38 protein-coding genes and 2 pseudogenes (2 of these 40 only partly in view) are annotated in these 57,671 nt (G+C 44.7%); 6 read left to right on the plus strand and 34 right to left on the minus strand.

Features of this window, described 5'->3' with window-relative positions; genetic code table 11:
* The 3 genes from I3X05_RS12610 to I3X05_RS12620 form a co-directional block, all read right to left on the minus strand.
* Window positions 1–1,407: the 5' portion of a catalase gene (locus I3X05_RS12610; RefSeq protein ID WP_193158121.1), read on the minus strand. Its footprint begins 123 nt before the window's first position; only the first 1,407 of its 1,530 coding nucleotides appear in the window; its start codon is at window positions 1,405–1,407; its stop codon lies beyond the left edge, outside the window.
* A 725-nt stretch (window positions 1,408–2,132) separates the two neighbouring features.
* Window positions 2,133–3,344: an RHS repeat-associated core domain-containing protein gene (locus I3X05_RS12615; protein ID WP_052702540.1), complete on the minus strand. Its 1,212-nt coding sequence runs from the start codon at window positions 3,342–3,344 to the stop codon at window positions 2,133–2,135.
* 18 nt (window positions 3,345–3,362) lie between these two features.
* Window positions 3,363–5,207 (minus strand): scabin-related ADP-ribosyltransferase, encoded by a 1,845-nt coding sequence (locus tag I3X05_RS12620; protein WP_045570257.1) that lies wholly within the window; start codon window positions 5,205–5,207, stop codon window positions 3,363–3,365.
* A 431-nt stretch (window positions 5,208–5,638) separates the two neighbouring features.
* Here I3X05_RS12620 and I3X05_RS12625 point away from each other — a divergent pair, with 431 nt between their 5' ends.
* Window positions 5,639–5,785 (plus strand): hypothetical protein, encoded by a 147-nt coding sequence (locus I3X05_RS12625; RefSeq protein ID WP_171816722.1) that lies wholly within the window; start codon window positions 5,639–5,641, stop codon window positions 5,783–5,785.
* A gap of 219 nt (window positions 5,786–6,004) precedes the next feature.
* Here the strand turns inward: I3X05_RS12625 and I3X05_RS12630 are convergent, their stop codons facing one another.
* The 14 genes from I3X05_RS12630 to I3X05_RS12695 form a co-directional block, all read right to left on the minus strand.
* Window positions 6,005–6,958: a LysR family transcriptional regulator gene (locus I3X05_RS12630; protein WP_193167482.1), complete on the minus strand. Its 954-nt coding sequence runs from the start codon at window positions 6,956–6,958 to the stop codon at window positions 6,005–6,007.
* A gap of 281 nt (window positions 6,959–7,239) precedes the next feature.
* The gene (locus tag I3X05_RS12635; RefSeq protein WP_045570260.1) at window positions 7,240–7,638 is read right to left on the minus strand and encodes a hypothetical protein; all 399 of its coding nucleotides are present in this window, start codon (window positions 7,636–7,638) and stop codon (window positions 7,240–7,242) included.
* Between the two features lie 62 nt (window positions 7,639–7,700).
* Window positions 7,701–7,919, minus strand: a complete 219-nt coding sequence (locus tag I3X05_RS12640; RefSeq protein WP_045570261.1) for a hypothetical protein — start codon at window positions 7,917–7,919, stop codon at window positions 7,701–7,703.
* A 1,267-nt stretch (window positions 7,920–9,186) separates the two neighbouring features.
* On the minus strand, window positions 9,187–9,852 hold the full coding sequence (locus I3X05_RS12645; protein WP_193158113.1) for an adhesion domain-containing protein: 666 nt from the start codon (window positions 9,850–9,852) through the stop codon (window positions 9,187–9,189).
* 385 nt (window positions 9,853–10,237) lie between these two features.
* On the minus strand, window positions 10,238–10,975 hold the full coding sequence (locus I3X05_RS12650; protein WP_045570293.1) for a DUF1461 domain-containing protein: 738 nt from the start codon (window positions 10,973–10,975) through the stop codon (window positions 10,238–10,240).
* Between the two features lie 96 nt (window positions 10,976–11,071).
* Window positions 11,072–11,392: a hypothetical protein gene (locus I3X05_RS12655; RefSeq protein ID WP_193158112.1), complete on the minus strand. Its 321-nt coding sequence runs from the start codon at window positions 11,390–11,392 to the stop codon at window positions 11,072–11,074.
* 814 nt (window positions 11,393–12,206) lie between these two features.
* Window positions 12,207–12,356: a hypothetical protein gene (locus I3X05_RS12660; RefSeq protein WP_193158111.1), complete on the minus strand. Its 150-nt coding sequence runs from the start codon at window positions 12,354–12,356 to the stop codon at window positions 12,207–12,209.
* Window positions 12,357–12,452: 96 nt separating this feature from the next.
* A complete protein-coding gene (locus tag I3X05_RS12665) occupies window positions 12,453–14,759 on the minus strand; it encodes a DUF1566 domain-containing protein (protein ID WP_337970759.1) in 2,307 nt (768 codons plus the stop codon).
* 37 nt (window positions 14,760–14,796) lie between these two features.
* Entirely contained in the window at window positions 14,797–15,933 is a 1,137-nt protein-coding gene (locus I3X05_RS12670; RefSeq protein WP_337970760.1) for an outer membrane beta-barrel protein, read from the minus strand.
* A gap of 737 nt (window positions 15,934–16,670) precedes the next feature.
* The gene (locus I3X05_RS12675; RefSeq protein WP_193158111.1) at window positions 16,671–16,820 is read right to left on the minus strand and encodes a hypothetical protein; all 150 of its coding nucleotides are present in this window, start codon (window positions 16,818–16,820) and stop codon (window positions 16,671–16,673) included.
* Window positions 16,821–16,915: 95 nt separating this feature from the next.
* The gene (locus I3X05_RS12680; RefSeq protein ID WP_337970761.1) at window positions 16,916–19,129 is read right to left on the minus strand and encodes a DUF1566 domain-containing protein; all 2,214 of its coding nucleotides are present in this window, start codon (window positions 19,127–19,129) and stop codon (window positions 16,916–16,918) included.
* Between the two features lie 37 nt (window positions 19,130–19,166).
* Window positions 19,167–20,303, minus strand: coding sequence for an outer membrane beta-barrel protein (locus I3X05_RS12685; protein WP_337970762.1), 1,137 nt, complete (start codon window positions 20,301–20,303; stop codon window positions 19,167–19,169).
* Window positions 20,304–20,443: 140 nt separating this feature from the next.
* A complete protein-coding gene (locus I3X05_RS12690; protein ID WP_193158193.1) occupies window positions 20,444–20,623 on the minus strand; it encodes a hypothetical protein in 180 nt (59 codons plus the stop codon).
* Between the two features lie 407 nt (window positions 20,624–21,030).
* Window positions 21,031–24,936 (minus strand): adhesion domain-containing protein, encoded by a 3,906-nt coding sequence (locus tag I3X05_RS12695; protein ID WP_337970763.1) that lies wholly within the window; start codon window positions 24,934–24,936, stop codon window positions 21,031–21,033.
* Between the two features lie 346 nt (window positions 24,937–25,282).
* Here I3X05_RS12695 and I3X05_RS12700 point away from each other — a divergent pair, with 346 nt between their 5' ends.
* Window positions 25,283–26,893 (plus strand): IS1634-like element ISSpu7 family transposase, encoded by a 1,611-nt coding sequence (locus tag I3X05_RS12700; RefSeq protein WP_337970596.1) that lies wholly within the window; start codon window positions 25,283–25,285, stop codon window positions 26,891–26,893.
* A gap of 179 nt (window positions 26,894–27,072) precedes the next feature.
* Here I3X05_RS12700 and I3X05_RS12705 read toward each other — a convergent pair whose 3' ends face one another.
* From I3X05_RS12705 to I3X05_RS12730, 6 genes are all read right to left on the minus strand, one after another.
* A complete protein-coding gene (locus tag I3X05_RS12705; RefSeq protein ID WP_171816723.1) occupies window positions 27,073–27,606 on the minus strand; it encodes a fimbrial protein in 534 nt (177 codons plus the stop codon).
* Between the two features lie 126 nt (window positions 27,607–27,732).
* Window positions 27,733–28,806 (minus strand): hypothetical protein, encoded by a 1,074-nt coding sequence (locus tag I3X05_RS12710; RefSeq protein WP_337970764.1) that lies wholly within the window; start codon window positions 28,804–28,806, stop codon window positions 27,733–27,735.
* On the minus strand, window positions 28,796–29,491 hold the full coding sequence (locus I3X05_RS12715; RefSeq protein WP_052702542.1) for a fimbria/pilus periplasmic chaperone: 696 nt from the start codon (window positions 29,489–29,491) through the stop codon (window positions 28,796–28,798). The genes I3X05_RS12710 and I3X05_RS12715 overlap by 11 nt, the downstream gene beginning before the upstream one ends.
* Window positions 29,484–31,946, minus strand: coding sequence for a fimbria/pilus outer membrane usher protein (locus I3X05_RS12720; RefSeq protein WP_045570269.1), 2,463 nt, complete (start codon window positions 31,944–31,946; stop codon window positions 29,484–29,486). The genes I3X05_RS12715 and I3X05_RS12720 overlap by 8 nt, the downstream gene beginning before the upstream one ends.
* 77 nt (window positions 31,947–32,023) lie before the next feature.
* The gene (locus tag I3X05_RS12725) at window positions 32,024–33,025 is read right to left on the minus strand and encodes an OmpA family protein (RefSeq protein WP_052702543.1); all 1,002 of its coding nucleotides are present in this window, start codon (window positions 33,023–33,025) and stop codon (window positions 32,024–32,026) included.
* Between the two features lie 243 nt (window positions 33,026–33,268).
* Window positions 33,269–33,829: a fimbrial protein gene (locus I3X05_RS12730; RefSeq protein ID WP_045570270.1), complete on the minus strand. Its 561-nt coding sequence runs from the start codon at window positions 33,827–33,829 to the stop codon at window positions 33,269–33,271.
* A 1,271-nt stretch (window positions 33,830–35,100) separates the two neighbouring features.
* Between I3X05_RS12730 and I3X05_RS12735 the strand changes: the two genes are divergently transcribed.
* Window positions 35,101–36,294, plus strand: coding sequence for an alpha-xenorhabdolysin family binary toxin subunit A (locus tag I3X05_RS12735; protein ID WP_045570271.1), 1,194 nt, complete (start codon window positions 35,101–35,103; stop codon window positions 36,292–36,294).
* A gap of 67 nt (window positions 36,295–36,361) precedes the next feature.
* A complete protein-coding gene (locus I3X05_RS12740) occupies window positions 36,362–38,731 on the plus strand; it encodes a hypothetical protein (RefSeq protein WP_193158145.1) in 2,370 nt (789 codons plus the stop codon).
* A gap of 208 nt (window positions 38,732–38,939) precedes the next feature.
* Here I3X05_RS12740 and I3X05_RS12745 read toward each other — a convergent pair whose 3' ends face one another.
* The 6 genes from I3X05_RS12745 to I3X05_RS12770 form a co-directional block, all read right to left on the minus strand.
* Entirely contained in the window at window positions 38,940–40,466 is a 1,527-nt protein-coding gene (locus tag I3X05_RS12745; RefSeq protein WP_052702544.1) for an RHS repeat-associated core domain-containing protein, read from the minus strand.
* A 15-nt stretch (window positions 40,467–40,481) separates the two neighbouring features.
* Window positions 40,482–44,288 carry an RHS repeat protein gene (locus tag I3X05_RS12750; RefSeq protein WP_337970765.1) on the minus strand — a complete coding sequence of 1,269 codons (3,807 nt, stop codon included), beginning with the start codon at window positions 44,286–44,288 and terminating at the stop codon, window positions 40,482–40,484.
* 136 nt (window positions 44,289–44,424) lie between these two features.
* Window positions 44,425–45,639 carry a hypothetical protein gene (locus I3X05_RS12755; RefSeq protein WP_193158147.1) on the minus strand — a complete coding sequence of 405 codons (1,215 nt, stop codon included), beginning with the start codon at window positions 45,637–45,639 and terminating at the stop codon, window positions 44,425–44,427.
* Between the two features lie 121 nt (window positions 45,640–45,760).
* Complete coding sequence (locus I3X05_RS12760; RefSeq protein ID WP_045570275.1) at window positions 45,761–46,201, minus strand: hypothetical protein; 441 nt, start codon at window positions 46,199–46,201, stop codon at window positions 45,761–45,763.
* Window positions 46,202–46,543: 342 nt separating this feature from the next.
* Window positions 46,544–47,329 (minus strand): NPP1 family protein, encoded by a 786-nt coding sequence (locus I3X05_RS12765; protein WP_337970766.1) that lies wholly within the window; start codon window positions 47,327–47,329, stop codon window positions 46,544–46,546.
* Between the two features lie 288 nt (window positions 47,330–47,617).
* A complete protein-coding gene (locus I3X05_RS12770; protein WP_337970767.1) occupies window positions 47,618–48,187 on the minus strand; it encodes a hypothetical protein in 570 nt (189 codons plus the stop codon).
* Window positions 48,188–48,496: 309 nt separating this feature from the next.
* On the opposite strand from I3X05_RS12770, the pseudogene I3X05_RS12775 reads away from it, so the two are divergent.
* Window positions 48,497–48,968 (plus strand): annotated as a pseudogene (locus I3X05_RS12775) (IS6 family transposase); the annotation flags it as partial.
* A gap of 278 nt (window positions 48,969–49,246) precedes the next feature.
* Here I3X05_RS12775 and I3X05_RS12780 read toward each other — a convergent pair.
* From I3X05_RS12780 to I3X05_RS12800, 5 genes and pseudogenes are all read right to left on the minus strand, one after another.
* A pseudogene (locus I3X05_RS12780) lies at window positions 49,247–50,810 on the minus strand (transposase).
* A 517-nt stretch (window positions 50,811–51,327) separates the two neighbouring features.
* A complete protein-coding gene (locus I3X05_RS12785) occupies window positions 51,328–53,643 on the minus strand; it encodes a hypothetical protein (protein WP_337970768.1) in 2,316 nt (771 codons plus the stop codon).
* A 37-nt stretch (window positions 53,644–53,680) separates the two neighbouring features.
* A complete protein-coding gene (locus I3X05_RS12790; protein ID WP_337970769.1) occupies window positions 53,681–54,817 on the minus strand; it encodes an outer membrane beta-barrel protein in 1,137 nt (378 codons plus the stop codon).
* Between the two features lie 814 nt (window positions 54,818–55,631).
* Window positions 55,632–56,516, minus strand: a complete 885-nt coding sequence (locus tag I3X05_RS12795) for a dihydrodipicolinate synthase family protein (protein WP_045570280.1) — start codon at window positions 56,514–56,516, stop codon at window positions 55,632–55,634.
* 10 nt (window positions 56,517–56,526) lie between these two features.
* A complete protein-coding gene (locus tag I3X05_RS12800) occupies window positions 56,527–57,306 on the minus strand; it encodes an aldolase (RefSeq protein ID WP_226972183.1) in 780 nt (259 codons plus the stop codon).
* Window positions 57,307–57,442: 136 nt separating this feature from the next.
* Between I3X05_RS12800 and I3X05_RS12805 the strand changes: the two genes are divergently transcribed.
* Window positions 57,443–57,671, plus strand: the beginning of a protein-coding gene (locus tag I3X05_RS12805) for a PLP-dependent aminotransferase family protein (protein WP_337970770.1). The gene runs 1,205 nt beyond the window's last position; only the first 229 of its 1,434 coding nucleotides appear in the window; it begins with the start codon at window positions 57,443–57,445; the stop codon falls past the right edge of the window.

The following is a 57,671-nucleotide window of genomic DNA, read 5'->3' on the forward strand; positions in this document are numbered from 1 at the left end:
CTCTGAATGTACCTGACTCAACGCATCCCTGAGATTATTCACCAAATTCGTCCGTTCTTGTGGCGTAAACGAGCGATACAAAATACCTGCTTGATAAAAGTTACGCGGCTGCTTGATCTCTTCTCGGGTCAGATATCCTCGCACCATGTCACTATCATCCTTTTCAGTCATCACTTTCTGCTCTTTGACTTGGCTTGGGTTGTAGTTGACCTCTCCTGGCAACTCAGCCGTATTCATTAAGCCATCAATATGATAGTTGTTCACTTCAACCAGCGGTTTGTTGGCCGGCAGTTGCTGATAATTCGCCCCTAAGCGATACATCTGCGCATCGGCATAAGAAAAGAGGCGCCCTTGCAACATTTTGTCTGGCGTAGCAGCAATACCCGCAATCATACGAGAAGGTGCATAAGCGGCCATTTCAGTGTACTGAAAAAAGTTTGGTGGTATTTTATCTAGAACTAAAGTACCGAGCTTTTGTTCTGGTACGTCAAACCACTGTTTGGTATCGTCAAAAATATTAAAGTCAAACTTTTTGAGATCCTTGGGTTCAATCACCTTAACCATCAGATCCCATTTCGGATAATTCCCTTGAGCGATGTTCTCATAGAGATCACGCGTCATATGGCTGAAGTCTTTACCTTGTATTTCTTGCGCTTCTTGGCTAGTCAGGTTCTTTATACCTTGCTGAGATTTCCAATGAAACTTGACAAATCTAATATCACCTTCTGCATTGATAAACTTAAATGTGTTCACACCAAAACCTTCCATCGTCCGAAATGAAGCGGGCGTTCCGATATCCGAAAACAACCAAGTCAGCGTTTGTGTTGATTCTGGTGTTTTAGAGAAAAAGTCGAAGAAACGGTTTGGATCTTGAAGATTAGTGACTGGAGACGGCTTGTTAGCGTGAGTAAAATCGGGAAACTTAATCGCATCACGGATAAAAAATGTTGGTAGATGGTTGCCAACCAAATCCCAGTTACCTGTTTGTGTATAAAATTTTACCGCAAACCCGCGAGGATCACGCGCAGTTTCGGGTGAACCTTTCGAATGGATAACGCTAGAAAAACGTACCAAGACAGGCGTTTTTAAGTCTTTCTTACTAAATAGCGAAGCCGCTGTTAACTGAGAGTGGTCATCTGAGGAAATAAAATATCCTTGAGCTCCCGTACCGCGTGGGTGCATAACCCTTTCAGGAATACGCTCACGAACAAAACGCTGCAATTTTTCAATCAACTGCACGTCTTGCAAAAGAACAGGCCCACTATTTCCTATTGTCAATGAGTTGAAATCATCTAATACAGGGCTACCACCATCTTCCGTGAGAATAAATTCATTCGAATTACTTTCACTAGCCTGAGTAATAAATGAAAGTGTTATCATTGACACCACCGAAGCACTGATCGCCATCAAAGCGACCTTATTTTTAGACATTGTGATCATATTGACTATATTCATAAATAAACTTCCATTAGATAAAATATCCATACATCAACATAACAGAACAACTGTTATGCTTGAATAATAAATACCACCATTAATTAAACCAATTGTTTATTCCTATCAGATGAATAGGCAAAGATTTTATTAACCCCCAAGAAAAGTAAAATTAAAAAAAACACTCAAAACGCTAAGTAAAAACATGACCAAAAATTAACAAAGCCGAATAAGGAGATAAAATAATACACTTTATTATCAGTTGGTTAACAGGAGCAGTACGGGGATTGATTAGAAATAAAAAATGCCGTTCCTGTGCCTTTTTCGATCTATTAGACCACATAAGACATCAAGTACGGCATACTTATTTAATGGAAACACAACGTTTCTGAAATTTACCTTATGATGGCACGCTTTTTAATAACACTTGAATTATTGGTGATATATCAATCCAAACTTTATATATCAACAAGGATAATATAACCATCAGTACAGTCGTTAACCATTTAGTCAATCGAGATAATGCAGGAGATAACCAAACTAGTGGTAACGCTAATGGACCAACAACAAACAGCAGGGTTAAAACGAACCCTGCTCGATAAAACCATGGAAAAGATGAACTACGATGTTGCTTATAATTCATAACTTATCTCATCCCCTTAAAAATCATTTAATCATATTAAAACCAATGCCAAAAATCAGCTAGGAAAAAATGTTTTAGGTGACGCTGGTACCCTATCATATAATAAAAATCTAGGGTCACTGCTACTCGGTTTAATCAATAACATAAAGTGAGGGCTTTCGAATGAGTGCAGATCATGACTATAAACAGATCTCTCAGAATACGCAATAACCGGACGTCTCAGAGTATCTGATAACTCCTGTGCAGCACCACGCTCTGCATAACAACTAACCAAGTGAAGAGGATCTCTGCGTTGAAAAAGATCTATTCCAAACTCCTTATTTAAATACGCTGGTATATATCTTGGTTCAATATACAACCCTTGTTTAGTACTCCATTTACCGTTGAGATACTGAGGAAGTTCTCCAACCACTAGTTGCCCATTTTTGGTTCCATGAAGAACAATTGCTTCTCGCCTAGTTGAGCGAAAGTTATCTGTATACCCAAGAGAAAAAAGTTTTTGTCGTCGTCGATCCCACTCGGAACTGACTACAGTTATTGACCAACGTGTATATGTTCTATTTTTCGTGCTTATCGCTTTTAAGGCTTTACCAAAACCAAAAGCACTTAAACCAACCAAAGAACCAATGCCCGCATTAATACCGGCTTGCTTTACTGGCACACCAGCAGCTACGTTTAGGCCAAAATCCGCGCCTCCGGATATTAGCCCATCAGCCAGTGCAAGCCCTGCCTGGACACTGGTCTTCGCTCCCTGAGCAACAGTGCCAAATCCACCACTGATAAACCCCAACGCAGCACCGATACCAACTTGCTTCCAGTCAAACTTGTGCTTTGGATCAATCGCAACTTGAATACCTTCCCCTACTGCTGACAGAGCCGCTCCAACCAGCGCACCAACTATTGCACCGATCAGTAGACTTAATAGAGCAAAATGGCCACTGGGATCATGACGATTAACCGGATCGCCCAAACAGTAGGCGTAGCCATTTACGCCACCTTTACCGAAAGGGCTAAGACTATCTTGCGCATGAAAGCGCATTAAACTCGGACTATAAGCACGATAACCATTACCCAGTGGATAAAGATGGGTGACTACATCTTGCCGCTGACCGTTATAGCCCAGCGGATTTTTCTGCAAAGGAGAATCTTTCAATCGATTTGTAGAGAAAAGAGAAGAAGCAATAACTCGATGGGATACGGGAATAGCAAGCCCGGTCGAAACAGCACTGCCTGCTGTTGTGATAAACTGACGCCGTGTGATTTTCATAATATTTCATCCAGACTGTTATTTCGCGAATACGTCGTAAGATTGAGGTCTATTCTCCCAACGATTTTCGACCGAGACAGAGTTTACTGGCAATTTCTGCTTGCTGTAAAAGTTCCTATAACGACTGACATGGTAGCCACTAGAATAAGGTGGATAATCTGCAAATGCATATCCTTTATGTGAACCAGAATAATCAACAAATAAATCCGCATTACTCTTACTCTTTATTCTCACCTGATCAATAAAATAATACTGACCATAGCTTAAATATCTTTTTATTGGAGTAAAATCTATCTTCCACTGTTGAGAATTGGTAACCGATATTGGAGAACAATCGGAATTCTTAACCCAAGACCAACTAGTATTTATCTCACTATCAAAACAAGAAGAATAAGCCTGTCCATATTCTGGCTCTCGGATAGAAAAAATTGACATTGAATGAGCATTGTAATAGATATTACGATAGAAATCTTTTCTCAGTGCAACCCAATCAGAATACGGTGCTAAGTATTCAAACTGATCACCATCGTAGTTGTAGAGTACACTATTATCATCACCATTGCTGTAGAAATATGGCTTAATATTCAACTCAAACTGATACAATGGATCAGTCATATTTCTTATGATTTCATAGTAATTATCTACTTTGTATACAACACCATAATCATTCTTCAAAATATCTTCACCATTCACCATAACTCTATATTCTTCATTTCCAGAGTTTACTTTTCTAAAAAACCACTTCTGCTTGCCATCATTACTGTTACATATTTTCATAACCATTTCATCTGGGTAACCGTTATAGGTTAGGCAAAAATAATTTTTTCTTCCCTTGCTATCCTTCATCACTTGTATAAATTGTCCTTGGGATGTATATACCCATTCCCTTTGCTTACCTTCTACATCAGAGCAATAATTTATATGTGCTGATGCTTCCGCTGTTGGATTAGAAAGACTGCTATTGGTACGCAAGCACAAAAGACCAGTTTGATAGTCACTAGTTAAAACTATGTTATGTGGCTTAAGACATTCTTGAATGCTTCTTTGACAGGTTGGCTGGAAAACATCATTCGGATCTATACCTAGTAAATCTGAAGAAACTTGATCGACCATCGAGTTGACCAGCGATGCAATCGTATTTCTATCCTCTCGACTTCGGAACCATTCGCCAAAAATAAGATCTTCACTAAGAGGAGTGCCATTACTCAATTGACCTAGATGACTGCTATCAAAACTAGCATTACTTTCTTCACCCACAACAACCATATCATCTTCTTCTTGTGTAGAATCTAGCCTGTAAGTCGTAACACTAACAATTCTATCGCTAGTTATTTGTCCCGAAGCAACAATTTCTCCTTCATGACCAAATCCGGGCTCTGTATCACTGTAATCATCACTTTCTGCCTCACTATCTTCGATATTTCCAATTGCTCTTCTGAGTAAATTATTTTCAACCGAACTAAAATGGCCACTATCGATCGCTGATTGAAAAGAATCGACAACACTATAAAAGTCTTCATTAGGAATAATCTCGTACACATAAACTAAGTCCGTTTCGTGTTCGTCAAGGTACAGATAATCACGGGCCCATTGCACGGCAATTGTTCTATCATGCGTTGTTGCAACATAATTCGAACGTTCTTCATAGGATTCTAGCTCTGGACGGTTTTCAACAACATGGTGGTACAAGGAAGGGTTTGAACCTTGTGGTGTAAACCCATACTGGAAAATTTCTTCAGGAGGGCGAGAATCAAACCTGTAAACAGATGTATACTGGGCGATATACGAAAAAGCTGAGTTCGATACTAAAATAAATAGTAAAGATACCATTTTAACACTAAGAAACATTTTATATATTTTCATATTACTTAATCCATTAATAACCATAAGTTCCGAGTAGATATATCTCCGTTAATAAAAATATATCGATTTACAGCTTACAACGGTAAATCAGTTTCATTTTGACTTCTATAAAAACAATATGGATCAAGGTGTTTTGAATATTAGATTCTCTCCCAAATCAAAGCATTCAACACTAATGACTACAATATCAACGCAATTATTTGTAATTCCTAGTTTAATAATCTTTAAGTAAAATTTCAAAATCAGGGATATATAATCCCTGATTTTCATTGATAGGTGAATATTGTTTTTCAGATATTCTAAATGAGTTTCCTTTAGGCACACGCTGAACTGAGCGACAAACTGGCTCAGAAGAAGGATTACTGCTATCTGATACACACGCCTCTACCCTATCAGAACTAGACGCTGAAGTGGAGACGCAAGGGGATCACGTGAAATTCGTTTACCATAAGGATGGAGGCGGCACACACGCGATGCGCTTTGCTCATGGTAATGAAAGTGCGGAGAACAATTACGGTTACTGGGTTACTCCGGACATCGCAAGTTGGTATCAATTGAAAGGGGGGGAGTCTCAATAACAGCTCGATGAGAAACTTACTCAATCATTTTGATTATGGTAAAGCCGTCATTCCTATAAAAGACAATAACTTTCTGACTAATATTAACCGCGATAAACCATCCAACTACCCTAAATTCAATCAAAATGATATAGAAAATTCATATTAATTATTTATCGTAAATAACAATCTACATAAATGAGCTCTAAGACTCATTTATGTTCAGCTTGATATTTACACTTACGAAGCTTTTTTGTTAAACGACTCTGCAACACTTTTTTCCGCATATTGCTTGTAGTGGCGTTTAATTTTCTCTGCAATGTAAGTGGTAGCAGACGATTTTGTTGCTGGTCGGTGTAACAACACGTGGCTAGTAAACCATGAGTCATTGATGAAATCACATTTCAATGGCGATATATGCGCCAGCAAATCAGGGGTCACAGCCACATAGGGTAAGTATGTCCACCCTTTGACTTTTAAGCAGGAGAGAAGTAAACCTTTGGAGGAAAAAACCTGAAAATTTGTCGGCAACCCTCCGGTAATCACCTTGGTATCCTCTATATCACCGTCATAGATCAAACGATCTTCATAGGTTAGATCCGCCATCGACACCAAATCCAACTCCTGAAGAGGAGAGCTGTTTCTAGCGAATATGGTACCTTTTAAATTGCCCAAAAAGCATACACTCAATCCTGCTGGTGGATGAAAACCAGAGTGCGATGAAAGATGTTGGATAACCGCGATATCAGCATCGCCTTTGGACAAAGAAGCAATCGAACCTTGGTTGGTACTATGAGCCCAGTGAATGGTTAAGTTAGGAAAAGTCTCAGAAATATCCTGCTCAATAATGGTGACAATTTCATCAGGAAAGTGCTTATCTAACATGACATTTATGTGCTTAACCTCTTTCTCAGACAGTGAGTTGGCTAAGTTATTTAAGGTATCGGCACCAAGTAGCAAAGATCGAGCACCACGCAAAATCACCTCTCCATGCTCAGTGAGCGTAATTCGCTTTCCCTCTTTGCTAAGTAAAGTAAGATTGAAATCAATTTCTAAGTTTTCGATATGCTCGCGAAGCGTTGTTCTATCCTTGCGGAGAACTCTTGCAGCTTCAGTATACGATCCCGTATGGGCGACCACCACGAAAGCCCTAAGTTGATCCAAGGTGTAATAGCTCTTGGTTTTACCCAACATTTCGAGATACCCAGTCATACAAATCACCAATCGAAGCAATAAAAATCAATATAAAATATGAATGCCAACTAAGTATCTGTCAATAACGTCAATAATTTTATTTTTATAATTTTTTCTATTTAAAGTATAGAGTTATTAATTTATTGTGCAAATAGTAATGTATCCCTATCATAGAAATTATCCTATGGTGCACAAAGATGCATACTATAAAAAATTAATTTAACTAATTAATATTAGAAAAAATATGATTTTAGAATCGAGATGATGGTTTGAATCACTATCTAAAATGAATAGGTCTCATTATATCCATCATCCACCGACGTGATACCTTTAAATGAGAACACTCCCATCTCATGCATCACTTGTGTGGAAGGGTAGATAGTGTCTATTACCTCAGAAAGCGGTTCTTGATGAACGGTAGCTTGCTGATAGATAGAGTAATTATCAATATTCTCAGAGGCCACTAACGGATTAAACGCGCGGCTTTGTGTCCTCGGTGCCATGTTTTCCATTGGTCCATTCATAAGAGACGTGTTTGAGAACAAAATATCTCTTTCGCTGGTTTGTTGATCTTCAGATGAAGGATCATCTTGCAGATATGCGAACGCCGAATAAGCGTTTTGTGCTACAAACATCAGGGCTATCGCACAGAGAAAAGTGTTTATTTTTGCTTTGTTCATTATATTACGCCGCCAAATAGATCAATATCGTTACCAAATACTTCTAGACTGAATGCTCAGAATCAGCGTTCGTTACTTAAAAAAGTGAATAACTCATCATCTTCATAGCTTGATAATAAGTTCATCATGGCACGTACTGCATCTGATCGATTGAGCCTTAATTTTTTATCATTCTTACGGCTGAAAATGTTAAATCTATCGATGATAAAATTCAGAGTTTCTAGTTCTGAATCAGTTAGTGATATTGATACCGGTTTGGCGTTCTTTTTATTGTATGACATAAACTCACTCTTGCTCTTGATTGGAAATGGATACTAGAATATTTTCGCTCTAAAATTCTGATGAATTCGAATTTTGGTTATAGCGCTGACTTTCAAGAACTCCATTTCTTACTTTATAAGTTGATCCTCCTCGTTTAAATGTGTGATTGCTCCATTTTGACTGTGACCTAACGATTAAGTCCTCCAAGCAGCGAGCATCAGAAATACGTTGTCTTCTTGCATAATCCCTGTCTTCTAGTTCCTTAAAAGTTCGGTTGCTACTCATTATTTATTCAGGTGATGCATAGCTTCACCTTTCTCTCCTGTTGGTTGTAATCAGTTGACAGGGCGAATTCTGAATTAACTGAACCGAGATCACAAACCGCTCAGAGGGGGGAATCCCCTCAAAAAAGTTTAACCCTAAAAAAAATCGCCTCTGAGAGGTGAACGGCTAGCGCCTATTCGCTCTTAGAAAATTTAAATTGTTAAAATTCAATGCAATAGAGTCAAAGCTAATATTGAGTTTGGTAAGGAAAGGCCGCTTTTTTAAATAAAAAAATGCGGCCTAAGGGGGAAAAGCCGCAGAATATTCAACGCTAGACTCTAAGAGGCAGTGGTATCTATCACACATCTTAGCTTTCAAGTGAGCAACTACTTTAAGTCTAACGCTCAACAAATCTTATTGATTTATATTTAGACATGAATTTGTTTACTTTTTCTGTTGAATGAAAATAGTCAAAATAGAAAAACTCGCCATTATCTAGTGATTCTAATTTTCATCCATTAATATACTTAGATGTCAGTTCCCCCTTAAATAGAAGATCTTTCATGTTAACTTCCCCATTTACTACATTACCAGGCAAGATTTCTTTTATCCTTAGTGAAATAGCACTCCGATACAGTGTGCATTTCTTGAACAATACCGATAAGTTGCACATTTCCCGGATCGAACACACTCATACGAATAGCCAGTAATTCTTGAAGATAGACTACAGCCTGTCGCACTGTTTCAGCATCTTGTGAAACTTGGTAGGTAGTAGCGAGAATTTTTTTCTAAGCGCATTGCATCTCCTTGTGCTTGAGTCATGCCCTAATTAATTAGTCTCGGTTTACCAACTAACGATGTATGCAATTTCTTTTACCTCAAAACAATAATGTTAACCTTCGTTCATAACCAGCAGGAATTGGGGAACAGCGTGTTCCGCAAAATATCGACATTGAACAAAAAAAAGCGGCCACAGAGGGCCGCTTTTTACTATTCTTCATATATTTAAGAAAATGTTACTCTTTAAGAAAATGTTACGCAGGATGCGTAGTGATTGTTGGTTGGGTTATTACTACTGGTGTAATGGTCATCCAAATACACATAGTAGTAATAGTAAGGGCCTGCATTGTTGGTGTTCGACCAGTAGCCAACCAGCGTTGGCCAATCTAACACATCCTTAAGCATTTTATCTGGGTATGCATGATAGAGCGCCGACAGCTCTTCTTTGGTCGCCAAGCGCGAACCCAACTTATTACACATCGCCACCGCTTGCGATTGAGTATATCGTGGCCAAGCTTCGCCCATTTCCCACTTTGTCGTACTGTAGGCTACACCCAACTGATCGGCTTGTGCCTGCGTTAAGGGTTTAATGAACAGGCCGACACCGGGCAGCTCAACAGCACTCTTATTGATCGTTTGATGCAATAGCACCTCTTGCGAGCTCTCCTTCATGTCATCCAGTGAATAGCTACTATTGACATCTCGATCGATACTTTCTGCTAACGTTTCAACGTCCAAGCCATGCTGAGTTTGCGAATTTTGCAGATCATTAAGCACTGTATTTTCAAGCGAATCCGTTCCGCTAGAGGAATGCACACTGCAATTTTCCCAACCACACGCCATCAGTAGCATGCTCATTATCAGTGGCGCAGCTTGCGCAACGCGTTTTTTATTGATTGTCATGATCATTATTTTTACTCGCTCAGCCCAACTCAATTTTGGCTTAGTTAACTCAGTTTTAAGTGTCGGTAAGTTGTCCAAATTAGTGTGATTTCGCGCTTTTACACGCAACAATCAAGCGCTTTAATGCTTGTTTTTTCATTGCTTTTTTCTTGTTCATTGGTACGTTCGCTCTGCTGTTGTAAACCATCACAAAGGCGATGACGTTGTGGCCACTCTAGTCATCTAGCCATCGCTGCAGCAGATAGTGAAAGAACGTAAGTAAGATCACAAATCGCTTGCGGGGGGGAATTCCCACACGCGCTACGGATGCTTAACCTTGAGCAAAACTGCTTACTCGTGCACTTCCCGCTCATCTCCACACTATCCAATTGAACCAATTGAATTAATCAGTTTAACGGCTGGTTTGCTTCACCGATGTTTTAGGCTGCCAGTCAATCAAAAAGCGTTTAATCAAACCCAGTAACAAACCGATGACCAACATCCCCATCCCCACCGCGACAGCGATCGCAGCGAAAAGATCGGGCGCTTTCATTAAGGTGGTCATTAACGATTCCTGATAAGAGAACATCCATTGGTGATCGCTTGGAAACACCCATTCGTGGAGGGTATAGAAAACTCGAGTTGGCCCAATCCAGATCAGCCAGGAGACAGCAACAAACATGGCACTTACTCGCCAGAACCATCGGTGTTTTAAACCCTTGTGTACCACAAACGTCCGCTTTCTTGGCATCAAAGCCAAATAGAACAAACTAGCCAAGAAAAATGCGCCACACCATAGCCCGGCGAAATAGAAAAGATCGATGAGATGGCGAACATCCAGCAGGTGGATGACTTCCGGACGACGCAGTAGGGTTTCCCATTTCACTCCATTAAAATAAGAAATTTCTCCGAACAAAACGCAGCGATGCTGTACACCACTCACTATCTCGCTAAACAGGTGAAAACGTTCACTGTCACTAGTGAGCGCAAAGCCGCTTTTGTACAGATTTTGCGGCGCAAACTGGTCGATATGACTTGAGATATCGAGCAAGGTGTAGAAAAACGGATAAAAAAAATCGGCTAAACTGCATAGATGCCAGCTCAATAGCAGGGCAAACATCCATTGGGTAATCACACTCATCAACTTCATTTTCACTTCTCTTCCATCATCGAACACCAGGTTTTCGCTCTCCACTTGCGAGCAAAGATCCGTTCGATAAGTTCACTGCAACATGGCATCCACTCACTAAAAGGGATTTGGTGGTTCAGGCCAAGAGCGGATTTGTCGGGGCGGGTGAGCCACGGCTGCCCCCACGGCCTCAGGCAGCGGCTGGTAGTCAGTCGCGAAGTTGACCTCTGGCAGGCGGTTTACTAACGCTCGTTTGTCTAAGATCATTTGAGTTGCTAACGAACGACCAAGCAGTGTTACCTCGACCACTTGTTGTGCTTGTTGACCCAGATGGCTATTGTGCCCTTGCCAAAACAGGCAAAACGCCCCCATCAACATCAACCGAGGCGTAGCTTGTAACCCACGTAATAATGCCAGCGATATATTTACTCTTTTCATTATTCCCTAACCGTATCTCTGTACTTTCTCAATCTGTACTTTCTCAATGGCATAGCCACTCTTTATTATTTTTTCCTAGCATCATGGATAATGAGTTGTTTATTCAACGGAACAGATTGTTTCGTCGTATAAATTATTAACACTCGCAGAAGATGCTGCTTGCGAAGAGCTCCAGTGAAATCTTTTCGAACGCATCTTAACGGATGAGTGTGAAGCAAATAAAAAGAGTGATATAAAACAAGAAGCCATCCGACATTTAATAAATTGCTAAATTCTGCGCTCGGATGTGTAAGAAAAACAAGCCGTTCTATCTCGATAGGTTACTTGAAGGAAAATTTAGAGTTATATTTAAATACATTTAAATAAAGTACATTGATGTGTTGAATTGCTGTCTGCCTTCTAATATTTAAAAAGGTAAACACCTAGAAAAATAGTTTATTTACTTTCATACAAAATAACCTCATATACAAAATCAACTTAAAAAAACACACTAAAAAAGCAATAAAGCTTTCGCTATCACACTCATTATCCGGTGAATTATGCTTTTATTATCCAAGCAGCAATCTCCATTCACGAAACAACAGCGAGGCAGGTGCATGGAAAGCTAGGTCCTAGGGAAGAGCAGGTTCTAGGAAAGCTAGGTTCTAGTTCCTAGGGAAGAGCAGGGACTAGGAAAGCTAGGTGCTAGGAAGAGAAAGGGGCGAGGTGACGAGGAAGAGCAAAGCGGACCGCTCTTCCTGTTCTTCCTAGTACCTAGAACCTAGAAACCTAGCAACCTGCTTTCCCCAGGACCGCTCTTCCTAGTACCTAGAACCTAGTAACCTAGTAACGAGCTACTTTCTGCCTGAACCCACTGATTCCACCCGTACAGGGATTCGTTGTAAAAACGGACAAACATTCCCTCTTTGACACCGATAATCGCATCCTGCGTTCTTGCTAACTCACGTTTTTGCTGAATATTCATTGACACCCCTTTTTTTTTTGAAAAAGCGCCCCTTACGGGGCGCAGTGAAAAGCAAAAAAACATAAAAGATAAAGGTTAAACCTTAAACGCTAAACTCTAAGAACCTGACACGCACGTGGCGTAGTAATCGTGCTCCGGCAGAACGCTGCCTGTCATACCGGAGCCCAACATCACACGGTAGTACCGGGGGCCGTTCGTCGTGCTCGTCCAGGCGTACTCGTCCGCCGGCCAACCCGAAAAACTATACATGTCGCCCCTCTCGTCAAATAGGCTCAACAGCTCGTTTTGGGTCGGACGGCGCCAATCCGCTTTACCACCAAAGTTCATCGCCGCTAAATCTTGACACCAGCGGTCAAACTGGCCGTTGACCCCATCACCATTGCCTATCGCCAACTGGTCAAAGCGTGGAAACACGCCGCCAGCAGGGCCATATGAGCCAGTTTCCATGTTGGTACTGGCGTAAGTTCGCCCGCCATTGGTATCGACACTGCCTACGGCTTTGGTATAGCCTAACGCTTGCACCATGGCCTCACTCGGCGAGGAGGTAAACCACTGACCTGCATTGTTGGTCGCGATTTTTAAGCATTCCCCTGTCGCATTGGTCTTATCGGCATCATTCAACTGACCGCCACACGCCGCTGCGCTTAAGGTGCTGAAATCCGGCCCGGTGATGGTCAAGGTGGTGGTTTTCGTCACCCCCTCAAATGGCCCATGACCGGTGGCAGTAATGGTCACCACTACGTTGTCGCTGCCTGTTACACCGCTGGTGTCGACCATGCCGTTTTCATCCACCGTTACGCCCGAATCTTCTGGGCTCACCGTCCAAGTCACAAACTCACTGCTCGATGTGGTGTAGTGGCTGCCATCCTCGAAGTGGAATTCCGCTTCAACTTTGACGTCACTGCCTTTCGACACCTCAAGGGTGGACTCGTGGCTTGGCTCGCCATCCACCGTGGTGACGATTTCACTCGCCTCGCCATCCACCAGCGCCAACTTCACCTCAAAGGTTTCGTCTTGCGCCGCTTGACCACTAAACCAACCGCCATCAACAAAGGTGGCACGCATGGTCAGCGGCTGGTTCACCAAGCTGATGATCTCTTCCATCGCCGGAATGGTCACTAACCCTTCCGAGGTCAGCTCCAGTTCCGTGACCTGGTTTTGCGAGCCGTCGAGCACACTCCACGTCACGTGGTCCGCGTCCGCCACATTCAAGGTGCTGTAAGTCTGCGTACTGTCCTCTAGGCCAAACTCAATCACCGCCTGTAAGGTCGTACCCGGGACCACCGCGCTGTTGTCTAACACCAAGTCTGGGTTTTGCACCTTCTCCGGCGCAATCGGGTTGCTGGCATCGTTGTCGTCCCACCCTTCGATGGTCTCTAGGCCGTTTTTAAACCCGTCGCCGTCTTTGTCTTCATCGCCGTTTTCCACCGGACTGTTCGGGTTGTCCTTGTCCCAGCCTTCGGCGTGCTCACGGCCATCTTTGAGGCCATCGCCATCGCTGTCAAGGTTACCGTTTTCCACCGGGTTGTTGGCGTCGTTATCGTCCCAGCCGTTCACCTCTTCCAGGCCGTTCTTAATCCCGTCGCCATCTTTGTCTTCATTACCCCCTTGCACTGGGTCGTTAGCGTCGTTATCGTCCCAACCTTCCACGGTCTCTAGGCCGTTCTTGATGCCGTCGCCGTCTTTGTCCTTATCGCCGTCTTGCACCGGGTCGTTCGGGTCATTCTTATCTGAGCCGCTCACCGTCTCCAAGCCGTCTTTAAGGCCATCATGGTCGCTGTCCAGATTGCCGCCCTGCACCGGGTTGTTCGGGTCGTTGTCGTCCCACCCTTCCACGGTCTCTTTGCCGTTCTTGATGCCATCTTTGTCGTCGTCCTTATCGCCGCCTTGCACTGGGTCGTTCGGGTCGTCCTTATCGGTGCCGTTTTTTACCTCTTCGCCGTTCGTCAGGCCATCGCCGTCGTCGTCGAGGTTACCGCCTTGCACTGGGTCGTTCGGGTCATCCTTATCGGTGCCGTTTTTTACCTCTTCGCCGTTCGTCAGGCCATCGCCGTCGTCGTCGAGGTTACCGCCTTGCACTGGGTCGTTCGGGTCATCCTTATCGGTGCCGTTTTTTACCTCTTCGCCGTTGGTGTAACCATCGCCGTCATCGTCCTTATCGCCGTTTTCCACCGGGTCATTCGGGTCATCCGGGTTGGTGCCGTTGTCCGTCTCTTCACCGTTGGTGTAACCGTCACCGTCGCTGTCACAGGTGTACGAGGTTGGCGCACACGGGTCCGTGACGCCTGACTGAGACGGCAAACCACTGTCTTCCCCACCACAGGCCATCAGCAGCAAGCTCATCATCAAGGGCGCGACTTTCATCGCGTGTTTCTTCTTCATTTTAAATTGCGTTCTTTTCATAAAATAGGTCCTACATCGATTGCGCAGTAAAGTGCGCTTATTCTTGGTCACTGCGCGTGCTGTGACTACTCATCGCTTCCGGAGAAACAATCTCCACTCGGCGGTTTTGCGCTCGACCACTCTCGGTGTCGTTACTCGCCACCGGCAGGCTCTCGCCATAACCGACCACGCGGGTAATGCGCTCTGGGGCCACCCCTTTGCTGATTAAGTAGTTGGCCACCGATTGCGCGCGCTGCTCAGAAAGGCGCTGGTTAAGCGTGTCACTGCCTTTCGAATCGGTGTGGCCGCTGATTTCCACCACCGTCTCGGGGTACTGTTTTAAGCGCGCCAACAGCGGTTGCAGTTGCAGCATCAGCGATGGGCTTAAGTTGGTGCTGCCCGTTTCAAACAGCGCTTCACCAAAGGCACTGCTCACCACTTGGGTGTAAGTCTCAATCACTTGTGGCTCTGGCTCGGCCACAGTTTCCATCACTGGCTCGGGTTCGCTCATCACCACCTCGTCCACCGGACGCACGTCCATCGGCTCACTCATCGCCGTTTGCGCTGCGCCGCCAAAGCGGTAATCCAGCCCCACGCCGATAAAGTGAATGTCGGAGCCGCCCGTCTTCTCACCGCCCACTTCGTTGAAGTACTGGTACTCCAAACGCGTGTTCCAGTGCTCGGTCAAGCGGTACTCCACCCCCGCGCCCAGCATCAGGGAGCTGCCGTCTTCTTCTTGGTTCACGCTGCCAAGGCCCGGCTCACTGCCGCTTTTCTCCACTTGCCACAGCAAGGTGCCCGCTTTGGCAAACAGACCCGCGCGCTCAGTCAGCGCGTAATCCGCTTTCAGACCCAGCTCAATGCCTTGTACCGTGGCGTCGTAATGCGCCACCTCGCCCGGCTTCATCAGCGCCGAGTAATCGGCTTTCGATTTGCCAAGGGAGTCGTAACCCACTTCCACTGCCAGCCAGTCCAGCGCTTGGTAACCGCCATACACGCCAAAGCCTTCGCTCTGCTCTTCGCAGTCCAGGCTGTTCGACCCACACTCGTCGGAAAATTGGGTCAGCCCCGCTTTACCGCCGACGTAAAATTCGCCCACTTGGTTGCTCGCCAGCGCCACGGAGGCCTGCCCCGCCAGCACAAGCCCTACCCACAGGGCTAAAGTCTGTTTTTTCATTCTCATCTGTTTTTTCATTCGTCACTGCCTCTTGCTTGACTGGGTTGCACTCAGGCCAAACCGCCCTTGGCAACCGGTGTTGTTTTCCAGGTGCGATGTCCGTCGTGGAACCTCGCAGAAGTAAAGAAAAGTGATGAACGCTCCTCTTGGTTACTGGGTTATGCGTTAGTGATGGATGACTGTGTCATTTGCCATGACTGCTGCCGCTAGCATTAGGGACACCGTTTCCCGACTCAACGAAACAGCGCGTTTCCTCCGCTTTGACCCAAAGCCCACCCATCATGACCAAACGCTGACCGGCTTCTGCTACCACCAAGCATTGATGGGATAATGGCCTCACTCGCTGTTCGATGGGTGCATTGTATGGATATTGGAAGAGCAGGAAATGAGGAGGGTTTTAAAGCGGGCAGCCGAGCGACGTTTATTATTTTATTAATGGGAAAGGGGGCTAGGAAGAGCAGGTCCTAGGGAAGAGCAGGGACTAGGAAGAGAAGGTGCTAGGTGCTAGGAAAATAAGGGACTAGGAAGAGCGGAAGAAATGGCCCTATGGTCCTATGGTCCCCGGAAAGGCAGGGCCTAGGTTCTAGGGAAAGAAAGGGGCGAGGAAAAAACTCAGGGACGAGTTTGCTAGGGGCGAGGTGACGAGGAAGAGCAAAGCGGACCGCTCTTCCTGTTCTTCCTAGTACCTAGAACCTAGAAACCTAGCAACCTGCTTTCCCCAGGACCGCTCTTCCTAGTACCTAGAACCTAGTAACCTAGTAACCTAGTAACGAGCTACTTTCTGCCTGAACCCACTGATTCCACCCGTACAGGGATTCGTTGTAAAAACGGACAAACATTCCCTCTTTGACACCGATAATCGCATCCTGCGTTCTTGCTAACTCACGTTTTTGCTGAATATTCATTGACACCCCTTTTTTTTTGAAAAAGCGCCCCTTACGGGGCGCAGTGAAAAGCAAAAAAACATAAAAGATAAAGGTTAAACCTTAAACGCTAAACTCTAAGAACCTGACACGCACGAGGCGTAGCGCCTTTTCTCCGGTCGATCGCTGGGGGAGTAGCCGCTGGTCAGGGACGCGTTGTAGTAGTTGGAACCATTCGGCGTACTCGACCAGTAGGTGGCTCCACCCGGCCAGCCGAGCACGTTGTACATATCGCCCTTATCGTTATATAGACTCAACAGCTCGTTTCGGGTCGGACGGCGCCAATCCCCTTTACCACCAAAGTTCATCGCCGCTAAATCTTGACACCAGCGGTCAAACTGGCCGTTGACCCCATCACCATTGCCTATCGCCAACTGGTCAAAGCGTGGAAACACGCCGCCAGCAGGGCCATATGAGCCAGTTTCCATGTTGGTACTGGCGTAAGTTCGCCCGCCATTGGTATCGACACTGCCTACGGCTTTGGTATAGCCTAACGCTTGCACCATGGCCTCACTCGGCGAGGAGGTAAACCACTGACCTGCGTTGTTGGTCGCGATTTTTAAGCATTCCCCTGTCGCATTGGTCTTATCGGCATCATTCAACTGACCGCCACACGCCGCTGCGCTTAAGGTGCTGAAATCCGGCCCGGTGATGGTCAAGGTGGTGGTTTTCGTCACCCCCTCAAATGGCCCATGACCGGTGGCAGTAATGGTCACCACTACGTTGTCGCTGCCTGTTACACCGCTGGTGTCGACCATGCCGTTTTCATCCACCGTTACGCCCGAATCTTCTGGGCTCACCGTCCAAGTCACAAACTCACTGCTCGATGTGGTGTAGTGGCTGCCATCCTCGAAGTGGAATTCCGCTTCAACTTTGACGTCACTGCCTTTCGACACCTCAAGGGTGGACTCGTGGCTTGGCTCGCCATCCACCGTGGTGACGATTTCACTCGCCTCGCCATCCACCAGCGCCAACTTCACCTCAAAGGTTTCGTCTTGCGCCGCTTGACCACTAAACCAACCGCCATCAACAAAGGTGGCACGCATGGTCAGCGGCTGGTTCACCAAGCTGATGATCTCTTCCATCGCCGGAATGGTCACTAACCCTTCCGAGGTCAGCTCCAGTTCCGTGACCTGGTTTTGCGAGCCGTCGAGCACACTCCACGTCACGTGGTCCGCGTCCGCCACATTCAAGGTGCTGTAAGTCTGCGTACTGTCCTCTAGGCCAAACTCAATCACCGCCTGTAAGGTCGTACCCGGGACCACCGCGCTGTTGTCCAGCACTAGGTCCGGGTTTTGCACTTTCTCGGGCGCAATCGGGTTGCTGGCATCTTCATCATCCCAGCCCTCAATGGTTTCCTGACCATTGGGGAAGCCGTCGCCATCTTTGTCTTCATCACCGTTTGCCACTGGGTCATTCGGGTTGTCCTTGTCCCAGCCTTCGGCGTGCTCACGGCCATCTTTGAGGCCATCGCCATCGCTGTCCAAGTTGCCGTTTTCCACCGGGTTGTTGACGTTGTTGTCGTCCCACCCTTCCACAGTCTCACGGCCGTTCTTGATGCCGTCGCCGTCTTTGTCTTCATTACCGCCTTGCACCGGGTTGTTGGCGTCGTTATCGTCCCAACCTTCTACCGTCTCTAGGCCGTTCTTGATGCCGTCGCCGTCTTTGTCCTTATCGCCGTCTTGCACCGGGTCGTTCGGGTCATTCTTATCTGAGCCGCTCACCGTCTCCAAGCCGTCTTTAAGGCCATCATGGTCGCTGTCCAGATTGCCGCCCTGCACCGGGTTGTTCGGGTCGTTGTCGTCCCACCCTTCCACGGTCTCTTTGCCGTTCTTGATGCCATCTTTGTCGTCGTCCTTATCGCCGCCTTGCACTGGGTCGTTCGGGTCGTCCTTATCGGTGCCGTTTTTTACCTCTTCGCCGTTCGTCAGGCCATCGCCGTCGTCGTCGAGGTTACCGCCTTGCACTGGGTCGTTCGGGTCATCCTTATCGGTGCCGTTTTTTACCTCTTCGCCGTTGGTGTAACCATCGCCGTCATCGTCCTTATCGCCGTTTTCCACCGGGTCATTCGGGTCATCCGGGTTGGTGCCGTTGTCCGTCTCTTCACCGTTGGTGTAACCGTCACCGTCGCTGTCACAGGTGTACGAGGTTGGCGCACACGGGTCCGTGACGCCTGACTGAGACGGCAAACCACTGTCTTCCCCACCACAGGCCATCAGCAGCAAGCTCATCATCAAGGGCGCGACTTTCATCGCGTGTTTCTTCTTCATTTTAAATTGCGTTCTTTTCATAAAATAGGTCCTACATCGATTGCGCAGTAAAGTGCGCTTATTCTTGGTCACTGCGCGTGCTGTGACTACTCATCGCTTCCGGAGAAACAATCTCCACTCGGCGGTTTTGCGCTCGACCACTCTCGGTGTCGTTACTCGCCACCGGCAGGCTCTCGCCATAACCGACCACGCGGGTAATGCGCTCTGGGGCCACCCCTTTGCTGATTAAGTAGTTGGCCACCGATTGCGCGCGCTGCTCAGAAAGGCGCTGGTTAAGCGTGTCACTGCCTTTCGAATCGGTGTGGCCGCTGATTTCCACCACCGTCTCGGGGTACTGTTTTAAGCGCGCCAACAGCGGTTGCAGTTGCAGCATCAGCGATGGGCTTAAGTTGGTGCTGCCCGTTTCAAACAGCGCTTCACCAAAGGCACTGCTCACCACTTGGGTGTAAGTCTCAATCACTTGTGGCTCTGGCTCGGCCACAGTTTCCATCACTGGCTCGGGTTCGCTCATCACCACCTCGTCCACCGGACGCACGTCCATCGGCTCACTCATCGCCGTTTGCGCTGCGCCGCCAAAGCGGTAATCCAGCCCCACGCCGATAAAGTGAATGTCGGAGCCGCCCGTCTTCTCACCGCCCACTTCGTTGAAGTACTGGTACTCCAAACGCGTGTTCCAGTGCTCGGTCAAGCGGTACTCCACCCCCGCGCCCAGCATCAGGGAGCTGCCGTCTTCTTCTTGGTTCACGCTGCCAAGGCCCGGCTCACTGCCGCTTTTCTCCACTTGCCACAGCAAGGTGCCCGCTTTGGCAAACAGACCCGCGCGCTCAGTCAGCGCGTAATCCGCTTTCAGACCCAGCTCAATGCCTTGTACCGTGGCGTCGTAATGCGCCACCTCGCCCGGCTTCATCAGCGCCGAGTAATCGGCTTTCGATTTGCCAAGGGAGTCGTAACCCACTTCCACTGCCAGCCAGTCCAGCGCTTGGTAACCGCCATACACGCCAAAGCCTTCGCTCTGCTCTTCGCAGTCCAGGCTGTTCGCGCCACATTCGTCGGAAAATTGGGTCAAACCCGCTTTGCCGCCGACGTAAAATTCGCCCACTTGGTTGCTGGCCAGCGCCACGGAGGCCTGCCCCGCCAGCACAAGCCCTACCCACAGGGCTAAAGTCTGTTTTTTCATTCTCATCTGTTTTTTCATTCGTCACTGCCTCTTGCTTGACTGGGTTGCACTCAGGCCAAACCGCCCTTGGCAACCGGTGTTGTTTTCCAGGTGCGATGTCCGTTGTGGAACCTCGCAGAAGTAAAGAAAAGTGATGAACGCTCCTCTTGGTTACTGGGTTATGTGTTGTGATGGTGACTGTGCCATTTGCCATGACTGCTGCCGCTAGCATTAGGGACACCGTTTCCCGACTCAACGAAACAGCGCGTTTCCTCCGCTTTAACCCAAAGCCCACCCATCATGACCAAACGCTGACCGGCTTCTGCTACCACCAAGCATTGATGGGATAATGACTTCACTCGCTGTTCGATGGGTGAATTGTATGGATATTGGAGAGCAGGAAATGAGGAGGGAGGAGGGTTTTAAAGCGGGCAGCCGAGCGACGTTTATTATTTTATTAATGGGAAAGGGGGGAGGAAGAGCAGGTTCTAGGGACTAGGAAAAGAAAGGGGCTAGGAAGAGCAGGTCCTAGGGAAGAGCAGGGACTAGGAAAAGAAGGTGTTAGGTGCTAGGAAAATAAGGGACTAGGAAGAGCGGAAGAGAGGGTCCTAGGGAAGAGCAGGGACTAGGAAGAGAAGGTGCTAGGTGCTAGGAAAATAAGGGACGAGGAAGAGCACTTTTCCCTTGGATATTAAGTTGATCTTAAATATTAAGCATAAAAACGGCCCTCTCGGGCCGTTTTGCTCAGGTTAAACATCAAATCAGGTTAAACATCAGAAATGCACGAGGCGTAGAGCTTGGTCTGTGTCTCGGCGCCCTCATAAAAGCCGTAGCTGAGGAACACTCGATAGTAGTGACCAAATTCTAACCCGCCGGTGCTCGACCAGTAACCCACCTTGGTGGTTGGCCAGTGAAACTCGCTATTGAGCCGATCCGTTGGGTAGGCGTTATACAGTGCCACCAGCTCATCTTTACTTGCTAAGCGATAGCCACGTTGGCTGCACATCGCCTGCGCCTGAGATTGAGTAAAGCTCGCCCACGTTAGGCCCAGCTCACTGGTGGTTAAGCTGTAGCTCGCGCCCAACGCATCCGCTTGCGCTTTGGTCGGCGGGCTGTAGAACACGCCCACACCGGGTAAAGTGATCTGTGCCTGCGCTTCTCCGTGCACACTCACCATTTCCTCCAACGCTGGCCCTTGCACCTGCGCCTGGTTAGACGGCGTGACCGTTAAAGTGTAGTTGCCCACCTCATCTAAGCTGATGGCGGCAATGGCACCGCCGCTGGTGTCCCCCTGCTGGAGCAGCACTCCCGCCGAGGTTTTCCATTGGTAATGGACCTTCTCCCCCGGCGCGCCGAGGTTTTGCTGCCAAGTGTAACTGGCCGAAACAGTTTGCCCTGGCTGAATATCGCTGGCCGAGAGCGTTAAGCTGCTCAGGGTCGGCACGTTTTTCACCGTCGGGTCGCTGCCTTGTTGATATTCGTCCAAGTTACTCACGCCATCGCCGTCGGCATCCCCATCTGGGTTGTAATCTGCGTCTGCGCCATTGGGCGTGCCATCACTATCCAGATCTTCATTACCAAACGGGATCGGGCTATTGGCATCACGCGGGTCACTGCCATCGATGTACTCGACCTGGTTGTGAATTCCGTCGCCATCAAAATCGCCATTTGGCTGGTAATCCAGATCGGCGCCATTGACTATGCCATCACCATCGAGGTCTTGATCGCCCGCATAGAGCGGATCATTGCCATCGTTAGGATCAGAGCCCGCCCAATACTCCGCTTCGTTGCTCACGCCATCGTTGTCTTGATCGCCGCTGCGCTGGTAATCCTCATCACGGCCATTGACTATCCCATCGCCGTCGAGATCCTGATCGCCGGCATAGAGCGGATCGTTGCCATCGCTTGGGTTACTGCCCGAGCTGTACTCTGCGCCGTTACTCAGCCCGTCGCCATCGGCATCCGCATCATGCTGGTAATCGCCGTCGCTGCCGTTGGGCGTGCCATCACCGTCGAGATCTTGACTGCCCGCATACACTGGGCTGTTTGGGTTGGCCGGATCGCTACCACCACGGTACTCGCTTTCATTGCTCAGACCATCGCCATCATAATCGCCGTTTGGATTGTAATCTGAGTCAATGCCGTTGGGCTTTCCGTCACCATCGAGGTCCGCATCGCCAGCAAAAATCGGCGAATTGGCATCGAGTGGATCGCTGCCCGCGAGGTTTTCCTCGCCGTTGCTCAAGCCATCACCATCGGCATCCGCGTCTGGGTTGTAATCTGGGTCAATGCCATTGGGCACGCCATCGCCATCGTCGTCTTCACTGCCACCGAGCAGCGGATCATGCCCATCGGCCGGGTCGCTGCCTTGGCGGTATTCGCTTTCATTGCTCAGGCCATCTCCGTCAAAGTCGTCTTCACCGTGATAATCGCTGTCACTGCCGTTAGGGGTGCCATCGCTGTCCAAATCTTGATTGCCAGCATACACCGGGCTGTTGGCATCGGCCGGGTTGCTCCCTTGGCGGTATTCAGTTTCGTTGCTCAGGCCATCGCCATCAAAATCGCCATTGCTATCGTAATCTGCATCACTGCCGTTGGGCGTGCCGTCTTTATCCAAGTCGCGATCGCCGGCGTACACTGGGCTATTGGCATCGGCTGGGTTACTGCCCGCCGCGTACTCACTCTCATTACTTTGACCATCGCCATCGCTGTCGTGGCTTGGGGCGTAATCGGGGTCGACGCCGTTCACCACACCGTCACCGTCGTGATCTTTATCGCCAAAGCGCACCGGATCATCCGGGTTTGACGGGTTACTGCCTGCGCCATATTCCGCGCCGTTACTGCGGCCATCGCCATCTGCATCACCAGCGGAGTGATAATCTGGGTCGATACCGTTCACCAAGCCGTCGCCATCTAGGTCGCTTGCGCCCCCTTCCACCGGATCATTGGGGTTGAGCGGATCGCTGCCGGATTGATACTCCTCGCCATTACTGCGCCCATCACCGTCTTCATCCTCGCCTGGCTGGTAATCTTCATCCACCCCATTGGGCGTGCCGTCTTTATCGAGATCACCCGCGCCACCGCTCACCGGATCGTTCGGGTTGCTCGGGCTACTGCCCGCAGCATGCTCCTCACCGTTGCTTAAGCCATCGCCATCGGCATCACCGTCTGGGTGGTAGTCGCCGTCTGCGCCGTTGGGCGTGCCGTCGTTATCGTCGTCTTTGTCACCGCCTGCCATCGGATCGTTCGGGTCACGCGGATCAGAGCCTGCGCGATATTCCGCTTCGTTGGTTAAGCCATCGCCATCAAAATCGTCGCTACCGCGATAGCCAGCATCGCTGCCATTGACCACCCCGTTGTTATCCAAGTCTTGGTCACCCGCATACACCGGATCATTGGCATCGGTCGGCGAAGAGCCATCACGATACTCCACCCAGTTGCTCAGGCCATCGCTATCGGCATCGCCATCTGGGTCGTAGTCGCTATCAATTCCGTTGACTATACCGTCCGCGTCGAGGTCCTTATCCCCCGCTTTCACCGGCACGTTAGGGTTGGTTGGGTTGCTGGAAGCTTGATACTCTTCGCGGTTACTCCAACCGTCGCCATCGGCGTCCCCTTCTGGGTCGTAATCCTCATCAATACCGTTAGCAATGCCATCGCCGTCAAGGTCGCCACCGCCGCCGATCATCGGCGCATTCGGATCGTGCGGGTCACTGCCATTTTGGTGCTCCACGCCATTACTCAGCCCATCGCCATCGGCATCACCGTCTGGCGCATAGTCCGGATCTTTGCCATTTTTGATCCCATCCCCATCGAGATCGCCATTGCCGCCCAGCACCGGATCATTGGGGTTATGCGCATCAAAACCATTTTGTGCTTCTTCTTTATCGGTCCAGCCATCGCCGTCACTATCCACGTCTGGGTTGCTGTCCGGATCGCCGCCATCAGGCGTGCCATTCCCGTTCTGATCTTCATCGCCATCGGTTATCGGATCATCAGGGTTGAGCGGATCGCTGCCATTGCCGTACTCCTCGCCATTAGGAATGCCATCACCATCGGCGTCATCATCTGAGTCATAATCCTCGTCCGTGCCATTGGGCGTACCATCGCTATCTATGTCTTCTCCGCCACCGGGCAGTGGGTCATCCGGGTCAAGCGGGTCACTGCCGTTGGCATATTCATGACCATTGCCGAGTCCATCGCCATCGGTATCGTCTTGCGGGTGGTAATCCTCGTCCGCGCCATTAGGTGTGCCGTCGCCGTCAATGTCCTCGCCGCCGCCGGGTAGCGGGTCATCGGGGTCATTTGGGTTGCTGCCGTGCTCATACTCTTCGCGGTTGGTGAGGTCATCGCCATCACTATCCGCATCGGAGTTGTAATCGGGGTCGATGCCGTTGGGCGTGCCATCGCCGTCGTGGTCTTTATCGCCAAACGGCACGGGATCATTCGGGTCGTGTGGGTTGCCGCCGTGGTCGGTCTCTTCACCATTGCTGATGCCGTCGCCATCACTGTCACACGTGTAAGCGTAGGCAGAACAATGGCTATATGGCCCACTTGGTTGGCTCGGCATGCCGCCACCTTCACCGCCGCACGCCATCAATAGTAAGCTCATCATCAAAGGGGCCACTTTGGCCGCGCGCTGACGATGGGCATTGCGCTTTCGTTTATTCACAATCTATTTCCTAAAACTAATCTGTTTATCGATGATCTATTTTTTAATAAGACAAAAGCGACAGCGCTCGGTGGCATAAGTTGCCAAACCAAGCGGGAGTAATCACATCGCTTTTCAATGAAGTCAATTTTGATTGGCGCATTGTATCGATTTTGCGCATAAGGCTAATGGCTAAGAGGGAAAAAGCGGAAGCCAGTCAGTGTTTATTATTTTATCCGTCATTCCGCAGCTAATTCCAGAATTTAAATAGTGTGATCTGGCGATCAGTTTTTCATAAAAACCACGACACCATCTTGACCGCGATCGACAGTTTTGATCTATTACTGCTATTTGACGGTCTCAAAATATGTCTACCCATCCTGTTATTAAACGCTTAGATCACCTTGGTCTCATTGCCGCCTTTTGTCACGAAATTGGCCTGCCACGGATGATAGATGCCGTTATCCCAAAATATTCTGACCACAATGTTTCTCATGGTGACGCGGTATTGGCCATGCTCCTAAATGGACTTGGCTTTCATAGCAGAACACTGCACATGTTCTCGGACTTTTTTAAGACCAAGCCTGTGTCTAAGCTACTCGCCAAAGACATTGAAGCACACCACCTTACTGATGATGTACTAGGCCGCACCTTAGATGCTCTATACGAAGCCGATGTCTCAGCGCTCTATCAGGTTATTGCTGAGCGTGTTGTTGATAAACTGGGCTTGACGACGGATTCTGTTCATCTTGATATCACTAGCTTCCACGTTGATGGTGAGTATGCACAAGATGAAAACACCAACGTCATTAAGCTTGTAAGAGGCTACAGTCGGGATCATAGGCCAGAGCTTAACCAAGTGGTGCTTGAACTCATCTGTGAAAACCAAGCAGGTATTCCTGTTTACATGCAAGCACTGAGTGGCAACACCAATGATGCCAAGGCATTCGCTGAAGTCACTAAAAGACACATACATTGCCTAAAAGCCGCGCAAAATAGTCGTTACTTTATCGCTGATGCCGCCTTGTACACCGAAGAAAGCATCTCCTCGCTAGATGAGCAAAATCAAAAGTTCATTACCCGTGTACCCATGACCATCAAGCTCGCAAAACAAGCACTGTTTGCGCTAGAGCCAGAGCAATTAATCGCTATTGATGATGGCTACTCAGGATGTTGGATAGACTCGGATTACGGAAAGGTCAATCAACGTTGGTTGCTCGTTCACAGTGAACAGGCCACCAAGCGGGAAGAAATCACTTTCTTCAAGAACTTAGAGAAAAACATAGCAAAAGAAATCAAAGCGTTGGAAAAGCTAAGTAAAAAACCATTCGCTTGTGAAGTTGACGCAGAATTAGCGTTTAACGATTTCAAGAAACAATCTGACTTACTAGGGTTTGAACAAGGCACTCTCATCAAACTGCCGACTTACTCTCATTCGGGCCGCCCAAAGACAGATGAAGCACCGACAGGATACCAATACTTTATCGAAGCCGCTCCCTTCACCGACCTAGAAAAAGTAAAACTGGCTAAGCTCAAAGTAGGCATGTTTATCCTCGCGACAAATGACACCGACAATGAAGAACTCACCATGACGGCTCTTCTAGCACATTACAAATCGCAACAAAAAGTCGAGCGCGGCTTCCGCTTTCTAAAAAGCCCTGAATTTTTAACCTCTTCCATCTTCTTGAAAAAGCCTGAACGCATTGAAGCGTTGCTAATGATAATGACGTTGAGCTTGCTTGTTTACGCCAGTTTAGAACACAAAATCAGAGAGCAACTCGCACAAACCGAAGCGTTCTTCCCAAGTATGGTAAAGAACAAGACGACCTCCAGACCGACGGCACGTTGGGTCTTCTTGCAATTCGAAGGCATAGATACGTTAGAAATCAACGGCCAACGGTTCATCACTGGACTTCAAGAGCACCAAACACAACTACTCAAATTACTCGGTAGATTCTATGAGGTAGTTTATTCCTAAATTAGCTGCGGAATGTCGGCTTTATTAAACCTACATAGACAACACAAAATGCACAATAAAATATATTTTAAAAAATAATAATCAGAATAAAAATGATAAATTCCAGAATAATATTTATTATAAATTACTCAGGGTGATTAGATATACCCATCCAACAGCAACCCAAGGGGCATGTGCGTTTATTGATAGGCCGTGGTAAAAATCGCCGTCGCGCTCACTAAACCGAGTTTATCGGGTGCTTGTCCATCTCGATTGTAAAGCTGCGCAGAGAAGCCAACCAAGGTTGAGTTGGTATCCCCAGGGACAATAGTTTGTCGCACGGACGAAGCAAAAGGCAGAATAGACGCGCCACTTTCGGTTAATACCTCAACACCAATGTTGCTCGGGCCATTTGATGCAAGGTTAACAAGCACATTGGGGTTACCATCGGTATAGCCTGAGGCGCTGACATCAACTAAGTACGTCGAGAGCAAATCCATACACGCTTGCGGGTTGGCGGGGCCAATCTTAAATATCACCCGCTCCCCGACCGCTCCGATACGTTGCGCAACTTGATCGCTGTCTAACGTAGGTAACGACACTACCCCAGAGGGGAGAAGCACATTGTTGGCATCATAGACGCGGGCATCACAAGTCGGCGCGATAAATTGGCCGGAGAAATTGAGCGTCAATCGAGTGATATCCTCTATCGCAAACGCGAAGTTTGCTTTCAAGAGCAACATCAGCGCACAGGTTATGGTTCTTTTCTGCTGACTGAAAGCACAAGAAGGTGGGATCTTCCATCTATGAATGCGTTGTTTCACTGTATATAAGGTTGGCAAATCCATCATCGTGTCCCGTTAATTGTATTTAATCTCAAGTGTCACAGGAACACTGCGAAAACTGCCCACCGATGGATTCGGCTGCAACGCCCAATAGTTGACTTTGAAGTCGGCAGTCAGGCCAGTATAAGGTAACGTCTCCCCACTACTGATGTAAGCGTTATCAGCACGTTTCTTAATCACAAAACCCGCCGTCGAATTGGTTGAGGTGACCACTGGCGTACCCAAAGAGCTCACTTCACTATACGTAAAGGTGATTTCGGTGTGGCTAAAATCTGCGCAGTTCTCCCCAGGGGTTTGGCTTGGAACCACAGAAAACGTTTCGCCGCTATACAGCGTTTTCGGTGGCTCACCGATGGTGCTATAAGTTGAGATAGTATCTAAAGCAATGGTTCCATTGTTCACTACAGGCGTACCGTTTGCGTCTTGAATTTCGGCGGTGCACGCAGCGGCGAGGGGCTCGACAATCGCCGTCGACAGATTCGGAACCCACGCACTATTCGTGTTCAGCGAAGTATATTGTTCGCATTTACTGAAATCACTGCCACCTCGATCGGTCGGCATCAAACACAGATAGACCTTAGGATATTGAATCGGTGTAGTGTCGCCTGTCTTTGCGATTCGCACCAATTTAAGATAATTATCACATACATAGTAAGTATGTCCTTGGCCGGCAGGTAACCAAAGTCGGCCTGGAGCGCAAAACGCATTTCCTCCTTGACCTGTCCTTCCAAAAATAAAAGCGTAATCGTCATTGCCAGACTGTATGTAACCGTTATTTGTTGAACCCAATATATTATTGGCTCCATTACTGCTTGTACCGCCCCAGCATCCCCAGTAGCTGCCACTGGCAGGGTAATCTGTCTGGCCACTGGCAAAGGCAATCTCAACATTGGATGCTAATACATAGCTGTCATTAACATTGGGTAATAATTCTGGCGAAATACTGGGCAACGTATTATAAGGCTGCCCACCTAGGCGAAAACCTAAGGTGATACTGTAATCAGCCATACACACTGAACTAAAAAGATAAAAGTGAATACACAGGATATATTTTATATTCCCTCTAACAAATTCCAGTCTATTTTCCATTGACATTCACCTTATAATCCTTTTTACCACCAAAATCATCAATCATATTTATTGTCATTTCTTTGGGGCAATCTTTAACTTTACTTAGAATATTATTCGTCCCTGGCATAATTAAATGATAGTAAGCAACATTTTCTTTTCCTAATGAGTAATACAATGGAGAGAATAGGAATGGACTTTTATTCACGACTTGCAATACTCCTTGATTGCAGGTTGCCAATAGCTTTTCTTCTGCGCTATAGCGATTTCCTAACGCTTTCGGCCTGTATATCATTTTCACCTTGATTCTTTGCGCAAAAACAACTGAAGGCGCATCGACCTCTGATTTCGGTGGGATCTCTTGCACATTAAGCCAATATATGGATTCATGTTCTTGTGGCAGATTATCCGTAATACTCACGATATTTACGTTCGCTTTCCCCTTAGGGGCGATTTTTACCAAGGCAGGGCTAGCCGTGAAGTGACTTTCTCCGCTATAACCCGTTTTGCTATTGATATCAGTGAAAGGCTCTATCCAAATTTGTGCACCCATTGTTCGTTCACTTTTATTGGATATCGTGATCTCTTTTCGAGAAATTCCCTCTTCATAGATATATCTGGTGCCGTTTAATACCAACGCTGCGTAAGAAGGTACGCAGATCCACAGCAGGGACAGAGAAAATAAAGGCAAAATTCGTTTATTCACAATTAACTACTCCTAAATTGTGTACTTTCGATGTTTTACTTACTTGCTTAAAACTCACTTCATCGAGCTTTATATTGCATATTCGCTTGTCGTTAATCGTCAGTGCTAATATTTTTCTTTCCACACTTTGCACGCTTTCAGAAATCAACACACCGTGATCGACACTCACATAGGCAATTCGCCCACTCGGTGTTTTTACATAATCACCCAATTCAAGCAGCCTGCCACTTAGGCGAATTTTCATAAAGTAACTGGCGGTTTTCTCAGCATTAAATTGAACCAAAGCAAACGTGCCTTTGCCTTGAGTGAAAGTTTCTCTCGACGAAGCGACAGACACATCACCCGGTAATTGTGCAACATCAAGTTTGAGCTCTTTTTCCCGATAAGCGCTGCTATTGAGCATCAGGTAACCATTTTGATTGGTTTCAGTACCAAATTGTTCTACACCAGATAAATTGCCCAATTTAACCAGCGTTGGGTTCTCGCCACGGTTGGCCGAAGCAACAATGCCAGAGGGATTGCTATAACCCATACTGCCACCAACAGACATATAGAGATTGTCTTTAGACAGCGCCGCATAAAACTGGTTGTAATTGGTGTTGCCTTGCAATGCGAGAAAACTGTCTGATTCACCACTATGCCAATCGGTTTCGTTCGAGACAGTATAATTTACCGATTGGTTAATCATGCCACTGCCAGACGCACCCGAGAGATAATTCCCATCACTGTCTCTGGATAAATAAGCAGACAGCGACGTTAGGGAAAATAAATCACTTTTCGCTTGCAGCGGAATGCTAAAATTCAGCGTAATAGCAGGTTGGTATGAACCACGATGATCATTTCTAGTGGCCGATGCGGATAAATTATAAGTGATATCTTGTATGCCAAGGCGGCCAAAGAGTACCATGCTATAACTCTCTGCACTCCTCTCTGAGCGAATGCTATTGAGTCCGGGATGGTATTTATTGTAGTTGTAACTCAAACTAATACTGTCTAAATATTTATATTTACTTTGCAAATTGAGTGACAAATACGTTTTAGAATCATAACCGGTGTAGGTGTAATTTTTATTTTCTTGATAAGACTTATAATCAGTAAATGACATAAATTCATCATCTAAATACTGATAGTGATTGATGTTTAAATTGAGCCAGTTGTTGAATCTATTGCTGTATTTTATCGCATAGGCAAGATTATTCCTGCTTTCTTGAAAACTACTTTGAGCTAAACTCAATTCGACATCGCTACCATTCGGAGTCACCGTAGCCAGTCCAATTTCATTCGAGTAGTAGTTTTCGCCAATGACCGAAGTGAACGTTGGCGTCATGTAACCCATACCGTAGCCGAGATCTAAAAAGGCCACCGCATCTTCTATCGTGCCATTACTTCTTTTATATTTACCAAGAGAGAAATGGTAGTCGACTTCCCCACTAGGCAATAAAGCCGCTTGCGCTGGTATAGTAACCAGCTTGCTACTCTTTTTACCAGATTGTCCTTCTTCTACCACCTTTATCTCACCCGAACCGGGTGGAGTAATATCATCAAAACGATAGGGGCCCGCTTCGACGTAGCGCGTAGTTAATAGAATGTCGTTGTAATAAAACTTGATGGTTGAGTTTTCACTCACCACACCAGTAATAGGAATTAAAAATCGCTTACGTGATTCAGACCACATATCGGAATCGGTATTCATGCTCACACCACGAATAGGGAATCCCGAGGTTAACGTCCCCCCTTGGGTGTAGAGATCACCCGCTCTTAACTCAGACTGCAAGTCATAAAGCGGCACTGCGACATAAGCTTGGCTAATATTAAATCGATCACTCTCTGAGTCAGCATAATAGGCGTCAGCATAGAAACTGAAATCATTAACGTTAGCTTGAGCTTGTACATTTGCTGAAAGCGTATTACTGCGATCTTTATTGTAATCATTGTAATTTAATTCGTAGTTGAGCAACATTCCATCAATTAAATTGGCATGCACTCGCTCTTCTAAGCTTCTCTCTTTGTCCTTGAGGTATTTATCTGGAATAATATAATTTACACTCAGGTTTTGCGTGTTCATTTCCCATCGGGCATTGAGTAGCCGTTCAATTTCTCCACAATCAAATTCGTGGCGTTTTACCTTTGCTTTATCGTTCAGAGCAAGTTTATCACTAAAGAAAATATCAGAATTCTTACACAGCGTGGTAACACCTTGCTGCTCCTTTATCTCCACCATTACATTGTCGATGTAGGTGTTATTAACGTAAAAGTTAACACTATACTTACCCGGTAAAATAGCATTGGACTGAAAGTATTCGCTGATTTTTTCTTGGCTGTCCTTATTGTCGCCATCTTTAGTAAAAATAAAGCGACTATCAAAATCTTCTTCTGCACCTATAGCAGAATAACTACACAAACTACAGAGCGCAATCAGAATGAAAGCGAATTTAAAATCATCTTGATATTTCATCTCAATATACACCCTGAATACTTTTCATATCATGCAATGAATGCCATCAAACTTTGTCGTTATTTAAAACTTTGTCGTTATTTAAAATAAGTAAACTCTGGTATTACCATATCAACTCGACGGTTTTGCGCCCGTCCTTCAGCCGTGCTATTGGTTGCAATGGGGTGAGCCTCTCCTTCGCTGAGAATGGTCATTCGCTCTTTCTTTATCCCATGATTCAATAAGGCAGATTCAACACTGAGCGCTCTTTGCATGGACAACTGAAAATTATCCGTTTGTTTACCAACACTATCGGAAAAGCCAATAATAATAAGCGATGCCTCTTGATGCTGTGTAAGAATTGAGGCGATCTGTTCGATTACATTCAAACTATCTTGAGATAAAGTGGCACGTGCTGTTGGAAAAAAGACTCGTTGCAGAGCTTCAGAAAATAGGTGTTTACTCGGCGTGTTGAGTCTTTTTTCATTTTCGAACATCTCCTGTGCAAGGTTAACTTTTTCAGTATTAACATCTTGTTCAGTATTAACATCTTGCAGCGCTTTTTTGACCTGTTCGCCTTTTTCACCAGCGGAAGAAAATCGATAAGTGAGTTCTAACGCTAGGCTATTCACTATCCCATCTTGAACATCTCGATATCCGATATTAGGAAAGGTTAGATAACCCAAACCGAGTTTAATTTGATTGTCTAAATGATAATTAAAACCAAACCCACCCACAAAGGTATAATTTTCACTTGCTGCGTATTCGTAAATTGCGCCACCAAATTTGACATAGAATTCGATATTCTCTCCAACGGGTGCAGTCAACTTAGGCGTAATACTGTATATGGAAAGATTTGACTTTGCTAAATGTGTGCCGTCTTGAATTTCCACTTCACCCAAATAATCACTGCTGACCTCAATGGACCAATCATGATTTAGCTGATACCCAAGGCTGCTTCCCAAAAGATAACTTCGATCATTGCAAGCACTATCACATAAAAAATCGCTCCAAGCACCACCGGCCCGCCCTGAAATATACACTTCAGCAAATATACTAGGCGTCAATAGGCAGCTCACTAATAAAAGGACTTTTTTCATTTTTTATACTTCCTTTTTCTATTTCACTTGCCGATTAAATCAATGCACGTTATTTGCTGAACACTTTATTTACTGAGCACTGTGCCATAGGTTAACGGTTGAGCAGGCATCCATACCCAAATGGGCCTTAACGAGCCGCTGCTTGCGTCGATTACAAGTTGCCTACTTGCTTAGGCAAGTAGGCAAACTTGTTATTTGAGGCATGATTTAAAGCCCTGTCCCTGTGCCAACCAACGTTGCGAGTTAATTGTACGCAGTGGTAAATACCGCTGACGCACCAATCAGACCTTCAACTGGCGCAGTGGCATCGGTGTGATAAAGCGAACCGGTGAATTCAAGCAGCGTATCTTCCGGTGCGGCAACCGAGCCGACAATCGGCGTATCTAAGACTGGGGAACCGTTTGCGGCCAGCAGTTCAACCCCTATGTTAGATGGACCTGTGGTGTAAGAATTTTGCAGTACATTCGGCCCAACTTGCGATCCGGTCGCCACGATCTGATAGCCCGTCACCGCTCCGTTATTAAAACAGGCCGTCGGGTCGGCCGGGCCAATTTTAAACGTGACGCTATCGCCCACCGCGCCAATGGTTGTGCCGACATCACTGGATGTTATGGAAGGCAGAACAATCGTGCTGGAAGAAACCAAAATATCGTTTTCGTCATACACGCCAATATCGCAAGAGGCGGATGTAATAGAACTTTGGAACTTAACTTCAACACTGCCATCCACTGCAGCCTGAGCATAAATCGATGTAATCGCGCTCGCCGAAAATAAAATCAGAATTGATATTTTGTTTATATTCATACTACTAGTTCTCTAATTGTTAAATTAATATATAAAATTAATGACCTATCGATTAAACACCTAACTCTACTCACTAAACTTTTGATTTAAAACCTCCTAATTTCAATTATACAGAATAATAGTTCTGATATGGATTAAGATATAAATGTAGAATCCTATGTTTTTAATGTTACCTCAACAAATAAACCAATCAACAAATCAGAGTGTTTCATAATATTCACTTGCTTTGATTTATATATATCTTTCTTAACATTGAAAAGATATGAACTTAATTCCGCGAGTTAAAAAAACTATTGCTGGCGTCCTTAGTGCGATCGTTTATTAAAAAGATAAAGGATACGGAAAACGTTAAATAAACAAAGGAGAAATAGATGAAAAGAATATTAACATAATGCGCACCATTGCTTATCACTTTGAATGCTTTTGATATTGATTTATCAAATGTGCAATATATTGCATTAATCAATAAAAGTAATGATGTGATTAAAGGCAGTTTTTGGGAGAAGCAGAACAGTGACGATGGCATGCCACTGGTAATCTTTCGCTTTAAGAAGGGCTTAAAGGAAAGCTAGGTACTAGGAAAATAAAGAGACGAGGGACGAGATTACTAGAAACGATGAAGAGCGAAGCGGCCCGCTTTTGCTCTTCCTAGGGCCATAGGACCACAGGTCCCTGCTCTTCCTAGTACCTAGAAAACTAGCGAGCTGCTTTTCCTAGCAACCTAATAGCAGCAAAGAACGTAGCAGCAAAGAACGTAGCAGCAAAGAACGCGTTGTTCCGAGTTTCCCGGCAAGAACTTTGCCAGCTATATATTCAAGAATGCACAAAATTCTGCCCAGAGGAACTCAAGGAAAAACATCAAGTAAGCGATTATGTATGTTGTTCTCACGGCTTAAGGTGAAATCTATGATAAAAGCCAAGTCCATTTAAGGAGCATGGAAAACACCGCATCGCTATGAGAAACATTGTGTTCCAAGTATTTATGGATTACAGCATCTACCAATTTTTTCAACAGGCCGATATTATTAAATGGACGGCAAAATGATTCCAAGGTGAACTAAGAATTTATTATTGTCTGAGTGGAAGAATTTTAAGACCGTTAAATAACTGTAATATTTTAAACCTGCCGATCACATTCAAGGTGGTATCGTTCTTTTACTTAAAAATAAACTCCGCTTCACACTATTTTAATTATTAACGTAGGTGTGAAATGTAGAGTTTACTAATCAGTAAAATAGATTCGGTAAAAATAGTAATTAGGAATTATTAATATGCAACTAAAAAGAAGTGCTCTAGCTGTTCTATTGGCGTGTGGTTTTAATGCAATTGTTCTCGCAGAGAAAATCGGTGATGCTCCAAAAGACTTTACCTATACAAACGAAGAAACCAACCAAGAAGCGTTTGTTTTAAGTACAGATGAGTGGGCAGCAATCCAAATTTTTGCTGAGGCCGCAAGGGCTTTACCTATTACCGAAAATGATATGCGTAACCAATTTAAATTAGGTTATTTAGATTTTGATAGTCAATATCAAGAGCTCTTGAGAAGCTATAATAGTGTGCATGATATTTCAGGACAATGGCTTAATGCCGGAGGGTATAGAGATCAAATGGTCGGCTTAGCCACAGACATTGTCATTTACTCAGACGATGTTCTGACAGGAAGCGAGAATATTTCCTATTTTGTTGACAAGCTGTTTTCAGCTCTCGATCAGAATAATCTATCGGCTGGTGATTCGTATTTAACAGTTATTCGCAAACTGCTCGATAACATGCTAACCGATACTCAAGAATATTATGATAAGGCTGATGAACTCAGTACAAAACTTACCGAATTTGTGAATACGTTAAGTGAAGAGGATAAAAAACTAAAAGAGGTTCAGTCGACAAACGCTGACATCCTAGAAAATGACGGCTCAGCAACAAAAGCCGAGATAGACAAACTACAAGACAGAATTGAAGAAGCAAATAGAGAATATAGCAAGTGGGTAAAAGTGGCATCAACGTCTCCCGTTTATTCTACAGTTGCTTTTCCTTTTGGGTTAATTGCATCGATCGGTGCTGCATCTGGGGCGACAGTAGAAGCTGTTGCATTGAAAAACGAAATCAAATTCATTAAAGAAGATATTGATAATTTGGCTAAACGGCTCAAGACAGAGGAGCTAACTTACGCTTCGTGGCAGCTTGCCAATAGCAGTATTACAAATACACGAGATCAATTATCTGCAGCACTTAATGCTCTACAAAAACTCAAAGGCGCTTGGGTAATTGTTGTGGCTCAACTGGAAGCGGCACTCGAAGGTATAAAAGATGCAAACAGTGAAGATGTTATCAACAATCCTGACTTGCTGATTGCCATCGCGCTTACGGCTACAGAGCTTCAAGACTTAGAAATCCGTTGGGAAGAAATTAAAGAGACCACGGAACAATGGGTACGAAACGCTTACGTGACTCAAAGCAACGAATAGCAAATTTTGGGCAGCCATTAATTTGGCTGCCATTACTTTTTTATACTAATTCAATAGAGTACTGATTATGTTTTTTAAGAAGAGCAAAATTCTTACTGGTTTGATGCTAGCCAGTTTTGGTGCCTCAGCAAGTCCGTGGTCTAACTATTATGGTGTTTCTGTTCCCAGTTATTTTCCGAGTCAAACGGAGCAAATGGTTGATATCAGTAGCCGTAAAGTTGTTAGGCAAGCAATGTTGCTTAACGCAGCGGATCTAAATAAAGCCTTCAAACAGTATCCGAATAGAGGGCGGTATATTTTTATCGCTGATACATTATTGCTTGATGAAGTCGTTGCAGAAAACATTCAAGGTAAGCACATTTTTATACTGGCTCGTGTTATAAAAGGAGATGGCCTTATTGGTTTTAGTCAGTTAGAGGATGCCAATACATCTGTCACTATTGTTGCAGATCAGATTGAGTCAGGAATACTCATTACTTCATCAACAGGAAATATTACCCGCGTTGAAGATAAAGACGATAGTTTCAAATTTACCTATATAAACCTACTTGGTAAGGAAACCGTTACCTATGATAGCGAAAGTATAGAGGGAATAGTTGCACAACTAAACGAAGACAGAGATTATATTTTCAACCAAGCCTATGATTATGGTGCATCTATTTACGATACTCAGCCAAAACTTAGCATTGATATGCTTAATTGGTACGCTAATATCTTGGCAAGCAGTGACTCCCTAGTCAATGAAGAAAGTCAGTGGAATTTCGATGATATTTTCCGCTCGCTTAAAAGCTTATCTTTATTTTATTCCTCTTCTCAGAAAGCGCAGAATTTTGTTCCAGTACTTGATTTAAATTTATATTCCAATAGCTACAGTCAAATTCTAGATGCCATGGAAGCATTTCAAAGTGAGTATGATCAGTTCGAAAACCATCAAAATGATATTCAAGCAAGGAAAGAGAGTGCTCGTCTGATGTTGGATAAGTTAGATCATGCTCTTAGTGCTCAACAAGGCATTATTGAAAATCTAGAGAGGCAAATTACTTATTTCCAAAATGGCATTGAGAGCCGAATAAAAAGCTTTAAGGAGCAAGAGGATATAGTCGAAACTGCTAAACAAAATTTCAGGCAAGGTATTATTGATTATCAACGTAAGTTTATCGCTGGGATAGCTATTGAAGTATTTAGCTCTTTGGCTGACTTGGGCTCATCCGTGATTTCTGCATTTGCTATCGGACCCGCAGCAATAGAAACCACGGCGAAAGCAGTTGGCGATGCCGCACAGGGCGCTCAACAAGCCGTGTCGATTTCGAAACGCTTAGAGCAACTCAGTAAAGATATCAATAAGACCAAAGATCTCAGCAATAGTTTAGATAAGGTATTGAAACTAATAAAAAACAACCAACTAACAGCTGAGCTACATGGGCTAATGAATGACCTAGGAGTCGATATCCCTGATCTCGGATCTTCTAGTACAAGTTGGGAACTTGCTCGAATCGATATTGATACTACGCTTGGTGCTGCTCAAGAGTTGGGCGTTCTAGGCACAAGAGAGTACAAAAATGAGCTAAATAAGCTTATGACTTGGGGTTCGAGTGCGTCTGGGTTGCAAGTAAATCTTGTTGTAGCCATGTATAGATTAACTGAGCTTCAGTTAGCAAAGGAGGCTATTGAAAAAGATTATGCTAGTGTAGCTCAATATATAGATGATTTAGATAATGACGAACAAGCACTAAAAGAAGTGGAACAATATCTTTTCCGAGCATATAACCTATTTAAACACCCGCTATACAGTGCTTTGCTAAACTATAATGCAGCTTACAAATATCATACGTTCAAAGAAAGCACAGTAACACCGAGAGTTAATTCTAGTTACTTGGAGTACAATCAAAATCTAGTTTCTATGGATCAGCAGTTAACCAATGCGATCGAAGGTTTTTATGAAAATCCGCCTCAGAGCTTTGTAATAGATATGGAGCTTGATGATCAAGCGGCTCTCAATAGGCTTCGAGAGACTGGTGAATTTAGCTTTATTATTGATGAGCAAAACCATAAAACTTTTGGTGGTGGAATATTTAACAATAAAGAAAGGGTGCGTTTAGATAGTGTTGGCGTAGAACTCTACGGCTCAGAACTGGAAGATGGAAAATATGAATTTCAAATAACTCATAACGGTGAGTTTAGAGATTTTTATCAAAATAATCCATATATATTCAACACCAAGGAGTCTCATAGAATATATTCTTACTTTAAAAATGGAGAAGAATATAAAGTTATTACAGCTGGTGAAATATCTGAAGACTTTGGAAGATTTATCTTTAAACCAACACCTTTCTCTACTTGGACTGTTAAATTGTTTGAATATGATAAAATCGATCTTAGTAACGTTGAAAATATTAAGATTTATTTTTCTGGAGATTGGGTAACGCCTGAATTTTAGACTTCAATTACGACAAAGAGAGGTTGCGAGGGGCGAGGAAAAACTCAGGGACGAGATTGCTAGGGGCAAGGGCACGAGGAAGAGCAAAGCGGCCACTTTCTCAGTGGGTGCCATAAGTGAAGCACAAAGCCGCATTGCTTCTATGCTTACGCCACTGCATCAAGCAATCAAAGCCAGCATACAATCTTCGCCACTGGTATAGCATCTATTATTCATCTCTAGCGTAAAATGCTTCTTCGTGTAAGGGCAAGTGCGAGTTGAGTGCCCAACTGCCTTTATAGCCGATGCGAACGGTGCGAAAGCCTTCTTTAAGAAAATTCAGATGCCCCTCTTTATGAGCCAGTTGCCTACGATTGAGACCAGCCATAACGCCATGGTTAAAAACAGTTATTGTACTTGACGTTCTATTTGCACTATCACTTTGGCCATAGTAACCAACGACAGCTAAATTAGTCGCTGTACTTTCTAAAGCATTAACACCAATGTTAGTGAATCGATTTATTTTGTTATCGAGATCGTTGATGCCGAGATTATTACTCCGAAGGGTAAGTCTATAACTGTGCCTTGATTTCATTGAGTTGAGGTTGTAAGAACTACTGACCCTTGAGATTTTTAAACTGGTTAAGCCCGCACTCATCAAGGACAAAGCATCGGCCACGACACCGTACCAAAGAGTTGCCTGGACAATTTTTGTGGCTGTAATCGGGTTGGAGGACGCGATTCCGCTGCCAGTTGCCGATGCTATTTGTGAAATAACGCCTAGTGAAGCGGTACTACGACTGATGCTTCCGGCTACTCTAGCTGCCACTGAGCTTGTTGAGATAGGAATAAACGCCGCCGTCAAAAAAAATGCCGCCGCAAAAACGTTGTAGGCAATATTTTCAGCAAACATTGCGGTTTCTTGGTCTGCGCCCGCAGCCAGAGCGATAGCCCCAACACTCGATCTAACGGCTTCTGCAGTACCCGACGCCAAAGAGGTGTAAATAGCGGCCTTGGTGCCAACAGCAGCCCATGAACCGAGCGTTGCCGCTGTAGAGCCGGAGGCGCCTCCAACTAAACTGGTTACCGTGGTTGCCGTACCGACCGCAGCCGCTACTGAAGAAACCGCACTGGTGACCGCAGACACGCACGCCGAAACCATAGAAACCAATGATGAAACAAAGGCAATAATGGCAGCAACAATCCCTTGCCCAGATGGGTCACCCATACCAACAGGATTATTCATTGCAAAAGCATACCCATTCGCACCACCAATGCCAAAAGGAGAAGCAATACGATCATACTGGCAAAAACGGCGTAGAACAGGGCTATACCACCGATAACCCTGCCCCAATGGATATAAGCCAGTGAATAAATCGAGACGTTCACCTTGGAACCCCAGCGGATTGGTTTGTAGAATGTTCGAGATCAATGAGTGTGTTTCTGGCTTCACTAAAGCGTACACACTGCGTAAAGGGACGAGAGATCCGCATAGCAAAAGAAAACTATTTCTTACAAATTCCCTTCGGGATAAAGCCACAAGCGGGTTATTGACGGGGGAATTGTTGGTGAGAATCCATTTATCGTTATACGAGTTGGTAATAATCGTATCGTGCTTTGCTTTCGATATGTCTAATGGTTTGCCATTGTGGTCAACGAACTCTATTTTTGCACAGTATAGTGTTGTCTCATTTTTTTCGATAGCATAAGTACAATCTAAAAGAGAGATGTCGGAATGTCGAAGTTCTTCTTTCATTTTTCTTTCCTTATTTCATAATGAGATGATGGGGTTATATTTAAAACCAAACGGAGTATAGATATGGTGTATATCTTCAAACTCATCAAAACTGAATTCTGATATTATACTTCCACTTTTATCCGTTGCTAAAAATTGGGGACTTGTAGTACCATCATGGTGGTACAAACGTAATATTGGTTTGTTCACATAGCGAAGATAACTAGTCGCTATGTCACCATTGATTTCATTGACTAGTTGATCTCCTCGATATAAATAATAAATTGAACCATCATCGACAGTGTGCTGGCAAATTAATTGACCTTCAGCATTATAAGAATAAGATGATATTATTTCATTTGATTTATTTTTAACTAATACCAAGTGTTCATTATCATCATAAATGTACAATCGCTGCTGTTCATCAATAATTATGTTACCTTGTTCGTCATAAGCAATACTCACGGAATCGATTTCTGGATGGCTGTGTTCAATTCTACTTAATTGAGTAGGATCATCTGGATTTTCATAGAAATAGCTCTCAACGTCTTGATCTCCATCGATAAATATGGTGGTAACCGTCTCAATATTATCGAGAAAATCATAGGTGAAAATTTGAGTATGAAACGGGAACCCGCTAGCATTTTTGGGATGCTCAACCCCTGATGCATTATAGCGAATAAGTCGATTTTTTTTATCGTAATCAAACTCCTCACTTAATAACACTACCCCCTCTCTGGATTTTTCTTTCAAAATTATTCTGTCTGAAATATCGTATTCGATTGCAATAGAATAGATTATTATACCTGAACTAATTACAATCCGATTAATCTCTCTAGAAAAATCATCAAAATAGATATAATGCTCCAATCGGTTGATTGTCGGTTTATCGCAGCAATAACAGGATTGATATGACAACCTATTATAATTATCATATTCAAAAGTCGTAATATACTTAGTGTCTTTCACAATTTTTTCTATCTCGATAAGACTCCCATTTTCATCATAGTTGTAACGTTCAATATTCCCTAAGTAATCAGAATAAATTAATAGTTTCCCTAGCAAAGAATAAACGTACGATGACTCATACTGCTTCCCATCAATAATCCTTATTTCTTGAACAACTCTTCCTTGCTTGTCATACTCATAAATATTCTTGCTAATTCCATTATCACTGGTGATTAGTTTGCTAGTGGTCGGGTGGTAATCAAAAGTTTGCTCAATCGAATTAGTAAATGCTCGTATATTTTTTTTCAGCAGTGGATCATAAACGAAAGACCATACACATTCTTTTGCGGTTATCATTCGGCTAGGATTGATTTGGCACCCATCATATGAATAATGAGTCTTTCTTCCTGCTTGTGTCTCTGAGACTATCCTTTGTAATCCATCATAAACGCGTCCCCCTACCACTTTTCCGGATACGCTTATCTCAGTAATTAATTGGTTGAGTGAATAAGGTGAATAACATACCGATTTTACTATACCGTTAGGGTCTGTCACTGAGAGGCTTCTGCCCAAAGCGTCATAAGTATAATATGAAGAGAATCCGAATGGATCGGTTGCTTTTATCGTTTGACCATGGCTGTCATAGTATCTTTTACTGATAGAGTACTGAACACCCTGAGAAGTAAATCGAGTTTCTTCTAATGGCTTACCATTGATATCGTTCAAAATAATATCATATGATAGCCCTTCGATTCCTGTTTTTGATGTTAATTTCACAGGGTTAAACTCACTGATTAATATATTTCCACTCGGTCTAATAGTCATACTTAGTTCACCAAATAAATCGTAATAATAATGAGTTGAATACTCCATGGGGTGGTCACCAAACCAATCACGCTCAATGGAATGATCAACCTCACCATTTTCATTATAATGAATTTCTTCAATAATCTTAACTTTCCCAGAGTTATCTTCTGAGAGGTGACATAATTGCCGCCCCATTCCATCGTAAATAAATTTTTGTTTATGCCCTTGAGAACCAGTAATTAGTAAGCTGTTTCCGTCCGAACTATAATCGTAGTCAAATTCTTTTATACTGTATTTTTCTGTGTCTGGCGCAACCACGATAGATGTGTATTGCCCGTTTTCGTTATAGGTATAACGTGTGATTAATCCATCGTGATCGACCCTATATATAAGATTACCGGAGTAGATGTTTTGTGCTTCTGATTTTGTAGCGCACTGACCATCGAACCCGGTCATGGTAATATGAGTTATCCGCTCATTGTTATTTAAATCATAAGAAAAAGACAGAATGCCGCACAGCTCATCATTCAAAGATATCTCTATGTTTGATACCAAACCACAGGTTCTTGGTTGATTGGGGTCGTCAAAGTAATGATTCTTTGTTGTTTCACCGTGGGAAGTATTCATTTCGCTTTCTGCGATATATGAACAATCATTTAGATTGCTAACCAAAGAGTACTTATACTTATTCCAAAGTATATTTTCTCCATGAGTGTTGCTTACGGGATGTGTTTCGACGCTTTTTAAATAGCAAATGAATTGGTAAGGATGTGCAGGGCATTGATTTTGTTCTCCTTCGCAAGGGTAATATTCAAAAAATGATGTTGTCCCGTCCTTATCACATTCAAATATACAGTTTCCATAGTCATCAAAACCATATTCAGAAACTTCTGTTCTCTGTATACCATCAAGATGGAAAGTAATCGATTCTTTCTTTTTATAAGAATAATTATTTGGTTGTTCATCTATACCTTGTGTAAGGTCGGCATAGTATTCTAAGTCAATTTCTTTATAGAGAACTCCATTCCTAAAATATTTTTCCGACTCCAACAAATGATATTTATTATATACTCTTTCAATAATGTGAGAACCATTCATTACCTCTTGGCTAGAATATCTATAGTCAGATGCTGTATAGAAAAGCACATCAACACCATCTTCCCATAGTAAATTACTCCCATAGCCAAGATAGTTTTTCAATGAATATTCATATTCAAAAACAGTCTTAGGCTGTTCAGAGCCTGGGTAAAGTGTATGCCTTTTCACATTTGGAATAAAATTAAAGTTGTTTTTTTTATTAGGTAAAAGGTGTCCTTCGTAGCTATATTCTATAGTCTCAACAAGCCCTGAATAATGTTTAACTTGTATAATTGCGTAATTACCCAGTTTGTCAATATACTTGTAATCAATCGTCGTCTTTAAATTACTGCTATTAACCATAGAGATAGAAGTCAGTATTCTTCCATATCCGTGTGATATTTTGCTGAGCAAGTAATTTCTTTTATAAATGTCATTTTCAGCCACACTATTAATTATCGTGTAGTATTTATTGCTCCAATGATCGATTGTAATACTGTGGCCAAATTGATCAGAAATCTTACTCAAAGATAGCAAACCATTGAAATATCTATAATAGAAAAATATCTCATGCCCTAAGTTTGAAACGGTTTTAATGAGCTTTCCGGATTCATAGTCTATATATTCTACTTTTCCATCTATATAAACTACTTTTATCTCTCTTTCGTTTTCTACTAAAAATGCTCTAACATCTTTAGTTTTTCTGTGGAGGATAATAAGTTCGTTGGAGTCCTTACTGAGTACGGTTTCAAAAGTTCTTCCAGAACTTAATGACAATTTTCTGCTAATTTTGTCATAAGATGACATACTTATTGACCAGCCTAAACCAAACCCTTCATCAACTTTGTTGAGATAATTGTGGCTAATGGTTAATTTAAAATTTGGCCCTGATAGTTTATTCGATAATAGTTCTCCTAGGGTAAAACTAATCGAGTAACTCCCTGTGCGAGGATCAACTCCTGAATCAACAAACTCCGAAAAGTTGAATGCATTGCTTACGATGTTTTCCATTTTAGTTATCCTATTATTTTCTCACAACGTAACCTAAACATGTTATCTTTAGTACTAAGTTATGAAGTCACAACAGTTTTTGGTGCATTGAAAAAATAGAGTTATACTTAGAGATTTTATACAAGGAGATTTTTATTTAAATAACATCCGAAATCTTAAACCTGTGCTGAGTTCCCCACTTATCCAGTATGACTATTTCTTGGTCTCTATTTTTTATTTTATCTAATATAGATTCGGAAAGTTTTTTTAAGCAGTTAGTAGAGTTGGCTTGTAAAAAATTGCGCTCAGGGGGAAAGTAGCAACCGCCATATGTATTATTGTAAACACCACCATCTACAACCCATATGGTATCATAAGTAGAACCTTGCATATTATATGGTATAGTTACAACATTAAGAATATGGGTAAACCCTCGAGTAAGAGTATTTATTTTAGAAGATACTGATTTTAGATTTAGTTCAAGTTTTCTCCCTAAAGTGAGATACTTAAAATTATTCAAATTTGGTAAAGCAAAGTGATATGTTTCATTATCAATCCAATATGCGGCTGTCTTCTCGCCAGCAAAATTAACCTTATATTCATCGTATATTAATAGCGGCTCTTCATCGGGGCTATCTATGTAAATAGCATGAATAAAACCTTCTAGTGCATTGGGTGCTAATATTGCTTTTAAAGATGAGAAATGTTGAAGATTATTTACTTCTTCAATATCATCTGCATCAATCAAATCAGAAGAGGAGAATTGGTTGCTTGGAATTACGCTCGGGGTGATGGAGCTTACCGTGATCGTTGGCTCGCTATACTCACAACTTGTGTCAATGACGCCACTCTTTAATGTCACTTCTGCGCAAATGTCAACTGTTTGAACAACATCTGAGGAAAGGTAAAGCGTCTGTGAATGTGTGACGGTAAGGGGAAGAGTCTCATAGTTATATTCAATACTTTGAAGTGCCTTACTGTTATATTGAATACTTTGATCTGCCTTGCTGCGCAGCTCTCTTGATTGCGCAAATGGGTTACCTTGTGTTGTTTTAATAAAGGCATTTGGAAGTGCGTATTTTCCGTGAATACTATAGTATTCGTCAGATTGTCCAAGAGGAGAACGATATAACCATCCTAGCTCTTGGATATCTTTTTTGTCTTGCTTACGGATTAATTTTATCCATTCAATTTCTTCTCCTTCATCGAGATCAACGTTAACAAAAATTTCTATCTGATTGTTACCATTTGAAAATATCTGTCCACGATCGGATCCAGATAAACTAATTGAAAAATCCTTAATAACATCAGAATAAGAATAAGATAGTGAAGAAAATAGCAGGGCTATTAGTAGTACAATTGATTTTCTCATGATATGAGACCTCTAAAAATTTTTTAAAAAATTAAAAGGTTTGATAATCAATTTATAAATATCAAACCCTTAATTTTACCAAACATCAAAGATTGATTTTTACGGTTTCTAGCTGATGATGTTAATCAATGTTTGGTACAGTAATTCGAACGGCAGAAACTTTACCATTTAATCCGTTATCTTCATGATAAATTACCTCAACAGATTCATCGGAAAAGCTTTCCTCAAAAGTACCAATTACTTTACCTTCTATAATGTCTTGTATCACATTAATTGTTAGGTAATCATCATTACTGGACATCTTCGGATCATCATAAATCTTGATTATGGTGCCAGCTGGTGCATCTCTAATGATTAAAGATCTAGCTTCATCATTAGTACAGTCATTTTTTTTAAAATAAAAATCTTCCTTATTACCAGGCAATACGCTCAAATTACACACTGTGTCCTGCTGACCTTGCGATCCTTCATAAAACTCAAATTCCGGAACAATAAAAGCACTTGCATGAGCAGAAATCACGGACATCAAGATTACTGTGGTTATTTTATTATTTAATTTCATTGCTATTTCCTCTAATTTTAAAACTAATGATTCACTTTTAAGGTCATCTAGTATAGCCAATTGGATAATATCTTAGATATTTATAAAAACTAGCAGACACAGAATTTCTAATGATCTCAATATTTACCAAATCAGCAAAATTAAATTTTTCACCTGCTAATTATAAATTTATATTCCCCTCCATTTCATAGGATATATATGCTATAAATTCTCTCATTATTTTTTAAGAATTTATGTGTTTCAAAAAAATTATGATTATTGATAAAATTCAGCCGGGGCTAGATAAATATCATAGCTGGCCTGCGATCTCCCTGAAAAACTCCACTTTGTCTACGTGCATTTCTAGTCAGCTCTTTCAATACTATATTTTGTAAACGAAGGGTAACCATATGGTTTTCCTTTATTTAGGTTAGTCATGAAGTTTACATCTTTCATAGGAATCGTTGCCTTGCCATAATCAAAATCATTCAATAATTGCCGCATCGAACTATTACTTATTCCATTTCCCTTCATCTGAGACCAAGTTGTAATTATTGGGGTTACCCAATAACCATAACCGTTTTCTGCAGTTTCACTTTGACGAGCAAATCTGAAAGCGTGTGTTCCCACACCATCTTTATGATATACAAATTTGACGTGGTCACCTTCTCGCGCTGTCTGGGTAATTGGCTTTGTGTTTAACTTTCCGTGGGCACTGTAACTGGCGTGAGTAATAACTCCATTTTTCGTCCAGATAGCAACATGCTCCCAATCGTGTCGATGTCCAAAAAGATCTCTATATGCTGTAACCTGGTCTTTTTCAAAATATAAGCTGTAGAAATGGCCACAATAGCTGTTACCTTGTGAATCTAGGCACGCATAACGATGTAAAGTGTTTGAAGAACTCAGAAAATCCCTTGCTCGACAACCTGTGGTTATCCCTCCAGTGACATTTAGCCCACGATTTTGTTGTCCATATTTACTAATTCCTGCTGAGGGATAACAACTGTCATTGTCAAAATCAAACATCGGTTCCTGACCTTTGATATTGACCTTTGTTGGTAATGCTTGTTCTAAATGAGTAAATACCTCTGAATGAACGGGTAATATTGTCGTATTTAGCAGTAAAAAATATAGCGTTTTTTTCATTATATGTTTCCTTACATAACAAAACCTATTATTTTAGCCATCTATCCTTCAATACCGCAGTATTTCTGATGACGGAGGGGGATAAAATGATATTATTTATCCCGGCCTAAGTTAATTGTAACTGTTCACCCGCGAGGTATCGACAGTGAATCAGGACTTTGCATTGGCGACAACTTTAGCATTAAGTGCTACCCAGGCGGATCTGTAGCAACCAATTTCAACGTAATTCACTAAACTGTACAGACCATGCGATAACACAAGGTGCTCTCGGTGAACAGTTACGGTTAATTAACACAATGAATTTTTACTCTCACTAATCATTAATTTTATCGTGCCATTTTCTACTACAGGATAAATATATTTATCATCAGTACCATCAACCCCATCTTTGTCATGTACGCATGATATTTTTGCATTTCTATAATTCCCTTTTTCTATATATATTAAATCCTTGTTATCTGTTCCTCCTGGGGCGTATTCAAGTCGGAACTTGGAAGGTATTGTTTTCCAACCAACTAAAGGATAATATTTTTGGTATGATTTTTCGTATGTGACTGTGATGTCATCATTTCTATCACCATCATTAAGATCAATACAGTCAAAATTTTTTGAACTATATGTCAGAGTTCTATCATCGCCCCAGGGAATAAACTCAAAAACAGCACCATTATTCTTTGTGATATATTCAGATCCTATAGATTTGTCACCACATCCACTATCATATACTTTTATTTTTATATCACCTCCAGAATCTGGGCTATCCCAGTAAACTTTCATTGTAGATACATTTTCAAGATTAACTGTTTTACTTCCTGCAACAGCAGACCCTGAAGTCAGTATTAGTAAGGTTGCCGCCATTGCTATTACTTTGGATTATTTCATATTTATAATTCCCTATTCTACGGTAACAATAGTAAAGTTTTAGATATTATTTATAAATCATAAAAATGTATTCATATCAATATCGTTAATTTTATAAATCACGTTCAAAACGAACCTGCGCTTAATATATAATTTCATAATTTCAGTTTTACCAACACTATTATTGAAACGTAGCGATTCATGTTTTTGCGGTAGGAATTTCGGCTGTTTTGAGGTTCTGTCGCAAACTTTGAAGCTTTAGGTTACTATTTGCTCAATGTCCACTTCTTAACACTTTGAATATTAATGTTTAAAGGTTGCTATTACCCTTCTGAAGTTATTCTTGACACTGACCGTTATTATCTCGCTTACAATATGAGTTATCGCGAGATCAAAGAAATTCAACGCGAAAGAGGCGTTCTCGTTGACCACGCCACTATTAATTAATCGTTGGGTGCTTAATCGTTGGGTGCTGAAATTTACGCCCATCCTCGAACACCATCTTAGACGCAAGAAAAAGGCGGTGTCTGGATCGTGGCGGATGGACGAAACCTACATCAAAATCAAAGGTGAGTGGTGGTACTGCTATCGAGCAGTCGATAAGTTTGGGGATGTCATTGACTATTACCTCTGCGCCAATCGCGAGGAGGCCGCCGCTAGAGCCTTTCTGAATAAGGCGATTGCCCAGAATGGTTTACCTGAGAAAGTGGTGATTGATGGCAGCCATGCTAACCATTTCGCACTGGAAGCGATGAATGTTCAGCTTTGGCTGACCGGTTATTTTATGCGGTGTTTGATAGAGAGCGAGGAAAAGAAAGGGGCTAGGAAAAGCTAGGTCCTAGTTCCTAGGGAAGAGCAGGGACTAGGACCTAGGAAAAGAAAGGGACGAGATGACGAGGAAGAGCGAAGCGATCTGCTCTTACCCAGGGCCAAGGAACGCTCTTGCTCTTCCTAGGTCCGCTCTTCCCAGAACCATAGGACCACAGGGCCGCTCTTCCTAGCACCTAGCACCTAGCACCTAGCACCTAGCACCTAGAGCACCATATAGTTTAAATTTTAAGCAGCTAAACCCATCGCTATATGCAAGTTGGTAATGACTGCCGTTCTGTTTAAATCATATTCATTTAGCCGCAAGCCTCGGTACCTTGCTCTAGGACCTTTGCGGTTGCAGATTGATGCTAGAGAGTGCTCTACTTTGACCCGCTCTCTAGCATCAGCCCGACCTTGAGAAGTACTTACGTACTTCTGAAGTTTTTGCAGCATCACTTCCTGCTCGTGTATTTTAATTTTTCGACCTTTCTCTGATGTCGTACAATCTGATTTCTTCGGACAAGCTTTGCATTCCGTTGATTTAAAACGGGCTTGCGTTACTTTTCCAGACTTTATCATGGCCACTTTCCCTGCAGGACATGTGACACAACCTTCAACCAAGTCTATTTGGAAGGCGTTTTTAGTCAGTACTTTTTTGGACGGCGGTGTCCATGGTTTTGCAACGACCTCTTTCCCAGCTTCGTACAGCTCCGTTGTCCAGTGAGCAGCTAAATAACCCCTATCTATTTGAATTTGTTTAACTTCACCGTAAACATTGACTTTGGTTTTAAGTACTCCGACGCCTTGTGCTCGGTTCGTTGGCAGGACGGACACAGGTCGCTAATATTAGCTTGTTGTCTAAGTCGACAGCAATATGTTGCTTAAACCCGCTAATCGTCCTTGAGCTTGATTTTCGCCCATGGCGCATTGTTGAGTCTGAGATAGAGATTTGCCTATCCGCACCGAACCCTTTTACTTTAGGTCCATTTCCGTCCGGGTCGGGGTCAATATTCTGCTCCAAAACCTTTTCAAGTAAAGTGAGGCTCTCTTCCAGCCCTTTATGTTTAATAAAGGCGGAGGGTTGTTTTTCTAACCAATGCTTCAGAGCGTCAACATCATTTTGCAAGGTTTCAACGGCTTGATGCTTCTCGTTTTTATCTGACCAATCAATGTCTAACGCCGCTTTGACACTGCTTTTTCCTACCAGTTGTAGACCACATTCTTCGATAAGTTCTTCTTCTGAGATCATCTTGATTTGTGCAGCACAATTGACGACTAATTCAAGAGCATGACCGACTAAGTTGAATGTATCTTCAACTCGACCTGCGCCCTGTAATGGCGCTGAGTCTAGGGCCACTCTAAGCTGAACATGGCTGAAGCCTCCCACTTCACGAGCGACATTTACGGTATGTTCAAGTAAAACCACGTCCATATCGTTCGCAATTAAACGATGACGAAAATCACATAAGGTTCCTTGTGAAAATGGCGATTCCTCGCTACCTAGACAGTCCAGTACCATTTGCCAACGTTGGTCAAACATGGCTTCTAACGTCGCTCCGGCATCCGACTTTTGCTCGTATGCTTGGAGAATCGTTGCCATAGCTAAAAGAGCGGCCGGAACAGCAGGCTTTCCTCTTGGGTGGTCAGCATACATTGACATAAGCTTCTGATTAATCTCATCATTAATAATGAGATGACGATTGGTTCGCAAGAACACAAATAGCTTGCCAGTCTGCTTTAACTTTTGGCAAATAAACTGCTCTTTTTTTGAAAGAGCAGTAGGTGGTGCCCAGTTTCTAGAATTAGACATAATCAATCAGTTCATGAGTTAACAATACTGTGTATTTGATCATGTTTTGGGGCTAAAGTCACTGTATGTTTTTTAAACTGATCGGTGCTCTAGCACCTAGAAAACTAGAAAACTAGAAAACTAGAAAACTAGCAACCTGCTTTTGAAAACCAAAAGCCCTGAGCAAGCTGTTCTCGCTCAGGGCTTTTTTACTCTTACTAGAATCTAGCAAACTCGAAATCTAGCAGCCTGTTCTTACCTAGGGCCAAGGTCCGCTCTTGCTCTTCCCAGAGCCATAGGTCCACAGGTCCGCTCTTAACCGCCTTTCCTAGTACCTAGAAAACTAGAAACCTAGCGACCTTCCTTAAAAAGGGCTGCGCCAGAGTAACGCTGCGGCCGATATCGCTGGCCAAGCGTTGCCCCGAGGGTTTAACCAATATCTTTGTTTTTTGCCCAGAAAAAGGCGGCCCTGCGGGCCGCACCGTTAAAAGCTTTAAAAGACTAAAGATTAATCCAAAAACGCCCAGCGCCCAGGCTTTTAACCCGCCACGCAAGCCGCATAACCATTGTGTGTAGATAAATACTGATTATCCGCGTTGACATTGTAGAAACCCAGCACCCACACTTTCACAAAGGAACCACTCACATCAGATATCGTCGTCGACCAGTACAACCTACCGACCGGCCAACCATACCCATCATACATATCACCCCTTTCGCTAACCAGGCTCTTCACCTCGTCCCTAGTCGGTCGGCGCCAGTCCGACTTTCCGCCGAAGTTTAACGCCGCTAAATCGTGACACCAGCGGTCTAACTGGCCGTCGACCCACTCGCCATTGCCTATCGCCAACTGGTCAAATTGAGCATACACACCGTCTTCTGGGCCATGAACACCATTTTCTGTAAAGGAACCAGCGTAAGTTCGCCCGCCATTGGTATCGACGTTACCGGCCGCTTTTGTGTAACCCAATGCGTCCATCATGGCGATACTCGGCGTGGAGGTAAACCACTGGCCGGCGTTGTTGGTGGCGATTTTCAAACACGCGCCCCTGGCGTTCACTTTGTCGGCGTCGTTCAACTGACCACCACACGCTGCGCCGCTGACCGTCGCGATGTCTGGCAAGTTCACCGTCATTGTGGTGGTTTTGGTTACCCCATCAAACGGGCCATGACCTGTCGCAGTGATAGTCACGACGACACTCTCGGTCACACCGCTGGTGTCGACCATGCCGTTTTCATCCACCGTTACGCCCGAATCTTCTGGGCTCACCGTCCAAGTCACAAACTCACTGCTCGATGTGGTGTAGTGGCTGCCATCCTCGAAGTGGAATTCCGCTTCAACTTTGACGTCACTGCCTTTCGACACCTCAAGGGTGGACTCGTGGCTTGGCTCGCCATCCACCGTGGTGACGATTTCACTCGCCTCGCCATCCACCAGCGCCAACTTCACCTCAAAGGTTTCGTCTTGCGCCGCTTGACCACTAAACCAACCGCCATCAACAAAGGTGGCACGCATGGTCAGCGGCTGGTTCACCAAGCTGATGATCTCTTCCATCGCCGGAATGGTCACTAACCCTTCCGAGGTCAGCTCCAGTTCCGTGACCTGGTTTTGCGAGCCGTCGAGCACACTCCACGTCACGTGGTCCGCGTCCGCCACATTCAAGGTGCTGTAAGTCTGCGTACTGTCCTCTAGGCCAAACTCAATCACCGCCTGTAAGGTCGTACCCGGGACCACCGCGCTGTTGTCCAGCACCAAGTCCGGGTTTTGCACCTTCTCCGGCGCAATCGGGTTGCTGGCATCGTTGTCGTCCCACCCTTCGATGGTCTCTAGGCCGTTTTTAAACCCGTCGCCGTCTTTGTCTTCATCGCCGTTTTCCACCGGACTGTTCGGGTTGTCCTTGTCCCAGCCTTCGGCGTGCTCACGGCCATCTTTGAGGCCGTCGCCATCGCTGTCAAGGTTACCGTTTTCCACCGGGTTGTTGACGTTGTTGTCGTCCCACCCTTCCACAGTCTCACGGCCGTTCTTGATGCCGTCGCCGTCTTTGTCTTCATTACCGCCTTGCACCGGGTTGTTGGCGTCGTTATCGTCCCAACCTTCTACCGTCTCTAGGCCGTTCTTGATGCCGTCGCCGTCTTTGTCCTTATCGCCGTCTTGCACCGGGTCGTTCGGGTCATTCTTATCTGAGCCGCTCACCGTCTCCAAGCCGTCTTTAAGGCCATCATGGTCGCTGTCCAGATTGCCGCCCTGCACCGGGTCGTTCGGGTCGTTGTCGTCCCACCCTTCCACGGTCTCTTTGCCGTTCTTGATGCCGTCGCCGTCATCGTCCTTATCACCGCCCGGCACCGGGTTGTTGGCGTCGTTGTCGTCCCAACCCTCTACCGTCTCTTTGCCGTTGGGGATGCCATCTTTGTCGTCGTCTTTATCGCCGCCTTGCACTGGGTCGTTCGGGTCGTCCTTATCGGTGCCGTTTTTTACCTCTTCGCCGTTCGTCAGGCCATCGCCGTCGTCGTCGAGGTTACCGCCTTGCACTGGGTCGTTCGGGTCATCCTTATCGGTGCCGTTTTTTACCTCTTCGCCGTTGGTGTAACCATCGCCGTCATCGTCCTTATCGCCGTTTTCCACCGGGTCATTCGGGTCATCCGGGTTGGTGCCGTTGTCCGTCTCTTCACCGTTGGTGTAACCGTCACCGTCGCTGTCACAGGTGTACGAGGTTGGCGCACACGGGTCCGTGACGCCTGACTGAGACGGCAAACCACTGTCTTCCCCACCACAGGCCATCAGCAGCAAGCTCATCATCAAGGGCGCGACTTTCATCGCGTGTTTCTTCTTCATTTTAAATTGCGTTCTTTTCATAAAATAGGTCCTACATCGATTGCGCAGTAAAGTGCGCTTATTCTTGGTCACTGCGCGTGCTGTGACTACTCATCGCTTCCGGAGAAACAATCTCCACTCGGCGGTTTTGCGCTCGACCACTCTCGGTGTCGTTACTCGCCACCGGCAGGCTCTCGCCATAACCGACCACGCGGGTAATGCGCTCTGGGGCCACCCCTTTGCTGATTAAGTAGTTGGCCACCGATTGCGCGCGCTGCTCAGAAAGGCGCTGGTTAAGCGTGTCACTGCCTTTCGAATCGGTGTGGCCGCTGATTTCCACCACCGTCTCGGGGTACTGTTTTAAGCGCGCCAACAGCGGTTGCAGTTGCAGCATCAGCGATGGGCTTAAGTTGGTGCTGCCCGTTTCAAACAGCGCTTCACCAAAGGCACTGCTCACCACTTGGGTGTAAGTCTCAATCACTTGTGGCTCTGGCTCGGCCACAGTTTCCATCACTGGCTCGGGTTCGCTCATCACCACCTCGTCCACCGGACGCACGTCCATCGGCTCACTCATCGCCGTTTGCGCTGCGCCGCCAAAGCGGTAATCCAGCCCCACGCCGATAAAGTGAATGTCGGAGCCGCCCGTCTTCTCACCGCCCACTTCGTTGAAGTACTGGTACTCCAAACGCGTGTTCCAGTGCTCGGTCAAGCGGTACTCCACCCCCGCGCCCAGCATCAGGGAGCTGCCGTCTTCTTCTTGGTTCACGCTGCCAAGGCCCGGCTCACTGCCGCTTTTCTCCACTTGCCACAGCAAGGTGCCCGCTTTGGCAAACAGACCCGCGCGCTCAGTCAGCGCGTAATCCGCTTTCAGACCCAGCTCAATGCCTTGTACCGTGGCGTCGTAATGCGCCACCTCGCCCGGCTTCATCAGCGCCGAGTAATCGGCTTTCGATTTGCCAAGGGAGTCGTAACCCACTTCCACTGCCAGCCAGTCCAGCGCTTGGTAACCGCCATACACGCCAAAGCCTTCGCTCTGCTCTTCGCAGTCCAGGCTGTTCGACCCACACTCGTCGGAAAATTGGGTCAGCCCCGCTTTACCGCCGACGTAAAATTCGCCCACTTGGTTGCTCGCCAGCGCCATTGATGCCTGACCCGCCAGCACAAGCCCTACCCACAGGGCTAAAGTCTGTTTTTTCATTCTCATCTGTTTTTTCATTCGTCACTGCCTCTTGCTTGACTGGGTTGCACTCAGGCCAAACCGCCCTTGGCAACCGGTGTTGTTTTCCAGGTGCGATGTCCGTTGTGGAACCTCGCAGAAGTAAAGAAAAGTGATGAACGCTCCTCTTGGTTACTGGGTTATGTGTTGTGATGGTGACTGTGTCATTTGCCATGACTGCTGCCGCTAGCATTAGGGACACCGTTTCCCGATTCAACGAAACAGCGCGTTTCCTCCGCTTTGACCCAAAGCCCACCTATCATGACCAAACGCTGACCGGATTCTGCTAGCACCAAGCATTGATGGGATAATGGCCTCACTCGCTGTTCGATGGGTGCATTGTATGGATATTGGAAGAGCAGGAAATGAGGAGGGTTTTAAAGCGGGCAGCCGAGCGACGTTTATTATTTTATTAATGGGAAAGGGGGCTAGGAAAATAAGGGACTAGGAAGAGCGGAAGAGAGGGTCCTGTGGTTGAGATCGGCGTTATGAATCAGCAATGCCTTAATCGACGTATCGGGAGTTGGGAGGAATTGCATCGGGAGCTTAAAGCTTAGGAGAGTATGCGCAATGCAGCGAAAGCATCCATCGAATGGTTGTTTGATGTAGACAAAGCCCGGAAAAAACTTCACCGGGCTTATGATGAACTAACCATTCAAAACTAAATGGAAAGGGGACTAGGTGATAAATTCAGTATGCCACTCACAATAAGCGCTTAACGAATTCAGGTAGCATACCGCTTAGTATGCTACCCAATGGAGTCGATAACTATGTCGAAAATTGTGGGGCCTGACCTCTTAAACTCGGTCACGAATTACTCGGGTAAAATCTGCTTTAATAAACGGCTTAACGTGGCAATTTCCTGTTCGTTAGCTGCTGTTAAAGGCTTACGGGGCTGGCCCACTTCAACACCTTTTAAGGCCAAACCAGCTTTGACTGTTTTAGGCAGTCCACCGGACACAATAAAGCTCAACAGCGGCAACTGACGGTAAAAGTTTTCTTTAGCAGCCTGAAGGTCGCCTGCCTGAATATGGCTAAACAACTCTTTTGGCAACATACCCAGTAAATTAGGTGCTGCAGTGCACCAACCGCTGGCTCCGGCACATAAAGCCTCCAGAGCTAATGGATTACTGCCATTGTAAAAAGGCAGTTCGCCAGAGGAAAGCTGATGGATTTTGTGCATCCGCTGAATATCACCTGTACTTTCCTTCACCATAGTGATTTGAGGTATGCCTCTGAACATTTTTACAATTAGCTCAGGTGACATATCCACGCCACTGGTCGCCGGATTGTTATAAATCATAACGGGTAAAGAAACTTCAGCGGCAATAGCCTTGTAGTAGCCAAAAATCTCATCATCTGTCAGTTTCCAATAAGAAACAGGGATCACCATAATGGCATCAGCGCCAATTTCCTCAGCAAAACGGGCTTTGTGAATCGCCTGCTCTGTCGTCAGCTCAGAAATACCTATGATTACAGGAACACACCCAGCGACAACCTGCACCGAGTGCTGCGCTACCTGTTGCCACTCGGCAAAACTCAGATAAGCACTTTCGCCTGTGCTGCCTAAGGGAGCTATTGCATCGCAACCGTTTTGCAGCAACAGCTCGATGTTGTGTGCTAATTTATTCAGATCTGGCTGAGTACCATCTTTAGTAAAAGGGGTGATTGGGTAAGCAATAATACCGGTTAATTTCATGTTAATTTTCTCAGATTGATTCAGGGTGGGACTTCAGTGCCTTTCTGGCGTAATAGGCAAAATTGACTTTGCTGCGACGGTCTGTCGATAACCAGTCATGAGCTTCCTGTGCCAAAGCCGCAGGCAGCGGCTGCACCTGACCTGCGGCCATGGCCAACAATTGTAAACGGGCGGCGCGTTCAATCATAAGTGCAAGATTGCATGCCTCTTCAATGGTTTTGCCAACAACTAACTGACCATGATGGGCCAGTAAAAGAGCTCTTTTATTGCCCAGTGCATCGGAAATAATGATGCCTTCTTCATTCCCTACAGGAACGCCAGGCCACTCACCTAAAAAGGCGCAGTCATCAAATAAACTACAGGTATCCATTTGTCCCACCATCAGCGGAACTCTAAGCATAGAAAGTGCCGCGACATGAGTGGGGTGAGTATGAATAATGCAATTCACTTCAGGGTGTTGCTGATAAATCCAGGTATGAAATCTGTTGGCAGGGTTTGGCATTGCCTGTTGATCGATAGGTTCCAGATCCTGGTTGACTTCGATCAAGTTGTCCGCAGTGATTTCATCAAAACCCAAGCCAAATCGCTGGGTGATAAAAGTATTACCAGCTGAAGTACGGGCTGTAATTTGCCCCGCTAAGCCCGCATCATGACCGTGGTCATATAAAATTCTGCAAGTTAAAGCGAGTTTTTGTTTGTCGTTAAACTGGCCTTGATTCAGTAACTCATCCATTTGCTGTTGTGCATTGAACATTAATTGCTGTTTATCTAAATGTGCTGTTTTCATCATGGTCTACCTTTGGGTCTGGACTTCGATTGACTGCCGCTAATGTTAGATAGATTCTGGACCATTAATAACATCCAGTTTTATAATCAGTAATGGTCCAGATTAATATCCCTATGGCAGCTGAGTGTGGAGAATTAAGATGCTACGTCCCTGGCAAACGCAGTTATGGCTGGATAACAGCACAGGTAACACTATTCACGCCCGGCTGGTGAATAAGCTGATTGAGGACATCTTAACGGGCCGACTGGAAGCCGGAGCTTTGTTACCAGGTTCCCGCTCTTTAGCCACAGTGCTGGGGCTGAACCGAAAAACAGTGCAAATAGCCTATGACGAATTGATTGCGCAGGGCTGGCTTGTTACCCAAGCAA

Source organism: Vibrio navarrensis, from assembly GCF_015767675.1.
Classification (GTDB): Bacteria; Pseudomonadota; Gammaproteobacteria; order Enterobacterales; family Vibrionaceae; genus Vibrio.

Excerpts from the sequence above, each read along its gene's own strand:
- I3X05_RS12615 (WP_052702540.1), bottom strand. The coding sequence starts at position 3,344 with ATGAAAATCACACGGCGTCAGTTTATCACAACAGCAGGCAGTGCTGTT.
- I3X05_RS12620 (WP_045570257.1), bottom strand. The coding sequence starts at position 5,207 with ATGAAAATATATAAAATGTTTCTTAGTGTTAAAATGGTATCTTTACTA.
- I3X05_RS12630 (WP_193167482.1), bottom strand. The coding sequence starts at position 6,958 with ATGTTGGGTAAAACCAAGAGCTATTACACCTTGGATCAACTTAGGGCT.
- I3X05_RS12635 (WP_045570260.1), bottom strand. The coding sequence starts at position 7,638 with ATGAACAAAGCAAAAATAAACACTTTTCTCTGTGCGATAGCCCTGATG.
- I3X05_RS12640 (WP_045570261.1), bottom strand. The coding sequence starts at position 7,919 with ATGTCATACAATAAAAAGAACGCCAAACCGGTATCAATATCACTAACT.
- I3X05_RS12645 (WP_193158113.1), bottom strand. The coding sequence starts at position 9,852 with ATGATCATGACAATCAATAAAAAACGCGTTGCGCAAGCTGCGCCACTG.
- I3X05_RS12650 (WP_045570293.1), bottom strand. The coding sequence starts at position 10,975 with ATGAAGTTGATGAGTGTGATTACCCAATGGATGTTTGCCCTGCTATTG.
- I3X05_RS12655 (WP_193158112.1), bottom strand. The coding sequence starts at position 11,392 with ATGAAAAGAGTAAATATATCGCTGGCATTATTACGTGGGTTACAAGCT.
- I3X05_RS12660 (WP_193158111.1), bottom strand. The coding sequence starts at position 12,356 with ATGAATATTCAGCAAAAACGTGAGTTAGCAAGAACGCAGGATGCGATT.
- I3X05_RS12665 (WP_337970759.1), bottom strand. The coding sequence starts at position 14,759 with ATGAAAAGAACGCAATTTAAAATGAAGAAGAAACACGCGATGAAAGTC.
- I3X05_RS12670 (WP_337970760.1), bottom strand. The coding sequence starts at position 15,933 with ATGAAAAAACAGATGAGAATGAAAAAACAGACTTTAGCCCTGTGGGTA.
- I3X05_RS12675 (WP_193158111.1), bottom strand. The coding sequence starts at position 16,820 with ATGAATATTCAGCAAAAACGTGAGTTAGCAAGAACGCAGGATGCGATT.
- I3X05_RS12680 (WP_337970761.1), bottom strand. The coding sequence starts at position 19,129 with ATGAAAAGAACGCAATTTAAAATGAAGAAGAAACACGCGATGAAAGTC.
- I3X05_RS12685 (WP_337970762.1), bottom strand. The coding sequence starts at position 20,303 with ATGAAAAAACAGATGAGAATGAAAAAACAGACTTTAGCCCTGTGGGTA.
- I3X05_RS12700 (WP_337970596.1), top strand. The coding sequence starts at position 25,283 with ATGTCTACCCATCCTGTTATTAAACGCTTAGATCACCTTGGTCTCATT.
- I3X05_RS12710 (WP_337970764.1), bottom strand. The coding sequence starts at position 28,806 with ATGGAAAATAGACTGGAATTTGTTAGAGGGAATATAAAATATATCCTG.
- I3X05_RS12720 (WP_045570269.1), bottom strand. The coding sequence starts at position 31,946 with ATGAAATATCAAGATGATTTTAAATTCGCTTTCATTCTGATTGCGCTC.
- I3X05_RS12725 (WP_052702543.1), bottom strand. The coding sequence starts at position 33,025 with ATGAAAAAAGTCCTTTTATTAGTGAGCTGCCTATTGACGCCTAGTATA.
- I3X05_RS12730 (WP_045570270.1), bottom strand. The coding sequence starts at position 33,829 with ATGAATATAAACAAAATATCAATTCTGATTTTATTTTCGGCGAGCGCG.
- I3X05_RS12735 (WP_045570271.1), top strand. The coding sequence starts at position 35,101 with ATGCAACTAAAAAGAAGTGCTCTAGCTGTTCTATTGGCGTGTGGTTTT.
- I3X05_RS12740 (WP_193158145.1), top strand. The coding sequence starts at position 36,362 with ATGTTTTTTAAGAAGAGCAAAATTCTTACTGGTTTGATGCTAGCCAGT.
- I3X05_RS12745 (WP_052702544.1), bottom strand. The coding sequence starts at position 40,466 with ATGAAAGAAGAACTTCGACATTCCGACATCTCTCTTTTAGATTGTACT.
- I3X05_RS12750 (WP_337970765.1), bottom strand. The coding sequence starts at position 44,288 with ATGGAAAACATCGTAAGCAATGCATTCAACTTTTCGGAGTTTGTTGAT.
- I3X05_RS12755 (WP_193158147.1), bottom strand. The coding sequence starts at position 45,639 with ATGAGAAAATCAATTGTACTACTAATAGCCCTGCTATTTTCTTCACTA.
- I3X05_RS12760 (WP_045570275.1), bottom strand. The coding sequence starts at position 46,201 with ATGAAATTAAATAATAAAATAACCACAGTAATCTTGATGTCCGTGATT.
- I3X05_RS12765 (WP_337970766.1), bottom strand. The coding sequence starts at position 47,329 with ATGAAAAAAACGCTATATTTTTTACTGCTAAATACGACAATATTACCC.
- I3X05_RS12770 (WP_337970767.1), bottom strand. The coding sequence starts at position 48,187 with ATGGCGGCAACCTTACTAATACTGACTTCAGGGTCTGCTGTTGCAGGA.
- I3X05_RS12785 (WP_337970768.1), bottom strand. The coding sequence starts at position 53,643 with ATGAAAAGAACGCAATTTAAAATGAAGAAGAAACACGCGATGAAAGTC.
- I3X05_RS12790 (WP_337970769.1), bottom strand. The coding sequence starts at position 54,817 with ATGAAAAAACAGATGAGAATGAAAAAACAGACTTTAGCCCTGTGGGTA.
- I3X05_RS12795 (WP_045570280.1), bottom strand. The coding sequence starts at position 56,516 with ATGAAATTAACCGGTATTATTGCTTACCCAATCACCCCTTTTACTAAA.
- I3X05_RS12800 (WP_226972183.1), bottom strand. The coding sequence starts at position 57,306 with ATGATGAAAACAGCACATTTAGATAAACAGCAATTAATGTTCAATGCA.